A 56,653-nucleotide genomic window follows, 5' to 3' on the forward strand; every position below is an offset into this window, starting at 1 on the left:
CCATATCAAAAACCAAATCCTTCGCACGCGAAGGCGGCGGTGGAGGATGAGGTTTCTGAAAGGATTTTGTCGGCCTATCCGGAGGACCGCATTCGCGGCAAAGCGGTTTGCCTCTCGCAAATCCGCCAAGCGCTAGCCGACGGAGTGGATGCCAAAGACCTTGAGGACGCCGTGCGAGCCTATGCCAGCGAGAGCGAAGGCTTCACCCGCTCCAAGGTGTGCTTCTCCGACAACTGGTTCAGCACTGGCCGTTGGTTGAGATACCTTCACGACGTTGAGGAGGCGCGGGAAGCTGGCAAGGCAAAAGAGGTGGAATTGCTGAAAGGTTTGGCCGACTGGGTCACAGACAAACACCCACTGTGCCGCCACATCACACCCGGCCAAGTGACCGCGTTGCTTGCCGCAAACCTAGTCAGCCCAGCGGAAATCGAGGCGGCGGGGCTCAGAGCATGAGTGCGACCGATCTCCACGAAGAGCAGAGAGCAAGGTTACCCACCGATTACATCGGCGGGACTTGTGAGGGGCGGCAGGCCTCCCCTTCAAACCCCAACCAGACGCACGCGGCGTCAAAGAATGCCTTTCCGAGAGCGTGATCTTTCGATGCACCCCGTCGGAAAAGGCTGCGCTTATGGCCAAGGCGCACGCCGCTGGCCTGCCCAACGCCACGCTGATGCGCGAGGCCTTGGGGCTGACCGAAGCACGTCGGCGCAAGCCCGTCCCGCGTGTTGATCCGAAGCTGACCTTTGCGATTGCCCGTGTCGGCGGCAACCTCAATCAGCTCGCCCGCTGGATCAACGGCGCAGTCAAATCCGGCCGCGCGAGCCAGATCGACACGCTTAAGGTCGCGACGCAGTTGGTGGCCATCGAACGGCAGATGGCGCAAATCTTGGCGGCGCACAAAGGCGAGAACTGCGAATGATCATCTCGTTCTTCTCCACTGGCACAGGTGGCGGTGCGGCCCCCGTAGACTACCTGACAGCGCGTGAAGTTCTGGCCTATGAAGACAACCGCAACCTTATCCGCGATGACGCCGGTGAACCGCAAACCAAGATCCGCAACCCGCTGCCCGAGGTGCTGCACGGCAGTCCCGACCAAACCCGCGACCTGATCGATGCGAGCCCCAACAAGTGGAGCTACACGGCAGGCGTGATCAGCTTTGCCGACAGCGACGATCCCAGTCCCGCCGCCCAGCAAGAGGCCATTGAGCTATTTGAGGCTCTGGCCTTTGCCGGGCTGGACAGGGATCAATACGATTGTCTCTGGGTGCGCCACTCGCATGAGGGCAACGTCGAGCTGCACTTCTGCGCCCCACGCCTTGAACTCAGCACCGGGAAGGCACTGAACATCGCGCCGCCAGGGCATGAGAACGCCTTTGCCAGCCTGCGCGATCTTTTGAACAAGACGCACGGTTGGGCAGACCCTTTGGAGCCAGAACGCGCCCGCGAAGTGAGGGCGACGATTGAAGCGCCGACGCGCGCGCAAGGTCGCGAAGAGCTGCACGATTGGATCCTCGATCAGATCAGCGTCGGCACCATTACTGACCGTGCCAGCATGATCGACACACTCACTGACGCGGGGTTCGAGATCCCCCGTGCTAGCAAGAATTACATCACCGCCCAAGACCCCGACATCGGCGAGCGCTGGCGTTTAAAAGGAGAGATTTTCAATGACGACTGGCAAGCCGACCCGCCTCGCCGAGAAATTGAACGCGGACCTGGAGACGATCCGGTGCGACCACGCCGCCTTGATGGCATCTCAGTTGGAGAGCTTCAGGAGCGATTTCAGCAGCATTGCGACCAGCGCGCTGCATACAATCGAAACCGATACCAGGTTCTTTCTGAGCGACAGCAAGAGCGAGTTGGAGAGGCGGAGCGAGACGATCCGGCGCTGGCTGACAATTTCGCCATGGGTGATCGTGGCGATGGTCTCAACCTGGATCGCGACGGTGCTGATCGCGAGCTGGTTTTGGACGGGTTTGATCACGCGCTCGGAGTTGAAGGAGCTGGGTCTGACAAGGATCGAACAGGCTGGGCAGACATGGACCTGTCGCGCTTTCGTGCCGCCCCAGGTGCTCGTTTAGGCCACCTTGCGTTCGAAAGCGACAGGGCTTTTCCAACCCAATGCTGAGTGTCGGCGTCGCGGATTGTAGAAGCCGTTGATGTACTCAAAGATCGCTATCTCAGCTTGCCTGCGCGTTTCCCATGACTGCCGCCATATCAGCTCGGCTTTTATGGTTTTGAAGAAGGTCTCGACGGCGGCATTATCATAGCAATTTCCCTTGCCAGACATCGACACCTTGAACCCGTGCTGGCGCAGGATCTTCTGGTAGTCGTGCGAACAATATTGCGACCCACGATCCGTGTGATGGATGCAGTCCTTGGGCGGCTGACGGAACGCGATGGCCATCTTCAAAGCCCTGATCGCAAGGTCGCGTTTCATCCGGTTCGAGACCGCCCAGCCAACTACACGCCGTGAATGCAAGTCCAATATCACAGCCAAGTACAGCCACCCCTCGCGCGTCCAAATATAACTGATATCGCCTGCCCACTTTTGGTTGGGCGCATCAGCGTTAAAGTCACGACCCAGCAGGTTTGGCGCGATATTGAACTTATGATTACTGTCCGTTGTCGCCTTGTATTTACGAGTTCTTACGACCGATATGCCGTTCTGACGCATCAGCCTGCCTACGCGGCGGTGCCCTACATTCAGACCAATTTCCTTCAGCTCTTCGGTCATACGCGGCCTGCCACTCTCGGGACATTGCTGCGCAATACCCTGCCGTGCAGTGCATAACTGCCCAAACTGAGACGGGATTGTTCTTTGATATGGGCCAGCGTGACCAAATCAGACCGCTGCCTGCGGCTGGCTGGACGGCTACGATGCGCCCGCAAACCACGCGGGCTGACTGCCATAACCCGGCACATCAGATTGATGGAAAATGTTGTTCGGTGTTCTTCAATGAACTTAAACCTCACGGCTTTTGGCTCGCAAAGAACACCGTGGCCATTTTTAACACTTCCCGCTCCTCCTTGAGAATGCGGTTCTCACGACGCAAACGGTCATTCTCTTCGGCAAGGCTAAGATCCTCTTTTGACACCACATCCGTGTCTCGATGTGCAGTGATCCATTTGTTCAGCGTCGACATGCCGACGCCCAGATCGTCAGCCACCTGTTTGCGCGTCAGTCCACTGGTTAGCGCGATACGCACCGCATCAGCGCGGAATTCATCTGTGCGTTTCAGTCCCATAGTTAGTCTCCTTTGTTGCAGTAGATGCTATCAAAGGAGCGGCATCAAACCGCGACAGGTCCATAACGCTTTTTTCCAAGCGCTTCCTTCAGCAGGTCGTTTTGCATGCTCATCTCGGCATACATGCGCTTCAGACGACGGTTCTCTTCCGCCATATCCTTCATCTCGGAAATCAAGGACGCATCCACTCTCGGGATCATGCTGCGCATAACCCTGCCGCGCAGTGCATGCCGCCAAACTTGGCCCGCCATTTGTAAAAACTCGCGCTGCTCATTCCGTGCTCGCGGCACAGCTCAGAGACCGGCACGCCGCCCTCCGCCTTCTTCAACACTGCCATGATTTGCGCGTCGCTAAATCGTCCGTTCTTCATCGTAAATCTCCTCAGATATCCTGCCGAGAAAATTCTACTTTTGAACACCTCTAATTTTACGGGGGACTACCGCCCGATGGCGTCCAGTTCATGCACGAAGTTCAGCACATCGCGTGTCGAGCGGCCGAGACGGTCGAGGTGATGGACGACAATGATCACGAAGGATGCTATACCTCCTTGTTATTGACTTGTCCATATGCAGACTATATGTCTGTAAGTAGACAAAGGAGGCTGAGATATGCAGATTGCACATTTTTCAAACACTTCGGTTTCCCCCGAGGCCGTGCAATTTCATACCATCTCCCGAGGAGATCGCGAGCGTTTAAGCGCGCCGGGCTTGCGCGCCTTTCGGGAAATCGCTGATCGGTTCGACCTGAACGAAGCGGATCGTATTGCCGTCCTGGGTGATCCGGGCCGCTCCACCTATCATCAATGGATGAAGAAGGCGCGTGAACAGCAGCCGCTGACCCTGCCTCTTGATACGCTGTTACGGATTTCGGCTATACTTGGTATCTACAAAGCGCTGACCATTCTGTTTGAAGATGAAAATCAGGCACTGGTCTGGCTGAAGGGGCCTCATCAGGGCACCCTCTTCGCCGGCGCTTCTCCTATGGCCTATATGCTGGAAGGCGGGCACGACGGCCTCATGTCGGTGCGCCGGTATCTTGACGCCTGGCGCGGCGGCAATATGGGACTTGGCGCGCCGGAAGGCAGCTTCGAGGCGGTCACCGAAGACGACCTTGTCTTTGTATGAAGATTTCAGATTACGCGACATCTTCGGCGCCTAAGGGCACAACACGCCTTATTCCCTCACGGTTTCCGCCGATCCCCGCCTTTGACGCGGTCACCACCTCCGACGACCTTGCGGCCGTCATGGAGCTGGAAGGCTGGACAAACGACCGCCTCGTAAGCCCGCGGCTCGCGCGCCTGCCTCGCGCGGAATGGGTGTATGGCGTCCCGAATGCCAGCGTCGTCATGGCGGCGTTTCTGCACGGATCGCCCGGCGGCCTGCGGTTTTCTGATGCGAGCCTCGGAGCGTGGTATGGCTCGACCCTTTCCAACACCGCGCTTCTGGAGGTTGCCGATGGGCTGCGCAAGGAGATCGCGCTGAGCGCGTTGACGCAGAAATCCGAGACGTATCGCCAATATAAGGCGCACCTTGATGGAGCCTATGTCGACATTTTCGGAGCGCATACGGAATATCATGATCCCGACGATGCGAGTTACCCTATAGCACAGGCTTTCGGGCGACGCGTCCGGGATGAAGGCACGCGTGCCGGCATCCGATATGAAAGCGTGCGTCACGCCGGACATGAAAACTGGGTTTGCTTTCGCCCACCCCTTATCCGGAATGTGACGCAGGCGAAACACTTCAGGATCGACGTGCCCCGAACCGGTCGGGTGGTTGTGCGCCAGCTCTCCTGATCAAGGGGTCTGCTCCGGCTCAGTGCTAAATCCTACGTTAAGCCAAACCGGCCCTTACCAGCCGTTCGCATAGCACTGCGCCGCTGCAGTGCAGCGTCTAAGAAGCGGACATCTAAAAACATGCCGATATAAGACTGACTAAGAATAACTCTTTGCGGCCAGGCATTGCTCGTCATCGTTATGCATACTGAAAGCACTTGGGAATAATTCAGCCCGCACCAATGGTTCCCAACCAATCCAGAAAAACACCCAACCGGCGCAACCCGGAGACGCGGGTAAGGTAGAGGGCTGAGATATCCAGCGGGGTGGCGTCAAGCTGGCCCGGAAACAGCTCAACCAATCGGCCCGCATCGATGTCATCTGCGATCATGAAATCGGAAAAACGCGCGATGCCCAGACCGCCTAATACCATCTGGCGCACGGCCTCTCCATTGCCTGCGGTCACCGAGGGTGGCACCGTCACAGGAGTGGATAGGCCGGCAACGCGCAGCGTGTTGATATGATCTGGTGCCGCGAAGCGCACTTGCTCCAGCTTTGCAAGGTCGGTTGGTGTTTTCGGCCAGCCGTTCCGATCAAGGTATTCCGGCGCAGCCACTAATTTCCAAGCCGTGCGCCCCAAGGGGCGGTGCAACATGTCGCTATCAGGCAACTGGCCCAGTCGAATGGCAACGTCCGCGTGACTGCCGATAAGGTCCACCAGCGCATCTGTCATGTCGATCGAAAGCTGGATGCCGGGGTATTCCGCACGAAACTCGGCCAACCGCGGGGCAAGAACATGCAGGACGTAAGGCACAGGCGCATTCACACGCAGTGGTCCGGCGGGGGCCTGTCCACTTGTTGCGATCTCTTGCAGGGTTTCGCTGCGATCTAAAATCTCACGCGCCTCGGCCAGAACGGCAGCGCCTTCGGGGGTGATCTCGATGGACCGCGTAGTCCGGCGCAGGAGTGTGACCTTCAGTTGCTCTTCCAGCCGCGACACTGACCGGCTGAGTGTTGAGGCCGATACCCCTCTGCGCCGCGCGGATTCAGCAAAGCCCCCATCATCGACGATCCCGACAAAGGCAGCCAAATCCCCCATGCGCAGCAATTCGTGCAGTTTCTGCAATGATCCATTCCAAACTTGCCTGTTCTCGCAACAGATAGCGACTGGCATATGTGGCGTCGACATCAAACTTATTGGAGAAAACCGATGCCCCTTGCCCTTTGGGCGCTGACCATCAGCGCTTTCGCCGTCGGAACGACTGAGTTCGTTATCGTTGGCTTGCTTCCAACCATCGCCGCCGATCTTGCCGTTTCTATCCCCTCCGCTGGCCTGTTGGTTAGCCTCTATGCGCTTGGCGTGACCATCGGCGCGCCAGTGCTGACCGCCATGGCAGACCGAGTGCCGCGCAAGACGTTGTTGCTGCTCTTGCTGGCATTGTTCACCCTGGGCAATGCTTATGCCGCCTTTGCGCCGGATTACGGCAGTCTTGTCGCTGCGCGCTTCATTACCGGTCTGGCGCATGGCGTGTTCTTTGCCATCGCCTCGACCATCGCCACCGATCTGGTGGAGCCTGAAAAGGAAAGCTCGGCCATCGCACTGGTGTTCCTTGGCCTGACCGTCGCCCTTGTGACAGGTGTGCCTTTGGGGACGTTTATCGGCCAGAACTTCGGCTGGCAGTCGACTTTCCTTGGCGTCGTCGCGCTTGGCGTGATCGGGTTCATCGCTTCTGCCATCTTGGTGCCGGCCAATCTGACCAAGACGGCCTGGGCAGGGATCAAGGCGCAATTGCAGGTGCTGACTTCGCCGCGCCTTCTGCTGGTCTATCTGATCACAGCTGTGGGGTATGGCGGCAACTTCATCGCCTTCACCTTCCTTGCGCCGATGCTGAACGAAGTCACGGGCCTGTCTGCCGGCGCGGTTAGCCTTGTGCTGCTGCTCTATGGTGCATCTGTCGCCGTAGGGAACATCGCCGGCGGTAAACTGGCTGATCGTATTGGTGCAGTGCCGTCCCTGACGGTGATCTTTGCTGGCCTTGCGATATCACTGATCGCACTTGGTGCCTTCCTTACGCACCCAAATGCAGCCATCGCGGTTGCGGCCTTCTGGGGCGGCTTTGCCTTCGCCAACGTGCCGCCTCTGCAATCCTATGTCGTGCAAATTGCGCGCGAAGTATCCCCCGGTGCGGTGGATGTGGCGTCCGGTTTGAACATCGGTGCGTTCAACCTTGGCATTGCCGGCGGCGCGTGGGCTGGTGGACTTGTGGTGGAAGGCATCGGCCTTGCCGCTGCGCCTTACATCGCCGCTGGTGTGGTGGTGGTCGGGATCGTTTTGGTGCGCCTGTCCGGCCGCCTAAACACAACATCGTCCCAAGCAGTTGCTGCTGAATAACCTAACTTGCCTCGCCGCATCCTTAGTACGGCGGGGCAAATCGTTGAACTGGAGGTTCATAGCATGTCTGCCCTCAATCTGATTTACAAAGACCGCATGACTTTTGGCATTGAATTGCCGCTGGACCGCGACTGGTCTGAAGCCGGGCAACGCCGTGCCCGTATCGGGGGACGCCCCTTTGGTGTGCCAGACACATCAAACCCCGCCAAGGGAGTAGAGCTGGCTGAGAACCTTGGCTTCGATGCGGTCTGGCTGCGGGACGTGCCGGTTCATGATCCCAGCTTCGGGGATGCGGGACAGGTCTTCGATCCGTTCTCCTATCTCGGCTTTCTTGCAGGCCACACGCGGCGCATTGCACTTGGCACTGCGGGTATCGTCCTGCCGCTGCGGGATCCGATCCTCCTGGCCAAGATGACGGCCAGCCTGCACCATCTATCGGGCGGGCGGTTTATCCTTGGCATAGCGTCCGGGGACCGTCCGGTGGAATACCCTCTGATGCGGCTGGACCATGAGGCCCGCGGAGCCACCCTGCGCGATCGCGTCGACCAGATGCGAACCCTCTGGTCAGGTGATGCGCTGCAAGGACCACAAGGCCCCGTCACCGTGCGCCCCTTTGTGCCAGAAGGTATCCCGATGGTCATGGCCGGGATGGGCCAGCAAAGCCTGCAATGGATCGCCCGCACATTGGACGGCTGGTTCACCTATCCGGGCCCTCCCGATCAGGCCGAGCGCCGCCTGTCGATGTGGCGTCAGGCGCGCACTGATACTGGCCTACACCCCGCGCCAGTCCTGACCGCGATGCACCTGGATCCTGACCCTGATCCCGATGCGTCCTTCCGGCCGATCCAGTTCGGGGGCCGTATCGGTCGCAATGCTCTAACCACTCACGTTCGTTCCCTGCACGCTGCAGGGGTCGCCCACATCGCCTTTAACCTGCGCCAGTCACAGCGCGAAATCGAAGACGTTCTGGCCGAGTTGGCCGAGCACGTCATCCCTGAGTTCACCGAGCAAAATAAAAAGGAAACAACACTATGAGCATCACCCTTATCGGCCCCGCCCAAATTCCGTCCTTGGGGTTCGGCACCTTTCAACTTGAGCAAGATACCGTGGCCGAAATGGTGGCCGCGGCGCTTTCAGAAGGGTTCCGCCATATTGATACGGCGCAGGCCTATGAAAACGAAGAGCAAGTCGGCAAAGGTTTGCGCCGCGCCGATGTCCGCCGCGATGATGTATTCCTGACCACCAAAATCCTGCCTGAGCACTTCTCGCCAGAAGCCTTTATCGCTGCTGCGGACGCGTCATTGAAGCGGCTGGGGACCGACTATGTCGACCTGCTACTTCTGCACTGGCCCTCAAAGGAAGTCCCGATTGCCGAGACAATTGGCGCATTGAATGATCTGATCTCTGCGGGGAAAGTCCGCCATGGAGGCGTGTCGAATTTTACCATGGACATGGTCGATCAAGCACAGGCTGCGTTGAACACGCCATTGGCCGCCAACCAGATCGAACTGCATCCGCTGATTGACCAAACACGGATGATCGCTCACCTCGCCAGCAAGGGCATTCCGGTTGAGGCTTACTCGCCACTGGCGCAAGGGAAGGTCATGGAGAACGCCATGCTGCGCGAGATTGCCGCCGTGCATAATGCAAGCCCGGCCCAGATTGCGCTGGCCTGGGTCCTGACGCGCCCGATGAGCATCGCGTTGCCCAGGACCGCTAACAAGCACCGGCTTGCCGACAATCTTGGTGCAGCGGAAATCCTGTTGAGCGCAGAAGAGATCGCCAGCATTGATGATCTTGGTTCAGCCGAAGGTCGCTTGGTCAGCCCGGAAACGCTCGCTCCAGCTTGGGATTGATTATTCACTGGTCCTGCAGAAACCCTGCAGGACCTATACCCGTCGACTTCAGCCTTCGGACCAGAGCCGACATTGGTAAAGCCTCTGTCCAATGGCTGTTTCCGCCCAGACTTACTGAGCTGCAAACTTCAAGCGTTCCATTTCCTTGGCGATCCGAAACGCGCATACGTCAACCGAGTCGAGGGCGGTATCCACGATCAAACGGTCGCACTGCCACGGCTCAAAGGTTCGTTTGGAAACCTCGTGCCAGTTGGGAACGACAAGCCCGTTGATGTCGCTGACACGCGTCTCGACTCGTTTTCGATGAAGCGCATTATCGGAACAGATGACTTCGACGTTCAACAAGTGAGCCGCGCCGTTAGAAGCAGTCTGGGCCCATAGTTCTCGTGAAACTCCGACAGGATTGACTGTGTCGGCAATAACGTCGAAGCCAAGAAAAAGGTTGTCTTCCGCGATAGCTGCGAGCGCCAAGTAGCCTGCGTCCTCTGCGGGATGAATACATAGGATGCTTCGTTTCAAAGCAGTTTCAACGGAATCCACACGAAGATGGATAGCCGGAGTAAGCGTTACCAGTTTCCTTGCTAAGGTCGTTTTGCCGACACCTGGAAGTCCAGAAAGAGAAACTAAAATATTCATTCCGCGAACCTATCACGGAGGTGGCGCGGGCCGCCAGTCGAACGGCAGCAAAGTTCGCTGTGCGAACCTTTATGTGTCGCGCGGCAAACGTCGGCAGTGAGCCCTCTTCGACCGATGCTGCGTATGGCATGAATGTCCGCATCCGGCTTTGAAACCTATACTGCAACCATCAGTCGTAACGCGTCGTAGATTGCCGCGTGGGTGTTCCGGGCAGAAATTGCGTCTCCGATACGGAAAAGCTGGAACGTGCCCTGCGCGTTGCGGACCACCGCCTGCGGCCGAACATTCAGAAAGTCCGACTGATCGATCGCACCGCCATTCGACGAGGAAGGCCGCAAGTCGTGGTAGAGCTCATCGAGCGGCGTTGTGCCGTAGTTCACGACGACATGGTCGTAGTGTGCATGCCCTAATTTTTCGGAATAGTCGGTCCCGATGATAGCGCGCAGTCGGTTACCGGCTTTCTTCACGCCACGCAGACGTTTGGCGACAGTGAATGTCACTTCGTCACGTTGCAGGTTGCGCATATAGGGGACAAGGTTCATGGCCATGACTTCAGGCGCGAAGGTGCGGTCGGGGGTCATGATCTCGACGGAGCATCCGGCGTTTACGGCCATCTCGGCGGCCTGCAGCCCGGTGTGGTCGCCGGCTTCGTCGTAAATCAGAACCGATCCTGACGGTTTTACGTCACCCGACAGAATGTCCCAGGCCGACACAACGTGATCCGGCGGGTCTGCTTCGTAAAGGGTTGTGTTCGCCATGCCTCCGGTGGCGATAACGACGACATCTGGCGTTTCGTTCAGCACGTCCGCGGCCTCGGCATAGAGATTGTAGCGGAGCTTGACACCCGCGGCCTCACACTGGGCGACACGCCAGTCGATGATCTGCATCATCTCGGCCCGCCGCTGCGAACGGGCCGTCAGGAGGACTTGCCCACCGGCGCGGCTGCCTGCCTCGAACACGACGACGTCGTGACCGCGCGCGCTTGCGACACGCGCCGCTTCCAGCCCTGCGGGGCCGGCACCAACGACGACGACTTTGCGGCGGTCGGTGCCGTGTTCAATGATGTGGGGCATCGAAAGCTCCCGCCCCGTCGCGGCATTGTGGATGCACAGCGCTTCGCCGCCTTGATAGATGCGGTCCAGACAGTAGTTCGCCCCGACGCAGGGGCGGATATCATGTTCGCGGCCTTCAACAATCTTGCGCACCACGTGGGGGTCGGCCATGTGCGCGCGGGTCATGCCGACCATGTCCAGAAGGCCCGAAGCGATGGCGTGCCGTGCGGTGGCGACGTCCTGGATTTTGGCGGCGTGGAATGTCGGCATGCCGGTCGCGCACCGGACCTCACCGGCGAAATCCAGATGCGGGGCCGACGGCATCCCTTGGATCGGGATCACGTCCGTCATGGCCGGGTCGGTATGGATCCGACCCCGGATTACGTTGAGGAAATCGACCTGGCCCGTATCGCGCAGCAGTTTGGAAATCTCGATACCCTCTTCGGGCGTGATGCCACCCGCCTGCACCTCGTCCGCCGTATAGCGAATGCCGACGATGAATTCGGGTCCGACCCGTTTGCGCACGGCGGCAAGCACATCGGTCGTGAAGCGCAGCCGGTTTTCCAGCGTATCCGCGCCGTAGGGACCGTTCAGCTTGTTGGACAGCGGCGACCAGAACTGGTCCATTAGGTGCCCGTAGGCTTGGATTTCGATCCCGTCCATACCGCCAGCCTGCATGCGTTCGGCGGCGGTCGCGTAATCTTCGATCACGCGTTCGATATCCCAATCCTCCATCATCTTGGGAAAGGCGCGGTGCGCGGGTTCGCGGTCGGGACCCGCCGAAATCGACGGCAGCCAGTCCCCCTTGTTCCAGTTCGTGCGGCGGCCCAGATGGGTCAGCTGGATCATGGCCGCACAGCCATGTTCGTGCAGGGCATCCGTCAATTCGCGGATCCACGGCACGACCTCGTCGCGATAGGCCAGGATGTTGTTGAAGACGGGCGGACTGTCGCGGCTGACGGCGGCGGACCCCGCGGTCATTGCCAACGCCACGCCGCCTTTCGCACGCTCTTCATGATAGGCGCGATACCGGGCCTTGGGCATCCCGTCTTCGGGATAGGCCGGTTCGTGACTTGTGGTCATCACCCGGTTCTTCAGGGTCAGATGCTTGAGCTGGTAGGGCTGAAGCAAGGGATCGGCGGTGACGTGGTTTTTCATCGGGGGACCTTCTTCTTCAGCAATCAAGGATGATGTCGGTCAGCGGGCGGCTGACGCAGGGCAGGATGAAGCCGCGATCGATCTCGCGCTGGCGGATGCCGCCTTCGTGGGCCATCACTACTTCGCCCGAATGTTTGAACGTTTTACAGGTGCCGCACATTCCCCGTGCGCAAGAGGACGGGAGCGGCAGTCCGGCCTCTTTCATCGCGGCCAGGATCGTGCTGGTTTCTGCACATTCGAACGATCGACCCGTCCGGGAGAGCATTACCGTCCGGTTCGGCGTATCGACCCCCGCCGTGATGCCGGGAAGCGGCGAGGAGAAATCGAAGCTTTCCTCGCCATAGCGGTCTGCGGATACGCCTGCCGTATGCGCGGCGGTGCGCACCATCTCCATGAAGGTATGAGGTCCACAGCACAGGACGGTGCGATCCGATAGATCAGGGATGACCCTGTTCAGCAGCTCGGCGTCGGGCCGGACACCGCCGGGGCCGCGCGTGACGATGGGCACATGGGCCAGGCCGCGAAGACGGCGTGACAGGCCGTCGATTTCGTTAGCGGCAACAAGATCCGTCGATGTGGGTGCGACCTGAATCAAGGCAATATCAAGGTCCATGCCCCAGTCGGCCGCGGTCCGCACGATCGATAGCATAGGGGTGATCCCGCTGCCCGCCGCCACCAGCGCATAGGCCGTCCCCGGCCACGTGGCAGGGCCGAAGCGACCCGACGGGCCCAACGCCTCGACGATGGCACCCGGAACAAGCGTGTCGTAAAGCGCGCGCGCGCCGGGGCCGTTATGCCGCTTCACCGAAATCTCGATCCCCCCGTCTCGCGCGGCGGAGGACGCGATGGTATAGCATCGTTCGATCGGGCCGTCCGGCGTGTCGATACGGAACGTCATGAACTGACCGGGATTGTGTTCGATCCGGCTGCCATCCTGCGGCGTCAGGAAAAAGCTCCGCATATCCGCCGTTTCGTCCCAGACGGCACGACAGACAAGCTGGCCCCACCGGTCCGATGGAAACCGCCGCCGCCGCCGTGCCCCCCAATCGGCAAGGTCTACCCGCGTCACGCGCCGTATCCGTTGGCCTGCATGCGGGTGACATACCACGCCGCAAATTCGTCCAGCGCCCTTTCGGTGTAGGGCGAATAGGGGCCGGGCCGATAACCGGGCGACGAGACGCCGCGATGGGCCAGTCCGACGAGATGCGCGTCCTCCGCGTTCGTGGTCTTCCACACGGATGTGAGTGTTTCAAGATCGTAATCCTCGCCCTCGACCGCATCCGAATGGACCAGCCACTTCGTGCGGACCAGCGTTCTGTCCGGGCCCAACGGAAAAGCGGTGAAGACCACGGCATGATCGGACATGACGTGGTTCCAGGAATTGATCCCCCACAGATGCACATCGCCCATCCAGGGTCTATCCGCATTGCCCAACGGGATCTGCACGGCGGCGCGGGTGTCCGGTGTCTGGCTTTCGCCCAACCCCGCGATGATCAATCGCTGGGTGCGAAAATTCGTGGGCCAGCCAACCGTATGTTCGATGGCCTCGAAGGGCATGCTTTCCTTGCGCCAATATTGTTCATAGCTGGCATAGGCGTCGAGCAGGGCGTTCGCTTCCGCTTTTTCAGTGTCGGTCAATCCTTCCGGGTCGTAGCCGAAATCCGCCGCGTGGAACGACAGGCTAAGTTGCGGATGGTTGGACGCGCAGTGATAGCACTCGCGGTTGTTCTCCATCGTCAGCTTCCAGTTGCCGTCTTCGATCAGGTCCTGCTCGAAAGCGACCTTGGCATTGCGCAGATCGTAGTCTGCCAATCGCGGCTCCAGAACCGCAGCCAGTTCCGCGATATCCGCCGGGGGATCATTCGACAGGCAGGCATACAAGATCCCTCCGATGTCGCGCAGGGCGACGGGCTTGAGGTGATGCAGAGACAGATCGAAATCGACCCCCATATGCGGCGCGCGCGCAAGCGCTCCGTCCAGATCGTAGGTCCATTGGTGATAGGGGCAGACGAGTTTCCCCACGACCGACCGGCCCGGCGGCAAAAGCCGCGCCCCCCGGTGAGAGCAGACATTGTGAAAGGCCCGGAGCGCGTCGTCGTCGTCGCGCAGGATGACGATGGAGGCGGGACCGATATCGATCGCAATGACATCCCCGGCCTCGGGAATGTCGCAGGTCACGCCCACGGCGATCCAGTGCTGCCCGAAGATCACTGTGCAATCCGCCTGCCAAGCTGCATCTGACGTATAAAGCGGCGCCGGAAGACTGTAGCCCCGTTGCCGCGCCGCCAGTAGCGTCGCGATATCATCGGGACGGGAATTACCATGATCCAGCATTGTGTCTCCTCGGCGCAGGATATGCCGCCACTACGATCTGTCGTATTTGGCATCATGCGCTTGACTGGAGCCTCGGAAAACCGCACTAATTTACGAAAATCCATACGCTCAGGTTATGGATTAAGTGACTTGTGCAGGAGGCCGCGTTGTCCCACCAGATCCGCCGCAGCGTTCCTTCCCTGACGGCGCTCGTGGCGTTCGAGGCGGCGGGCCGACACGAGAATTTCACGCGGGCCGCTGCGGAGCTTGGGGTAAGCCAGGCCGCCGTCAGTCGACAGATCGCCGCGCTGGAGGCCGATTTGGGTGTCGCCCTGTTCATACGGGCCAATCGCCGCGCCCAGCTGACCGCGGGCGGCAAGTCGCTTTACGATGCGGTGAAGGACGGGTTTGATGGGATAGCGGACGCCGTTGCCCAGCTGCGCACAACTCATGTGGACCTGACCGTCAGTGTATCGGTCGCCTTCGCGCACTTTTGCCTTCTGCCGATCCTGTCGTCGTTCCGCGCGACCGAACCGCAGATCGGCGTGCGGGTCATTTCCGAGGATGACTGGCGGGCACCCCACGATCGCACGATCGACCTGGCGATCCGGTATGGGCGACCGTTGTTCAACGGCATGTCCATCCTTGGATCGCTCGCCGAAACGATCGTGCCGGTCTGCGCACCCGATATCGCGTCAAGGCTCGACGGCATCTCGGTTGAAGACCTGATCCGCCAGACAGACGTGGCCCTAATCGCATGTGATGCCCCGGAACCGAGCTGGCTCGATTGGTCTCAGTGGTTGTCGCAGATTGGGTTAAACAGGACTTCTGTGCAGACAGGTTTGAATTTTACCAGCTATTCGGACGCGGCCTATGCAGCTATGGCAGGTCAGGGGGTTCTTCTCGGCTGGACCGGTCTTCTCGATCGGCCCCTTGCCGATGGGCGGTTAATCGAATTGGACTTGCCCCGGGTTCAGCCAGAGGAACGTCACTACGTGCTCATTCCAGAACGGCGCCAACCATCACGCGCGGTCAAAGCCTTCGCGCGATGGTTTCAAGAAGGTGCTTTTCAACAGATTTAGTTGCCGACACTAAACTTGAGTTAAGGTCGGTCATATCAGCAGATAAAGCAGAAAAGCAGACCATGCCTGCGACGTGGCGAACGGCAGCTTTGTCTCTGAAAGAGACTTTCCTTGCCCGCCGGCCCAAGGTCCGGTTTGGGCCGTTCGCTGCGTCCGACACGATGGGTGGCTTATGTACTTTGACGGTAGGTGCGAAGATTCCCTATAAAGGTAGGGAGATCGGCTATTAAGCTTTAGATCGCCGAACGAACGGAGAATTTGCCCCGCAACCCTTCGCTTACGTCAACGCGCGCTGGCGGCGGCGCTGTTGGGTTGACCACAGACGGTACACCTCAAGAGCGACCAGAGGCGCAAAATGCACGAGAGCCGCGCCGACGCCGCCCCAATCGTGCAGGGCAGCCCAGTGGATGAGGGTTAGTATAGCCGCAGCATAGACAAACTGCTGTAGCTTTTTCCACGACCGCCCAAGGCGGCGCACCCATGCGTCTGTCGACGTAACAGCCAATGGCACAAAGATAAGAAAGGCGATCCAGCCGGTCCAGATGTACAGCTTTGATACCTCGCCCCCAGTGAAGGCTATGGCACCTTCATCAATGAGATAAAGCACCGTGTGGGCCAGCGCGTAGAAGAATGCGGCCACGCCAAGATAGCGCCGACGCTTCATCAGCCAGCGCGGCCAGCTCGCATCGCGAAAAAGCATCATCAGCGGGGTGATCATCATTGCGATGATCATGAACCGCGCGGCGAATTCACCGGTGGGATGCAAAAGACTGCTGACCGCGTCCGGCGCGCCGGAGGTCAGGCCAAGGGTCATTGGAATGGCGGGGAGGCTCAACAGCGCCCAGAAGGTGAGGGGGTGATCCCATGTGGATTTCAGCACGCAGATATCTCCGAAAGGTTGGTCGTTCTACGCGGGTCGCCCCGCGTATCTGTGGCGATCAGCGTAACAGCGAGGCGAAATAATCTTCCCAGCTTTGATGCGGGCGTCCGGTCGCGGCTTCATAATCGCCGGAGGCGTCAAAGGCGCTGCGGCGGATACCGTCGTAGATGCCGCCGATAATCGGGCCGATAAAATCGCCAAGCTCGGCGGTGCGGTCAGCCACATAGTCTTCGGCCGACATGCTGCGATAGGTAAGCGCGGTGCCATATGCGGCGTTCATGTACTGCGTTAGTTCCGCCTGAGTGATCGGCGTACCGTTCAAATCAAAGGTTTGACCGTTCAGCCCGTCCCGCGTCAGCAAAGCGGCATAGGCATGGGCCAATTCGGAACGGGTCGTGTAGCCGCATTTGCCGTCCCCCGCGCTGTTGGCGATCTCGCCCTTGGCGCGGTAGCTGTCGATATACTCAACGTCAGGCTCGATGTAGATGCCGTTGCGACCGATGGCCCAGTCCAGACCGCTGGCGCGGATGTCGGCCTCGGTCTGACGGTTGCTCTGCACGACGGGTGAGAAGGCGGTCCCAACTTCGGGACCTTGAATGCTGGTGTAAACGATCTTGGCCACGCCGGCGGCCTTGGCCGCCTCGATCACGTTGCGGTGCTGGCCGATGCGGTCTTCGGGCGGGGCCATGCCTGAGACGAGCACAAGGGCATCAACGCCCGCAAGAGATGTTCGAAGCGCGTCCGGCTGGTCATAGTCGCCGGGGCGCACCTCGATCCCTAACGCGGTGGCATTGCCCGGCGTCCGGGCGAGGCCGATGACCGAGGCGTGATCTGTTCGTTCTATGAGTTTGCGGGCGATTTCTTGACCGAGTTGTCCTGAAACGGCGGTGACAGCATAGCGCATCGGGCTCTCCTTTGACTGGGGTCTCGCTGGCAGGGCCTGACGGGCCCTGCCATGTTGCGGATATTAGCCGTGGTAGGCTTGGCTGACGGCAAAGCTGTCTTCGAACCAGTGCCACAGCACCACCTGACCATCGCGGACCTTGGCACGCAGGGCAAAGGTGAAGGGGCCAGTCTCTTTGCCGGATTTCGTGGTGATGCCGCTCATCTTACCAAAGACGGCAACGGTGTCGCCTGCGGCAAAGGCATCTGTGTTGTCCCAAGCGGTTGTCTGAAAATTCTGGCCAAAGACGCCAAGAAAGTCGAAGATTGCCTCCTTGCCGCGTGCCTCACCGATCCACGGCAAGCTTCCGTCGCCCTCGTTGTGCCAGACCATATCGTCGGCCATCAGGGCCCGCATTTTCTCCATATCGCCCGCCCCCATAGCGCCCATGAAGGCCATTACGGTGTCAAAGCTCTCTTGTGTAACTGTGTCCATGTCTTTTGCTCCTGCGTGTTGTCCGAGAATGATGGCCAGAGATGCGCCGAGTGACGTTTTCAGAAGGGTTCTGCGTTTCATGTGTCGCTCCATATCGGGTGCCCCGAAGGAATGGGGCCTTGGTTAAGTTCAAGATTTCGGGTGCCACTCCGCGCGGCACGCGAAAAGCTCGGGCCAGCTCAGCTCTCAGGCGGCGTAGGTCCAAGTGAGCTTGGGGTCTTCGCGGAAGGCAAAACGTTCGAGGTGGCTGGTAATGACCTGCACGACCCTATGGAGTGCGGCCGGGTCATCGGCTGTCGCGCTCAGTGACAACTGGCCCTTTGTTGCGACCAGTTCACATGCCCCGAAAGGCAGTTCGATATGGCCGTTTTGGCGCGTGTGGGTGACGGGCACCTTGTGGCCGAAATGTTTGCAGAGCGTGCCCAGATAACGCTCTGCGCTTTCGGTGTTGAGATGAGTGGTCGCTTTCATGGCGGTGTTCCTCGTGTTGCAAGGAACATCTATTCCCGGCGGATTGATCGGGGTATTCATGGAATCCAGAAGTGATAGTTCCGGCAGGCCGAACAATGATCGATCATCTAAAGCATATGGCCATCTTCGCCCGGGTGGTGGACGAAGGCTCGTTCCGGGCCGCGGCGAAAGCCCTTGGCGTCGCACCGTCGCGGGTGAGTGAAACCGTCTCCGAACTCGAAGATTTCCTTGGCGTGACACTGCTTTACCGCACAACCCGCAAGATCGCGCTGAGCAACGAAGGGCGGATGTTCTACGCCCGGGTGACCGACATGCTGCGAAGCGCCGAAAGCGGATTGAATGACCTCAACGCCCTGTCGTTGGAGCCTGTGGGCGCGCTTAGGGTGTCGATCCCTGCCTTTATGTCGTCATCGACCCTGTCGACGGCGATCGCTGAATTTTCCCGTCTTCATCCGCAAGTCGCCCTGTCGTTGGCTTTTTCGGATCAGAGGATGGACCTTATCAACGATGGCTTTGATGTGAATATCCGCGCGGGCTGGCTCGACGACAGTGCGATGATGTCGCGCAAGCTGGGTGAAAGCGCGCGCGCCTTGGTGGTCGGCAGCGACTATGCCGCAACGCGCCCGGCCCCCGCACATCCTTGCGATCTGGAAGACTGGGACTGGGTGCGCTACCGACATCGCTCAGACTATACTCGTCTCAGCGGCCCCGGCGGGGAAGAGGCGAAAGTTCTGGGCCAAGCCCGGCTGGAAGTGGACAGCGTGGATGCCCTCTACCATTTCGCCTGCAAGAACCTTGGCGCCACGGTTCTGCCCGAGCATCTCGCCGCCCGGGGGGAGGCGGAGGGCAAGCTGAGCCGCCTGTTCCCCGATTGGCGGCTGAAACCGTTGGGAATTTTTGCCGTCTGGCCAGACACCTCGCGCCGCGAGAACCTCACGCTTCTGTTCGTTCGGTTTTTGGCAAAAGAGCTCCATCCATAGGACGGTGCCTATCGGGCCATTTGGTCCCGCATGAAGGGGCACCTGCCACGTCGCCATAGATTACCTCATGGTGCGGCCAAATGAGCCTTTCGCTGAACGAAGCCCCGGTACAGATGGCTGAACGCCAGGCCAAAAGATACGATCTTTGCCGGGTCCTCGCTCCTTCGGGCAAAGATGCTCAGATGACGGCCCAAGTTCCGAAGGTCAGCGCACTTGGCGGGTCGCTCACGATCATCGGGCCTTCCTTTCAAATTCTGAGGCGATGATTTTGTAGATCATCGCAACCCTTTCGCAAGGTGATCAAGCAGCAGCCGGACCTTTGGCGAAAGATGCCGGTTCTGCGGATAGATCGCCCAGATGCCATCGTCCGGCGCGCGATACGTATCCAAAACAGAGACCAACCGACCGGCCCGCAGCTCCGCCTCGACGTAATAATCCGGCAATTGGATGATCCCGAGGTTCTTCAGCGCCGCATCGACCAGCGATGCGCCGCTGTTGCAGCGGAGATTGCCTTTCACCCTAATGTGGCGGGTGGTTCCTTTTTCCTGAAACCGCCAATAGCCCAAAGTGCCTTGCAGACAGTTGTAGCCGTCAAGTTCGGACAGGGTGTGCGGGGTTCCGTGAGCGGAAAGGTATTCGGGTGCCGCGCAGGTGTAATGCCTGCGAGAGGCCAGCCGCTTTGCCATCATGGAGCTGTCTTCCAACTCTCCCAGCCGGATCGCGAGATCGTAGCTTTCCGCTACAAGATCGAGCAGCTGATTGGTCAGCCTGAGGTTGACCTCAAGATCAGGATAGCGCCGGACGAAGTCATTCACCAAAGGCGCGATGCGGTTCTCGCCATATGTCACCGGGGCTGTAAGGTTCAGCCGTCCCTTGGGGCTTTGATGCAGATCGGTGATCGCGCGCTCGGCTTCGGCCAGCCCATCAAGCACCTGCCGGCAATGGTTGTAATACACCTGACCCGTCTCGGTGATCGTGACCTTGCGCGTGGTGCGGTAGAACAGCTTGGTGTCCAATCGCGCCTCAAGTGCGCCGACTTGGCGGCTGACCTGAGCCGTAGAAATACCCAAGCTGTTGGCAGCAGCTGTAAAGCTTTGTGCTTCAGCGACGGCCACAAACTCTGATACCCCCTCCCAACTCAGCATGATGTTCCTTTCAATCTTAATGGCGGAAGAACTATTGCTAATAGGTAACGGTGTTTTGCAGATATCTCTGATTATCGCCAGTGGGAAACAGTGTAAATGACAGTCCCTACACCGTCACCCGCCAAAATAATCCTAACCGCGAAGTGAGACCCATGACCGATATCATCAAATGCAAAGCGGCCGTCGCCTGGGCCGTTAACGAACCTCTCTCGATCGAGGAAATCGACGTAATGCCGCCTAAGGCTGGCGAAGTGCGCATCAAAATCGTGGCCTCGGGCGTTTGCCATACCGATGCTTTCACTTTGTCGGGCGAAGACCCCGAAGGCCTGTTCCCGGTCATTCTGGGCCATGAAGGGGGCGGGATTGTCGAATCCATCGGCGAGGGCGTCACCAGCGTGGCGGTGGGTGACCATGTGATCCCGCTCTACACGCCAGAATGTGGCGAGTGCAAATTCTGCAAATCCGGCAAGACCAACCTCTGCCAGAAGATCCGGGAAACCCAGGGGCGCGGTCTGATGCCCGACGGCACCAGCCGGTTCTACAAGGATGGTCAGCCCATCCTGCACTACATGGGATGCTCGACCTTCTCGGAATACACAGTGCTGCCCGAGATATCGCTTGCCAAGGTGAACCCCGACGCGCCGCTGGAGGAGGTCTGCCTGCTGGGCTGCGGCGTCACTACCGGCATGGGGGCTGTGATGAACACCGCCAAGGTCGAAGAGGGGTCGACCGTTGCGATCTTCGGTATGGGCGGCATTGGCCTGTCCGCCGTGATCGGCGCGACCATGGCCAAGGCCAGCCGGATCATCGTGATCGATATCAACGAAAGCAAATTCGATCTTGCCCGCAAGCTGGGCGCCACCGATTTCATCAACCCCAAAGATCACGACAAACCCATTCAGGACGTGATTGTCGAGATGACCGACGGCGGCGTGGATTATTCGTTCGAGTGTATCGGCAACGTCAATATAATGCGCTCGGCGCTGGAATGCTGCCACAAGGGCTGGGGCGAATCCGTAGTCATCGGTGTCGCAGGGGCAGGGCAAGAAATCTCGACCCGTCCGTTCCAGTTGGTCACGGGCCGCGTCTGGCGGGGGTCGGCCTTTGGCGGGGTCAAGGGACGCTCCGAGCTGCCTGACTATGTCGAGCGCTACATGAACGGCGAGTTCAAGCTGAATGATTTCATCACCCACACCATGGGGCTGAAACAGATCAACGAGGCCTTCGACCTGATGCATGAAGGCAAGAGCATCCGTTCAGTCATCCACTTCGGCGAATGATCGTCTCCCGGTCGCGCCGTCTGTAGGCGCGGCCGGGGTAATTTGGAAGCGTTGCTGGAAAGCCTAAAGTCAGACCCTTTCGCGCCGCTGTGCATCCCTGACCAGCGCTGCCATTCGGTAGAACCCATGGGCCATCTTGGTGAAAGGCGTGAGCAGGAAAAACGCCAGCACCGCGCCGAGGTGGATGACCAAAAGCCCCGGCATCCAGCCGGTGCCCCCTGCCGCATAGAGCAGCAGACCAGATAGTCCGACAAACCCCAGCAATCCGGTAAAAGCGATCTCACCGCCAAAGGCATTAGTCGCGCCGAGTGATTTGTCAGACCGCAGCTTAAGCCAGACCATCTTGCCACATCCCAACACCAGCAGAACACCGCCGGAAAGGCCGAGGATCTTGGGGGCGGAAAACAGCCCGTAGGGGGCGGGCATGTCGAGCAGGTAATGCATCAGCGTCGCCACGCTGGTCGAGGCAAAGCACAACAGGAACCCATACATGATCGCCTGATGCGCATAGCGGCGGGCGTGCGTGAAGCGGTCTTCGTCTTCAAAGTTGCAGCCGTCGCCGTGGCCGCCCTTGAGGTTGCGCATGTTCGCGACAGAGGCGATGGCCCCGCGCAGATGAGACAGGCGGACCGGGGTGCCACCCACGGTTTGCCAGTAGCGCCGCAGCCCGATGGCGATACTGAACAGCGGGAATAGAAAAGCGGGCAGGAAGATCGCGACCATCGCATTGTGAGACAGCACAGCATAGAATCCTTCGCCTCCTGCGGCGGCCAGCGCACGGGCAGCCCAAAACAGCAATGCAAAGCCCAAGACAGTGGCGAGCACGATGGCGAGGCCGTTTTTCTGGAAGGCTTTCCCGGCGGCACGTGGAAAGGCAAACTCTTCCCAACTGTCTTGGCGCACATCGGCCAAGGCTTGCGGCAAGTTCAGTTCAAACTCATGCGGGGCGGTGTATTGGCACGCATAGTAGCAGCCCCGGCAATTGTGACAGAGGTTCGCCAGTTGCGTTAGATCCCCGTCCGAAAAAGCGCGTTCGGCTTGAAGGGCAGGGAACACTGAGCAGTACCCCTCGCAATAGCGGCAAGCGTTGCAGATTTCGGCCTGACGGCGGGCCTCTTGGAGTAGATCAATTTGCATGGGCTGCGGCCTCCTTGCCTGCGATACGTCCGAATACGGTGCCGATGGTCATGCCAAACCCGGCGAGGTAGCCTTGGCCCAGAATCGACCCGGCCATGGTTTCGCCCGCCGCCCAAAGGTTGCTGACAAGGCGGTCGTTGATGGAGCATTGCGCGTTTTCATCCACCTTCAGCCCGAGATAGGTAAAGGTGACGCCAGTGCGCAGCGAATAGCCGTAGAACGGCGGCTGGGTGATGGGGCGGGCCCAATTGGTCTTGGGCGGGGTGAGGCCGGAAGTGGCAACGCCATCAAGCTCGGTGGGGTGAAAGCCGCTTTGATCGCCGCAGGCTTCGTTGAATTCGGCCACGGTCTGCTCTAGCGCGTCGGCGGGCAGGCCCATTTTGCCCGCCAGTTCCGCCAGCGTGTCGGCTTTGATCGGGGGGAAGACCGAAGGCATGAACAGGTTCAGCGATTTGGCATCGATGATGACATAGCCGACCTGATCGGGCTGCGCGGCCACCAGCCGGCCCCAGATGGCATAGCGTTTCGGCCAAACATCCTCGCCCTCATCATAGAACCGCTGTGCGTCCTTGTTGACGACGATGGAGAAGGGCACGCAATCCAGTCGTGTGACGATCCCGCCATCGAATTTCGGTGCCCGCCCGTCAATGGCGACGGCGTGACATTGGGTCGGATCGCCAACCTGTGCGATGCCTTGATCCAGCAGATCCGCCAGAACCACGCCGCGGTTATAGGGCGTGCCCCGGATCAGGAAATTCTTCGCCGCTGGCCCCCATGCGCGTGCCAGCCAGTCGGTGTCGGCCTGAAATCCGCCAGAGGCCACGACGACGGATTTGGGCGAGAGGCTCTTGGCTGCCCCCTCATGGGTATAGTCCACCCGCGTCACCCGGTCGCCTTCCAGTTCGAGATGGGTCACGGCGGCTTCATAGAGCACATCCACCCCCAATCCTTCGGCGGTGCGGTAATAGGCATTCACGAGGCTCTTGCCACCGCCGCGAAAGAAGGCGTTGGTACGCGCAAGGGATAGGGTGCCCGACAGCGAGGGCTGAAACCGCACGCCATGGGCTTCCATCCACGGCAGGCATTCCTCGGAAGAGCGGATGGCGAGGCGTGCGAGATGTTCATCCGTCTTGCCACCCGTCACCTTCATCAGATCGGCGAGGTATTCCTCTTCGGTGTAGCTTTCGACCAATGGGCCCAAGGGGCCATGGTGCATGCAGCGGAAGTTGCGGGTGTGGCGCGAATTGCCGCCCCGGTAGGGTTTTGGCGCGGTCTCAAGGATCAGCACGCGGGCACCGTCTTCGGCGGCGGTGATCGCGGCGCAAAGGGCCGCATTGCCGCCGCCGATCACGACGATATCGTAGGTTTCAGTCACAGCAGGTCTCCGTCATAGGTCTCATCGCGCGTGGGCTGGGCGCGCAGGGCGCGCACCCGAACCCGTTGGGCCGCTTCGATATGCGCGCGCATCGCCGCTTCGGCGAGGGCGGCATCACGGGCCTTGATCGCATCCAGAACGCCAAAATGTTCCTCCACCGCTTTCTCGGCACGGTCAGGATCGGTGAGCGTCGTCGGGCCGAGGATCATCAGCGTCTTTTGCAGCGTGTGGATCGAGCGGGTCAGAAAACGGTTCTTTGCGGCGTCCAGAAGGGCTGCGTGGAACTGGCGGTTGAGGGTGAAGGCTTCGGGCACATTGCCCAGGGTGGCAAGCTGCTGGTTCATGTCCTGCAACTCTTCGATCTCGATGTCCGAGGCAGCGCGGGCGGCGAGCCGTGCGGCGGTGCCCTCCAGCACGGCGCGCATCTCGTAGAGTTCCATCACCTCGGCGTAGTCCAGCGTGCGGATGCTCGCCCCTTGACGCGGGATATGTGCCACGACGCCGTCTGCCTCTAACTGTCGGATCGCTTCGCGCACGGGGGTGCGGGAGACGCCCAGACGGTCGGCCAGTTCGGTCTCCCGCAGGCGGTCGCCGGGGTTCAGCCGTCCGGCGCGTAACTCATCCATTAGTTGAGCATAGGCAGAGTTGCCCTGCGGTGTGCGGTCTTCTTCGCTCATAAAACGCCCCCAAAGGTGATTATTGCATACATGTGGATACAATAGTATGCAATAATGATCAAGTCCGATAAACTGCAGGAGTGGACCCCATGCGCATTGCCCAACCAACCCGAAGCCGGTCGCTTACCCTCATCCTCGCCGGGGCTGGCACTTTGGCCTTCTGGGCGCTTGATCTGCCGCTACCATTCCTTTTCGGCCCTATGGCCGCCTGTCTTATCGCGGCATTGTCGAACGTGCCGATCAAGGGCTTCGGTCAGGTCTCGGTGGCGGCGCGCACGATCCTTGGGGTGGCTGTTGGGGCTTCGATCACGCCTGATCTGTTTCACCAACTGCCACAAATGGCGATGTCGGTGGCGCTGGTCCCGGTCTTTATCGCGTTGATCGGGATTATCGGCGTGCCGTTCTTTCAGCATGTTTGGGGCTTCGACGCGCCGACAGCCTATTACGCCGCGATGCCGGGTGGCCTGCAGGACATGGTTATCTTTGGCACCGAAGCGGGGGGCGATCCGCGCGCGCTGTCCCTGATCCATGCCACGCGGGTGCTGATCATCGTTACCCTCGCGCCTGCTTTCCTGACGCTGGCTTACGGGGCGGGGCTGACCAATCCCATCGGCGCGCCGGTGACGGAACTGCCGGTGGGCGAGATGGCCCTGATGGCCGCGGCAGCCCTGATCGGCTGGAAGGGAGGAGAGCGGATCGGCCTTTTTGGCGCGTCGATCCTCGGCCCCATGATCGTCACCGCTGTCTTGTCACTTTCCGGCCTGATCCACAGCCGCCCGCCCGCCGAAGCCATCCTGGCCGCGCAGTTCTTTATCGGCTGCGGGATCGGCGTGCATTTTCTGGGCGTGACATGGGGCGAGCTGACGCGGGTGGTGCTGGCGGGCATCGCCTATGTGCTGGTGCTCGCCGTCTTGGCCGCAGGTTTCACCGGCCTCGTCACCTGGGCCGGATTGGGCAACCCGGTCGAGGCATTCCTTGCTTTCGCGCCGGGCGGGCAGGCCGAGATGACGGTGCTGGCCATCGTGACCGGTGCGGATTTGGGCTTTGTCATCACGCACCACCTGACCCGCATCGTGCTGGTGATCGTCGGCGCGCCGCTGGTTGCGGGGTTTATGGCGCGTAGACGGAAGGATTGATCATATGGATCGGTGCGCCTGCCGCATAGGCGTTCACCTGCGCAAAGATATCCGCGAATTGCTTGTCGAATTCGTCTTCGGTGACAAAGCCGATATGCGGTGTGGCGATCAGCTTGGGGTGTGAGAGCAGCGGGTCGTTGGGATCCGTTAACGGCTCAGTATCAAAGACATCCACCGCCGCCGCGCCCAGATGCCCGGCGTTGAGCGCTTGCAGCAGCGCGCCTTCGGCAATCAGCCCGGCGCGCGAGGTGTTCACTAATACCGAACGCGGCGGCATCGCACCGAGGTCGTCGGCGGTGACACTGCCGCGCGTCTCAGATGTAAGCCGCAGATGCAGCGAAACCACGTCACATGTGCCGAAAAAGGCCGCGCGGCTCTCGGGCACGGTCTCGCTATCGGCTTCCGCCCGCGCGCGCCCGGCCTCGGAACTCCACCAGATGACCTCCATCCCGAAGGCGCGGGCATAGTCCGCCACCACTCGCCCGATACGCCCATAGCCATAAAGCCCCAGCCGCCGCCCGCGCAGACTGCGCCCTACGCCCATCTGCCAGTTGCCTGCCTTCACGCTCGTCATCTGCTGCGGCAACTGCCGCATGGCTGCAAGGATCAGCGCAAAGGTCAGTTCCGCCGCCGCATGGTTGGCCCCATCCGCACCTTTGTTGGAACACAGCAGTACTCCCTGGTCGGTGCAGGCCGCGACGTCCACATGCGGATAAGCGCCACGCTGCGAGATCAGGCGCAGGTTCGGCAGGCGCTCAAGCAGCCCGCGCGTCACCTTGGTCCGCTCGCGAAAGAGCACGACGCAGTCGGCATCCTGCAAACGGTCGGCCAAGATGGCCTCGTCAGGCTGATGGTCCGTCCAGACGGTGACATCATGCCCCGCCAGCAGGTTAAAGCAGGGCAGTCCGCGCAGAGTGTCGAACCAGTCGTCGAGGATATGAACCTTCATCCCTGCACCCTATGCGGAAAGCGCGTTGATCGCTTTGCTCACCCGTTCATGCAGGATCAGCAGATCAGAGTCGCGATCTTTTTGCGTGTTGAGGCTGGCGATCAGCTCGGCACGCAGTTTTTCCAGATCACGGCGGGCGGTGTGGATTTTCTCGTAATTGGTCATCATTTGCTTCTCAATGGGACAACAGAACTGGGATTTTGATCTTTTCCAGCACCTCGGCGGTCACGCCACCAAGGAAATCTTCGCGAAACTTGGAGTGCTCATAGGCACCCAGCACCAGCAGCGAGGGGTCATGCCGCTCGCAATAGGACAACAGAGTCTGTGAAACCGGATGGGTTGTCGGAAAGTCCTCATGCACCGCTTCGACGCCGTGGCGGTCGAGGTGGGTCATCAGATCGGTGATCGGCCAGGATGTGCGTTTGCCCACCGTCAGAACGCTGACACGGCCATCGACCTCAAGCAAGCGCAGGCTGTCCGACAGCGCCCGCGCGGCGGCGCGCCCGCCGTCCCATGCCAGCGCCGCGTGGCTGTGCTGCGCGCCTGCGTCATAGCCCGCGGGCACCACGATCACCGGACGCCCGGACTGCAAGGCGATGCGATCAGGATGGTGGGTCACATGGGCGTCGTCACTCTCGGTCCGGGCACCGACGATCAGCATGTCATAGTACCGCGCGCCTTCGGAAAGCAGCATGTCGACGCGGCCGGTCTCCTCGCGGAAATCCAGCGCGTCGCCCAGACCGAGGGCGGGGCGGAGTTCTTCGAACCGGCGGATGACCTCGGCCAGGATTTCGCTGTTGGCAGCCTCCAACAGGGCGCGGGCCTCTTCGGGGATCCAGCGCGAGCGGCGGTCGATCACCTCATGCGCAGTATGCGCAAGGATCGCCGTGACATGCGCGCCGCGCTGTTTGGCCAGTGAGGCGGCATAGCGCAGCGCGGCGACGGAGGCGTCGGAGCCGTTGAAGGCGACAAGAAGATTCATCACGGGCATATCAGCGGCCCTCCCAGATGTGCGAGGGGACAAAGACGCAGCCATCCGCCAGCTTGCGGGCCGTCCGCAGCAGCCCGGCGGAGTTCAGCGCGAAGCCGTCCGACGTGTCGTAATCCACCAGCACGTCAATCGTGCCAGAGGCATGTTCAAGCACCACATCGGCGGGGCTTTGGCCGGGACGCTCAAGCAGACCGTCTGCCACACTGCCGGGGGTGAGCGCGCAGGAGGCAAGGCATTGCGCCCCGGTCACCGCCATGGAGGGGTGCGTGTTCCACGGCATGAAATAGCGCGTCGCGATGGTGCCACCGTTCTGGGCTGGGGCGAGCAGACCGAACTTGGGCGTGACGGATTTTGCCACGTCTCCCATGCCCATGGCGGCCCCGGCCTGAAGGCGGATGGCTTCCATACGGGCAAAGAAATCCTTGTTCGCGTCAAGCTCGGCGACGCTCTCATACCCCGTCAGGCCAAAGTCCGCCGCGCGGGCGATGACCATCGGCATGGCAACATCCATGCAGGTGACTTCGATCCCGTCAAAGGTATCGCGGATATTGCCCGTGGGCAAAAACGCCCCGGTCGAAGAGCCGACAACCCCCATGAAGTTCAGCGCCACGGCTGCACCGGCCCCGGGCACGCCCGCGATCTCGGTGTCGCCGTCATAGGTGAGCACACCGCCGGGGGTCAGCACTTTGGAGAGCACCTTGGCCCCAGTGTTGACGGCATGGATCTTCACATCCGTCACATCGCCGGTGGGCTGGACGAGGCCCAATTCCACCGCCGCAGGGCCAACACCTGACAGGATGTTTCCGCAGGTCGGTTTGAAATCGACCAGCCGATCCTCGACCGAGACTTGGGCGAAGAAATAGTCCACATCGGCCCAAACGTCCTCCGAAGGCGATAGCATTGCGACCTTGGTGGTGACCGCCGCGCCGCCGCCGATTCCGTCGATGTTGAGCGGATGGCCGGAGCCCACCACAGCGAGCAGCACCTCGGCGAGGGTTTCGCGGTCTTGGGGCAGATCCGCGCGGTTGAAGTATGGCCCCCGCGAGGTGCCGCCGCGCATGAAGAGATAGGGGATAGCAGTCTGTGTCATCTCTAAGCTCCTCAGTTCAGCGGCCAGGGCAGATCGACTGCGCCTTGCAGCAGACCCGGCGGGAAATCACGGTTGAGTGCCCCGGCCATGACGCACATCAGCGCGATGCCGCAGGCCGTCAGGATCAGGGTTTTCGGCCAATGCGCCTGTGCGCGGACCCGCAGGAAGCTGATCAAAAAGCCCAAAAGCGCGAGGATGAAGCCGACGAAGTATGTGGCGACGATCAACCCCACGAACCACGCCAGCGTGCTCCAGAGGCCATAGGGCGCATCAGCGTCCTCGCCCGAGACTTCCTTGTCGGCAAAGATCGCATCGCTTTCGGGGCGCAGGATCATCTGCACCAGCAAGATCAACAGTGCAGCCAAGGCGATGCCCCCCACGACCAGCGGCACGATCTTGTCGGTCATGTTGTAATCAGGGATCAGCGAGGCATTGATCAGCGCGGCCACGACGTAGCCCATGATGATCAGCAAAAAGACCAACGGCGCGCGTTTTGAGCCGGACTGAACATCGCCTTCAGCCATGATCGACTTGGCCTGACGCAGGCCCAGCACGACAGAGACCACGGTGACGATCAGCAGCACGATGACGATAGGGGAGAAGACATAGTCCATCCCATCCTCAAAGGATTTGCGGAACCGGAACGACGCGATCTGAAACGCTTGGTTCGAGAATTTCTCGACCGGGTTCGACAGCACGAAGCCGATCAGGAAGGCCGGGCGCGACCAGTCGAAGCGGCGCAGGAAGATACCGATCAGGCCGATCACGAAAAGCGCGAGAATGTCTTCGAAGTTCTGCCCCGACTGGAACGCCGCGAAGGAGATCAACATAAAGAGGAACGGCGCGAGGTAGGTGAAGCGGATCGTGGTCAGCTTGGCGATTCCGCCCGAGGCCGCGATGCACAGCAGCGTGCCGACGACGTTGGCCAGCGCCAGCAGCCAGACAATCGAATAGGTGATGTCGAGGTTGTCGCGCAGCATCGAGGGGCCGACTTCGATCTCGCCGGACCCCAGCAGGGCGATGGCGCCGATGAAAATCGCCATGGAGCCAGAGCCGGGAATGCCGAACAGCAGGGTAGGGACCAAGCCGCCGCCCTCTTTCGCGTTGTTCGAGCTTTCCGGCCCGATCACGCCACGCACTTCGCCTTTGCCGAAGTTCGATTTGTCCTTCGTCGTCTGAACGGCGTGCCCATAGGCGATCCAGTCAACGACTGACCCACCAAGGCCGGGGATGACGCCGACCACCACGCCGATTAGTGAGCAGCGGACCGACAGCCATTTGTTGGCCACCCAGTCCCGCACGCCTTCGCCCCAGCCCGCGCCGAGTTTGGCTTCTTTTGAAATCGCCCGATCTTGGCGCAGGAGCGATACGATCTCGGGCACGGCAAAGATGCCAAGGCCCACGATCACCAGTTTCAAGCCGTCTGTTAGATAGGGGATGTCATAGGTCGCCATCCGCAGGGAGCCGCCCGCATCAGCCTCGCCGATGGTGCCGATGAGCAGGCCAAGCCCCGCGGCCGCCAGACCTTTAAGCGCTACGCGCCCCGCCAGCACCGCCACCATCGACAGGCCGAGGATCGAGATCATCAGCATCTCGGGCAGGCCGAACGACAGGACGATGGGCCGCGCAACAACGATGAACAACGTCAGGAACGCCGCGCCGACCAGACCGCCGAAGAGCGATGAGGTGAAAGCCGCCGAAAGCGCCCGCGCGGCTTGGCCTTTCTTGGCCATGGGAAAGCCATCGAGCACCGTAGCTTGGCTGGCCGAAGAACCGGGGATGCCCATGAGGACGGAAGCGAAAGTGTCTGAGGTCGGCACGACCGCGACCATGCCGATCATCAGCGCCAGACCCAGCACCGGGTCCATGCCGAACATGAAGGGCAAAAGCAGAGACAATCCCGCGATCCCACCGAGGCCGGGAAAGACGCCGACAGCCAGGCCCATGACGACGCCCAACACCAGATATCCCAGTACTACAGGTTGCAAAATTAGAGCCCATGCCTGGCCAAGCGCAGGCAGAGCGGTTGCGAACAGATCCATCGCACCGACCTCGAAATGTTAGATTAAAGGGAGGGGGTGGCCCCGGGGCGCGCCCGGGGCCAAGAGGGTTTCGCTTACTTCAGCGAAACGCCATAGGCTTCTTGCAGCCAGTTGGTGACGAAGGCCTTCGCCTCCGCGGAGACGGTCGTGCCGCGCTGCGTCGCCTTTGCCGCGCCTTCACCTACGAAGACGGGGTATTTCCCGACGCGCTTCTCGGCGATTTGGGCAAAATCTTCGCGGTTGCGCACCGCGTCGAAGGCTGCCGTGTAGGTTTCGATCACGTCATCGGGCGTCCCTGCGGGCAGGAAGGCGATCTTTTGCACCGGAAAACCTGCGATGAAGAAGGCTTTCCACGCGTCCCAAGCCTCACCTTCGGTCTCACAGCCTTCGGTCGCTTCGCAGACTTCCTTAAAGGTCAGGATGTCGGGGAAGGTGGGGTCACGAACGATGTTGCCGTCTTCGTCCAGCGCGCCCCATGTCATCATCGGCACGGCTTGACCCTTTTCGACCAGATCGGCAGAGGCACCGAGGTAGCTCGACGAGGTCTGGTAGTCGATCGTGGCCTCGCCGCGCTCAAACATCAGACGGCCATCGCCACGGCCCTTGATGCCAAAAACCGGCTCTACATTCATGCCCAGCATTTCCCATGCCAGCAGCGGCACGAGGTCAAGGCGCGTGGCCCCTTGCGAGCCGTAGATGAAGTTGATGTCTTTAAGGTTATTGGCGGTGCCATCCAATTTCTCACCGTCCGCGGGGTTCAGATAGGCGACCCCGCCGGTGCCCGATGCCATGACAGGCTTCCAGTCGCTGTACTCATACCGCACGCGCGGATCGTCCAGCAGATAGGGGAACTGGGTCGAGCCGGAGGTGCCGAAAAGGACCGTGCCCTCGTCATGCTCTTGCTCTTGGAACCAGTTGGCGCCTTTGGTTGAACCCGCGCCCGGCATGAATTTGACCACGACGGTGGGGTTGCCCGGAAGTTCCTCGGACAGGAGCGGCGCAAAGAAGTTGGCCCATTTGGCCGAGCCGCCGGTTTCCGAGAAGGGGATGACCCACTCGATGGTTTTCCCTGCAAAGTCGACTTCGGCCAGCGCCGGGGCGGCAAGGCAAGCAGCAGATACAGCGGTTGCGGCGAAATACTTGATAGTCATTGGTGTCCTCCCGTAGACATTCTGTACCGGTCAGACTTTCACGTCTGCCGTAATTCGTATTTGTTTCAGGGAACGAATCCCTCCTCCAACACGGGCACACTGCCTTTCCAACCTTGCGCGAAACTTGCGCATCAGGATTAAGTTTTAATCATGCGCATTGCAGTCATCGAAGACAATGAGGCTCTGGCACAGGGAATTGCCCATCGCTTGCGCGATCGGGGCCATGCGGTAGACCTGCTGCATGACGGGGAAGATGCTGACATTTTCTTGCGACATGAGGGGGCTGACCTGATCGTGCTGGACTGTAACTTGCCCGGTTGTGACGGGCTGGAAGTTCTGAGCCGTCTGCGCCGCCGTGGCGATGGCACGCCAGTGATCCTGCTGACCGCGCGGGCGGAGACTTCAGAGCGAGTAGCAGGGCTGGATGCCGGAGCCGATGATTACCTGACCAAACCCTTCGAGATGGATGAGCTCGAGGCCCGGCTGCGTGCCATGGCGCGGCGCAAAAACCTTGAGTTCGCCGCCCGCGACGCGATTGGCCCCTTGGTCTTTGACCGCACGAACCGGCAGCTGCTGGAGGGGGAGCAGCCACTGGCTTTTCCTCGTAAAGAACTGGCGACGCTTGAATGCCTTCTCGAAAGGCGCGGGCGGATTGTCTCGAAATCCCAACTGATCACCCACGTCTATGGCACCGGGGCCGCGCAGGAAGACAGCGCCATCGAGCCGCATGTGTCCCGTCTTCGCAAACGGTTAGAGCCCTTCGGCATCCGCATCAAAGCCGCCCGTGGGCTGGGCTATATGTTGGAGGTCGACAGCGCATGACCTCGATGTCGCTGCGCTCTCGGCTGTTCATGCTGATCCTGCCGCCGCTGCTGCTGCTTTCGATCGTTCTGGGGTTTTGGCGCTTTGAAGTGGCGCAGCGCACCTCTGAAACCCTGTTCGACCGGAGCCTGCTGGCCGCGGCCTTGGCAATCTCTCGCGATGTGGCAATCTCAGGCGGGGATGCGCTTTCTCCCAGCACGCGGGATTTCGTCTCGGATGCCGGGGGCGGTGAGCTTTTTTACCATGTCACGGGCCCAGGTGGCATCTACATCACCGGCTATGCCTATCCGCCGGTTTCCGGAGGCCGGGCGGGCGAGGATCGGCTGAACTACACGATGGCGGAATATCGGGGCGAGCCTGTGCGGGTTTTGCGGATGGCGGAGAGCACGACCATCGGCAACCTCACGGGCGATACGATTGTCACGGTCTGGCAAAGGGACAGTGATCGCAATGCTTTCGCCGCCGCCTTGGCGCGCCGCGCGGCGGCGTTGATCGCCAGCCTGATGGCGGCCCTTGCTTTGGTGGTCTGGTTCGGGGTGAAGATCGGCCTGCGCCCCTTGAACGATTTACAAGACGCGATCCAACACCGATCCCCCGATGACCTGCGCGATATCCGCCGCCCGGTCCCGGCTGAAGTCTTTGGTATTGTCGCCACATTGAACCGGCTTTTCGGGCAGGTGCGCCAGAGCATTGAGGACCATCAGGTCTTTATCTCCAACGCCGCGCATCAGCTGCGCAACCCCGCCTCCGCACTGTTGTCATTGGCCGAGGTTTTGCCGGATGTCAGCGACCCGCAAGAGCGTCGACTGCGCGAACGCGAATTGATTGCCGCCGCACGTAAATCGGCGCGGCTCGCCAATCAGTTGTTGTCTCTCGAACGGTTGCGCTACGACGAGACGTCAACATTCGATAGACTGGAACTTAACGCTGTCGCTGCCGAAGTATGCAGTGACTTTGCCCCGACGGTCCTGTCGCGGGACATAGGCTTTGGCTTCGAGCCATGTTCGGAGCCGCTACCGATCAATGGTGACAATGTGCTGCTGGGTGAGGCGATCACCAATCTACTTGAAAACGCGCTGTCCCATGGGGGCCCAGGCCTCTCAGCGATCCGCGTGAGCACCGTGGCCGAGGCGGGGTATGCGGTGCTGACCGTACAAGATGACGGCATCGGCATCCCCAAAGACAGCACGCAGGCCGCGTTTCAACGGTTCGGTCAATTGAGCGAAGGGGAGGGCAGCGGGCTTGGGCTTGCCATCGTTCAGGATGTCCTGCGCCGTCACGGTGGTGACGTCGAGCTGTTGCCGCAGGAGCGGGGGTTGGTCGTGCGATTGAAAGTTCCGTTGGTGTCGCCGGTCGCAAAGCCCTGACACAAACCGCGCGCTGCTCGTTACTCTAATTCGTGTACCCAGTTACATAGGTAAATGCATCGGTCCTGTCGAGCGCGTCACTTCTGAGTGAAAATCAACACTCAGGTGGCAAATATGGTAATCTCGAAGTCACGGGCATCCGCAAGAAACTTTGGCTTACCGATGCACGGCAGAAAGGCCGCATGCATGTCTGGGAAAAGTTTGACGCGCAAAAGAATAGACAAGGCAAGGGGGAATGAAGGAACGGCCCAAACCGGACTCTCAACACGCAATACGTATGCTGCAGTGCGGCCATTCAAAGGAGACATTCGCTGCGATCGTGAGTAACAAGGGCTTTAAGTGTATCGCGATGGCAAAGCCTGCATCAGAAACAGACAATTTGTCGCAGAAACCTTTGAGCACCCTCCGTGGGATCGACCAGCGCATTGGCGCTACCCCAGAACGCAACCGTTATCTGAGAACTAAGTTGAAGCTTTAAGGTCACGCTACATCGTCACATGAAATTTCCCCTATTCCGAGTAAATGCGCGATATTTGTTGCATTGACGAATAGGACGTTTTGCCCCCGAAATGTGCTCTGAATACCCAACACACCGGAACTGCAAGTTCACCGAAACACCTGCGAGTTTGAAGATTGGAGCCATGCCTCGAAGATACTTGGTATCACATCGACCAGCCAGATCGGTTTCCCAACCGTTTGATCAGAAAATCAATGAATATCCTTGTTTTGGGGGTCAAAACATTGGAGCGGGGATAGACCAGCCAAAGGACCGTCGCTTCGTTCAGGGACCATTCCGGAAGCACTCGGACCAGGCGTCCAGCCGCGATTTCGTGTTCGATGTTCCACAGCGAACTGATTGCAATTCCGACACCTGATACCGTCGCCTCGCGCTGCGCGTCGCCGTCATCGACGATTGTGCGGCATGTCATGGCTTGCGGATCAAGCTTTGCAATTTCACCCTCGGTGCTAAGCAATTCCCGTGGTTCAAGGTTGGACCATGCAATGAAACGGTGGTTCAACAGGTCGGACGGGTGCGTGGGCGTACCGTGGGCGTCCAGATAGCCTGGCGATGCACACAGAACGCGAGTGTCATCCGACAACTTTCGCCCTTTCAAACTGCTGTCCGCCAGCGGGGCATTTCTAAGGGCCAAATCAAAACTGCCTTCGATGGCATCAAAGCTGGTATCCGACAGGCGCAAGTCCAGGGTCAAATCGGGGAAAAGGTGTTTGGAATTCGGGTAAGAGCGGCATGATATGCAGTTGTGCGAAACTGCTGGGCGCGGCAAAGCACAAGGTGCTATGGGCACCGACACCCTTGCCGCCCAACGCCGCCTATGCGGCCTCTGACTGCGCAAGAATTTCGCGGGCATAGGGTAGAAAATCCGCCCCTTCCAGTGACAATGAAACCTTGCGGGTGGTGCGGCGTAGCAGCTCCGCCCCAAGCTCGGTTTCCAACTTGGCGAGGCGGGCGCTTGCCACGGCAGGTGCAAGGCCAAGTTCACGACCCGCAGCGCTGATATTGAGCCGCTCTGCTGCCATTACAAATAATCGCAGGTGATCGGTGTCCATCGATTATACCCAAAATCAAGAAAGTGAACTCCACTATCGGCAGTTTATTGCGCGAAAAACAAGGTATAAATTCGCATCCTAAGGATGACATCAACTCAAGGCTTTTGCGGTAATCCGCCGAGCAGACTGGCCCGATCATGATGGAAAGGAGTCTCTGGTGACACAGACCGGAACCGTAAATTATCACGTCCACAAGCCGTTTCGGCAGGCGTTCGAAATTGATGTGGATGGCATTGCTGGCAACCTCATCGAGCCGGAGTTTTTCGCTGCCAAGATCGCAGTGAAGGATCAACGGAACTGCGAGGCCGCCACGGAATTTGCAGAGGATGGCTTTGCTTTTGCCAACTCCCCAACGGCTATATTGGATTTCAAAGGTGGCAATTGGCAAAGCCAATATGATGCCGAACTGGCCGATCTATTGGAACAGGAAGTTGGCGCAAAAGAGGTGATCACCTTTGATCATACAGTCCGCATCGATGATCCGCAGGCCAAGCGCCGCCCGGCCCGCCACGTCCACAGCGATTATAGCCGCGAGGGTGCGGAAAGGCGTCTTGTGGATATTCTTGGCCCCGGACAGGCCGATGAATGGGCGCAGGGTCATTATGCCTTTATCAACGTCTGGCGCCCGATCGCGAACCCGATCAATTCGGCTCCGCTTGGCTTCGTTCGTCCCTCGACTGTTAAAGAGGCGGATTGGATCGTGATTGACTTGATCTACCCCGATCGCAAAGGCCAGGTAATGGGGTTGGCAAAAGACGACGCGCACGAATGGGTTTACCGCTCACGGATGACGCCGGACGAGGTCGCGTTTTTCAACATCTACGACAATTCCGGCCGCCCCTGCGTTGGCCACAGTGCGATTGATCTGGTCGAGGACTCGACAGTCACGGCGCCCCGCCAAAGCATCGAGAGCCGTACGTTGGTTCGCTATTAAAGAGCGCCCCCCCGCGCCTTGCACACCTGAGGAGACATTCACATGACCAAGACAATTCTTATCACCGGCGCGACGGACGGGATCGGCCTTTTGACAGCCAAGACGCTGACTGCTGAGGGCCACAACGTCCTGTTGCACGGCCGCAGCGCGGATAAGTTGGAAGCCGCGGCACGCGAGGTCGGGGGCACTCCGGAAACCTATCGCGCTGACCTTTCGTTGCTGGAGGATGTTAACGCCTTGGTGGCAGATGTCCGTGCCAAACATGACACCCTGGATGTGTTGATCAACAATGCCGGTGTTCTGAAGGTTCCCAACACACAGACGGACAGCGGGCTGGATGTGCGTTTCATGGTCAACACAATCGCGCCCTGGGCTTTGACCATTGGACTGCTGCCGATCATCCCAAAAGACGGTCGCATGGTGGGCCTTTCCTCAGCAGCACAAGCGCCCGTCAACATCAAGGCCATGCGCGGTGAGCAACAGCTTGGCCACAATGAAGCCTACGCGCAAAGCAAGCTGGCGTTGACAATCTGGTCGCAGGAATTGGCGCGCGAACACCCCGACGGGCCGGTGTTTGTCTCGGTTAATCCGGGGTCTCTTCTTGCCACAAAAATGGTCAAGGAATCCTATGGAATGGCGGGCAATGACCTGCGGATCGGGGCGGACATCCTGCGCCGTGCGGCAGTGTCCGAGGAATTCGCCAATGCCTCGGGGCAGTATTACGACAACGACGCAGGACGCATCGCACGGCCCCATCCCGCCGCCGCCGACCGCGCACATGTCGCGCAACTGATGGCGGCTATTCGCGAGTTGGCTGGCACCTGAGGCGTCCCAAAACGTTTGCCGATCAAGGGGATTGCGCATTAAGCTAAGAGTCGGGAGGAGACGTGATGAGAGGTTTCATTACCTCAAATCAAACGGATGCGATTGCCGCGTCCTGGGACCGGTGTGCGCGGCAGTATAACCTGCGGCACGATACCGGGCGGCCTATCATGCGCCTCCAATCCTCCGAAGTTGCCCCCCGACTTGAACAGATTGTCGAGAGCACCGGCGGCAGGCAGGGCTTCTTTCAACATCTCGCTTCGGTCGCGGGCGAAATCGGTCATTGTCTGGTTGTCACCGACGCCGATGGCGTCTCTGTTCGGATTGAGCATAGCGGGGCGACGAGTGGCTCTGACGGATGGAACGGCATCGCCCTTGGGTCATGTTGGGACGAACGCGTGGCCGGTACAAACGGCGTATCCATGGCCTTGCGGACGGGGCACGCAATCACTGTGCGCGGTGCGGATCATTACTTTTCGACGCTCAGACAGTTCGCCTGTACCGGCGTTCCGGTTCTGGATGCCAACGGGGGGATGATTGGTGCAATCAATCTTGTCTCTGTCGATCGGGGCAATCGCGCGGATTATCTGTTTGGGCAGCAGCTGTTGGCAAATACTGCGCATCGCATTCAGCGCAACCTGTTTGAAAAGGAATTCAACGACGCGATGCTTGTGACGGTCTCGCGTGTGGGGCGTGATCACGTCCTCTCCGAAGATGCACTGGTCGCCGTGAACGAGGCAGGGATGATTATCGGTGCCACTTCGACCGTTTCCGCCTGCCTTGACGGTGCAAACGCTGCATCGCTGAGAGGTCAGGCGTTCGAGGCGATCTTTCACGTCGACAGCAATCGGCTGGTGAATGTGCCCGAGAGGGTACTTTCGATTCCAGCCAATCATGGGGCCGCCGTGAACCTGACGGTTGCTATGCCAAAGACCGCCGCACCCCAACGGGTGTCCAAGCCGCTGCCGCCCGGCCCTGCGCGCAAACAGCGCTTGCCGCCATCGCTACAGCAGTTGGCGACCGGAAGTCATAGCATGGCTGCCGCCTGTCGCCGTGCGCGAACCATGTTGGAAGACACAGCCATGCTGCATCTGGAAGGCGAAACCGGAACCGGGAAATCCGCGCTTGTGGCCGCATTGCTGCAAACCGATGCCCCTGACGCACCGGTTTTCGATCTGGATTGTGCGACGCTTGGCGAGAGTGACGCCGACACAGACCATTTGCGCAGGGTCATTGAGCAAGCCCGCGTCGTTTCAAGAATGTCCTATGGCAAGGGTGCCCGCGCGACATTGGTGTTTGACAATGTGGACGAGTTGCCGGGCGCTTCGCAGGCAGAGCTGCGACGTTTCCTGAATGAACAGGAAGAACACCGCCACCAAACGGATGACCATGGGCATGACCGCCGCCTGCGTGTGGTTTCCACCAGCCGCAAACCTTTGATAGACGCCGTCAACGCGGGGCATTTCAGAGACGACCTATTTTATCTACTAACAGGCTCAAAGGTCTTCCTGCCCCCCGTCCGCAGGCGTGAACATCCCGAGGTTCTGGCACAGGCCCTGTGCGCGCAGCTGACTGGTTGTAACGTCACCTTCAGTGCCGAGGCCAAAGATGCGCTTTGTCGCCTACCGTTCCATGGCAATGTCCGCGAAATGCGCGGCGCGCTTCAAAACGCACTGGCAACGGCGCAGGACAACCGGATCAACCTGCTTGATTTGCAACAAGCCTGTGTTGGCGCTCCTCTGGCCTCTGCGATACCGGAACCGGTTTGCGCCATTGTACCCGCCAATCCGGTAACCGCATATGACGAACGCAGCATGATCCTTGATGCGCTCGCAAACAGCCGGTGGAATGTCAGCGAAGCTGCTCGCGTACTTGGCATGGGGCGCGCAACGATTAACCGGAAACTGAAGTTATACGAGATCCGGCGGCCGACCTGAAGCAGGCCGGCCCACCGTCGCGTAAATGAGGACCGCCTGTCAAAGGCGACCGGAGCGCGTTGCTCCGTCATTTCGCCGAGCCTCACGTGCGAGGTGTGATAGAGTACAGATCACAATCACATTGTGGGTTTATTTGACTTTTCTTGGCGTCCTCACAGGCCGTCGGCAGGAGCGGAATTCGCAAGGACACCGCTGGGTATCTTATGGTTCTCAGGCAAGTTCGTCCTTGCCGTCGATGATGAAATGAACGCTGGTCGATCCCTTGTGGCGGGCCTCGAGATAGGGCGCGTAGTCCGGATCATTCACGAAATCGCGGGCGGCTTGCGCATCCGGCCATTCAAGGATCACGCGCAGGGCTGCGGGCTGGTCTTCGCCCTCGACCTGTTCGTGGCTGGTTGTGCGCGCAATATACTTGCCGCCATGTTTGGCGATGATCTTGCCGACCGGCTCGATATAGCCGGGGATCCAGCTGTCGTCGGTGGGTGTCACGGCCAGAACTGAATAGGCTGTCATGGGTTGGTTCCTCCTCTTTGGTATCGATTACCCTTGTTGTTAACGCGGGTTTGGATTCAGGCCGCTCGGCGACCTAAATGCTGTGTTGCGCGCAGAATGTCGCGCTGTGCTATTTCATTGAGTGATGCGGCCAATGCGTTCATCGGATCACGCTGCGACGGGATGGCCCTGTCCAACGTCGTGTGAACACCCGCGTCGATTGGGCCAAGGGAAAGGTCACGGTGAAACGCATCGACGGCTGCTGCCCCGGCGGCCAGATCGCCCTCCACCAAAATCAGCGCATGCGCCAGAATGCGGCGCTGCCGGTTGCCAACAGGGCGTATGCGCTGCGCGGTGCCAACGGCTTTGCGGCCCTTCAAGGACAGGTTCCATGCGCCGTCACAAAAACTGTTCGGGGTCGCACCCGTCGCCCAACCGGCGGGGATTGCATTCTGAATGAGCCGTGTGATCAGGCGGTATCCATCCTCGATGGAGAACGTCCGATCAGCGGTAAACGCCAGCGCGAGGTTTAACACCCCCGGACCTTGGGGGACCGCGCCGCCGCCCGTGGGGCGCAGATGCAACGGCCAGCCGCGCGTGGCTGAATTACGCTTCGCCGTTTCAAATCCGGGCTTGAGCCTCAGGCTTGCCGGACAGACAAGCGCGCGGCGGCCTGGGCTCCAGAGACAGGTTACAGCGCCTTGCGCCGCGAAGGCCGCTGCCTCAAGGGCAAGCCCCTCGGCCACGCGCTCCACATATGTGAGAGGTGCGTTCACACCGCCATCCTTTCGATCTCTTCGCAGATGGAAGTCAGCAGATCACCCGCTGGTGCGCCATCAAGCGCGCGATGATCAAAGGTCAGCGACAGGCCCACATGGGGGCGCAATTCGATCCCGCCATCCTCGCCCCGCACCGCGCGATCCGTAAAACGCCCGATACCAAGGATGCAGATTTGCCCTGCGTTGATGATCGGGGTGAAATGTTCCACCCGCGTGAGGCCGAGGTTGGAGACGGTGAATGTGCCGCCGGTCATTTCTGTCACGGTCAGCTTGTTGATCTTGGCCCGCGTGGCCAGATCCTGCCGCGCCGCACGCAATTCGGTTACATCCATCGCATCGGCACCGAACATGGCAGGGGCGACCAACAGATTGCCGGGCAAGGCGATAGCCACCGACAGGTCAACCGCATCAGACAAATGCACCTCGCGCCCCTCGACACGTCCGTTTGCCTCGGGGTTCTTTTTCAGGGCGCGCACCACAGCCAGCATCAAGAGATCCTCAACAGATATCTTGGTACCTGCCGCGCCCAGACGGGTTTTTTCGGCCATCAGCGCCGTCGCATCGGCGCTGCCGTGGTGGGTCAGCTGCGCGGCTGTCGCGAGGCTTTTGGTCATGGCATCCGCGATCATGCCGCGCACGCCTTTGAGAGGGACAACTTTGGTCATTCGACCGACCCGATGACGGCACCCTTGGGCACAACGGCATCGGCCTCTTCCTTGATCCGCAGGGTGCCAGAGGCTGGTGCGTTGATCTCGTATTGCACTTTGGCGGTCATAATCTCGACCACCAACGCGCCTTCTTCGACGGTCGCGCCATCATCAGCAAGCCAGCCGGTGATCACTGTTTCTTCGTCCTCTTCCCAGAGGTCGGATGGGATGACGATATCTGTTGCCATTTGAAGTGTCCTTTCCTGTTCGGGGTCGCGCTGCATGCGACCCCGTTGATTAGTGATTTGTTGGTTTTGGTTCGGCTCAGGCCGCTTGCATCTCGTCCCAGGCAGCGACGATCTTGTCAGGGTTGGGCAGGCAAAACTGCTCCATCACCCGCGCGAATGGGATCGGCACATCGGGGAAGGCAACGCGTTTCGGCGCGGCCTTGAGAACCGAGATATCATGCTCGGTCACGGAGGCGATGATTTCGCCCGAGAGGCCGTAGCTCATATAGTCCTCGTCCACGACAATCAGCCTGCCGGTCTTGGCGACGCTGGCGCGGATGGTGTCACGGTCCAGCGGCACAAGGCTGACAAGATCGACGACTTCGGCGCTGACACCTTGTTCTTCAAGCTTCTTGGCGGCCTTCAGCGCGTTGTGAACGCCCATGCCACAACTGACGATGGATACGTCCTTGCCTTCGCGCACGACCTTGGCCTTGCCGATTTCCAGCGTGTAGGGCTCTTCCGGCACATGCACAGTCGCGCCCGCCTCGGTACCAAGCCACCCCATGCCCTGTAGCCCCTTGTGGTACATGTAAACCACCGGACTGTCGTCGCGCATGGCGGCCGTCATCAACCCTTTGGCGTCATAGGCATTGGATGGGGCCACAACCTTCATTCCGGGCAGGTGGGCAAAGGTGCCGTACAGACACTGCGAATGCTGGCCGCCATCGGAATAGCCACCACCGGTTGAGGTCATCAGAACCATTGGCACTTTCACGTTGCCGCCGGAGAAATAGATGTTCTTGGCCATCAGATTGTAGATCGCATCAAAGCAGACGCCAAAGAAGTCGACGAACATCAGTTCGACCACCGGACGCATGCCATCCTGCGCCGCACCAACAGCAGCACCAATAAAGGCAGTTTCCGAAATCGGTGTGTCGCGGATGCGTTCCGCCCCGAACTCTTCGATTAACCCACGGGTGTTGCCATAGACGCCACCCAGAGGGCCGATGTCCTCGCCCATCACGAAGACGGAGGGATCGATGCGCATTTCCTGTGCGGTGGCTTCGGCCATAGCGCGGGCGATGGTCAGTTTTCTCTCGTTCGATTTGGTCATGTCTCTCCCTCCCGTTTATGCTGCGAACACGCGCGTCAGCGCGTCTTCGGGGGCTGCATCATCGCTTTCGCGGGCGAACTTGATCGCGGCATCAACGCGCGCAGCAGATTCTTCCTCGATCGTGTCCAAGTCCGCCTCACTGGCAGAACCTTCGGCGAGCAATCTTTCCCTCATTTTGGGGATCGGATCTTTTTCAAACAGCGCGTCCTTTTCCCCTTCGGGGCGATAGGCCTCGGCGTCACCCATAAAGTGGCCCGCTAAACGGTAGGTTTCACATTCCAGCAGCGAGGGGCCTTCACCCGCTCGTGCTCGGGCAATCGCCTCGCCTGCTGCTTCAAAGATGGCATAGGGGTCGTTGCCCTCAATCCGTTTGCCGGGGATGCCATAAGCCGCCGCGCGATCTGCGTGGCTGCCGATGCTGCTGGCGGTTTCTTTGGCAACAGAAATGCCCCAGCCGTTATCCTCGACCACGCAGATAAAAGGCAGGTTCCAAACGGCAGCGAGGTTCATCGCCTCGTGCCAGCCGCCTTGGTTCACCGCGCCTTCACCGACGAAGGCCACGGCGACGCCCGGCTTGCCTTGCATCTTGCGGCTGAGCGCCGCCCCCACGGCGGGGCCCATACCCTGCGCGATAATGCCAGAACAGGCAAAGTTCACATTGTCATCAAACAGATGCATGTGTCCGCCACGACCACCGGATAAGCCGGTTTTCTTACCGAAGATCTCGGCGGCCATTTTGTCCAGATCGACGCCTTTGGCGATGGCCTGATGATGTGGACGGTGGGTGGCTGTGACCACATCCTCGGGAGTCAGGTGCGCACAAACCCCCACCGCCACTGGCTCCTGCCCGTCGGACAGGTGCATTTCACCCGGGATCGGCCCGTTGGCCATGTTGAAAGCCGGTGATTTTCCCTCGAAATATATCTTCGCAATGGCCTCTTCGAACCTCCGGCTCGTGACCATATTGCGATACATCCAATGCTGTTCTTCGCGTGTTGGTGACATGAATTCCTCCTCCCATGTGCGCGGCCTCTCCCTGCCGTATGAACGCTGGAAGTAGGATTGAACCTGTTGGGCTGCGGAACAACGGTGCTGAAGCCCACGCGGGGCTTGATCGCGCAAACTGTCTCACCGTGAGACAGTTTGAGACACATTGAGCCAGAGTGTGGCGCACCTTGAGCAGGAATTGGTCTGCGCGTCGAAGAAAGACGGACATCGACTCAGCATTAAAACCGTTATGCAGTTTATATTCAAAATCCGAATTCTGTAGCTAACTTCACCCCCGTTTATCCAAAATTTTGATCATCTCATCATAGGGGCACGAAAAAGAGCTTCGGCTCACAACTCAAGCCCTGCGCAAAACAGGGCACCACAACGGAGAGATGCTATGAAGTACGAGAATTTCACAACGTTTAGCGTCGATGTCAAAGATGCCATCGCTACCGTGACGTTCGATTATGGAACGGTCAACATTCAGGGACAAGAGATGCTCGCCGACCTGAACAGCCTTGCCATGCGGCTTGAGCGGGACCGCGATACAAAGGTTGTAATCTTCCAGTCGGCGCACCCCGAAATCTGGGTGGCGCATTACGATACGGAGCTTCTTAAAGATATGGCGATCGAAGCCGTTTCGCGCGAAAACGCGGTATTGCTTGACCTACAAATGGTGTGCGAACGGATTAGCAGGGTGCCGCAAGCGACCATTGCGAAGCTGGAAGGGTTTGCACGTGGCGGAGGCCATGAACTGGCACTGGCGCTCGACATGCGGTTCGCCGCGCGTGGCAAGTACAAGTTTATGCAAATGGAAGTCGGCATGGGCATTCTGCCCTGTGGAGGCGGCGCGTCGCGCATGGCCCGTCAAACCGGTTTGGGCAAAGCGTTGGAAATTATCCTTAGCGCAAATGATTACGACGCAGATGATGCGGAACGGTTCGGCACAATCAACAAGGCGCTCGAGCCCGATGAGATCGGCCCCTACGTTGACGCGCTGGCGCAGCGCATTTCCAAATTTCCCGCGGCTTCGATTAACGCCTGTAAGCAGATGGTTTACGAATCTATCGACAAACCAATTGAAGAAGCCCTGAAGGCAGAGGCCTATTGGCTTTATCAAGCGACCAGCAAAACCCCGGCCATCAAGCGTTTCACAGTGGCTGACGAACAAGGGCTTGAGCACGACATCGAGAACCAACGCAATTGGGGCGATCTGGTCATGAAGGTTCAAGACATCAACTAAACTCCCCTTTTTAAGGGCACTACTCAAGAACCGCGCCCGTATTCACGGTGCGGTTCTTTCTGTTTGGTCGCCGTCCACGCGCAGATGACAGCATTACCTTCAGAATCCGAAAACTGAACTCCGGATTGCACCGATTACCCAAATATTCAGACGTGTTAGTTCTGTGTCAACAAACACTCAGAAAGGAAAATCCGATGAAAACCATGGCCCTCTCCGAATACGGACCCAACTCCGCCTTTGCATTGACCGAGCTGCACAAACCAACCGCAGACACCGGTCATGTGATTGTTCGCGTTCAAGCAACCAGTATCAACACAATCGACATGATGATCCGCAATATGGGCACGGACCTTGGTTTTGCCCCCGCCACACCTGCTGTTTTGGGGATGGATTTTGCTGGCACGATTGAAGAAGTCGGCGAGGGTGTGACCGGTTTCGCCGTGGGCGACGAAGTATATGGCTGCGCCGGTGGTCTGGCCAACCTTCAGGGCGCTCTGGCGGAATACATGCCGGCTGATGCACGGCTGATCGCGAAAAAGCCGAAATCCCTATCCATGCGTGAAGCAGCCGCGATCCCTTTGGTCGGGATCACCGCTTATGAGGGGCTTAAGCGCGCTGGCGTCGGCAAAGGCCAGAAGGTGCTTGTCCATGGCGGTTCCGGCGGTGTCGGGCACATCGGCGTGCAATTGGCGCGTGAGTTCGGCGCGGATGTCTATGCCACCGACAGCGGCGATGAACGCCTATCTGTTGTGCGCGACGTTGGTGCCGAAGCGATCGATTTCAAAGCGGAGTCCGTCGAGGACTACGTCGCCAAGCATACTGACGGCAAAGGTTTCGACGCGGTGCTGGATACGGTGGGCGCTGGCAACCTGACGAACTCATTCAACGCGGTCGCTCTGAATGGTCACGTGGCCACCACCCTCGCGCTGGCAGAGCTTGACCTGTCCCCCGCCCACCTGAAGGGTGCCTCGCTTCACATCGTATTCATGCTGATCCCGATGTTGCATGACAAAGACCGTGCAGACCACGGTGCAATCCTGGCCGAACTGGCAAAGCTGGTTGATAGCGGCGCATTGAAACCGGTCGTGGATGAGCCCCAGTTTACCCTTGAAGAGGTCGGTGCAGCCTATGACCGGCTTGCCAGCGGCAAGGCAATCGGCAAGGTGGTCGTGGACGTATAACGCACCACAAGGCGCGTTCGGCATGGCGCGGCGGGCTTCGGCTCGCCGCGCCATTCGTTTTTCCGAAATAGGATTTTGAAGAAACACTGCGTCCCAACCCGAACGGATGATTATATCCATTAACCGAATTTTGATTACAAAATACGCCCGTTTATCAAGCTGAGAGAGATCAATACGTGTTGCTTATCAAACCTGCTCCAACATAAGAAGGATGCCCCTAAATGACCCTTTCATCTCTTCAACAAGCCCGTGCCATTGCGCGCCCAAGCCGGGAACAAATGCTTAACCGCGAGTTCTCTGTCCAACAATTCTGGAACCAGAACCGCGATCTGTTTGAACGCGCTTGGTCAGAATGGCAGACGGAGAACGAGGCGAAGCTGCCTCAGCTCGACAGCTCTATTTTCGATCCGAAACTGCGCGCGGCTGTGGAGCAAGCTTGGGTAGATCCGACAGCCGAAGATGCGGTCAAGGACCTGTGGGAAGAAGTCTTCCCCGGAGTCTATCGCGCGCAATTCTTTGATGTCGAACGCCTTGCGGCCCTGCGTGAATACCTTGACGGCGTTGCAGATGTGGACATCCCACTGCGCCCCCCTTACGGGATCGTGCTGAACCGTGGTGGTGCCATGCTTGACCCGCGCTCCGAAGGGTATCTTGCCGCGCCCGGGTTTCAGGGCTTCTACCGCGAGATGATGGACGCCTACATGCGGCCCGTGTCTCGTCTGCTGTTCCCTGACGTCGTGGGTTACGACACACAAACATTCGGGTTCTCTATCCGGTGGCAGGCCAACAAAGATACGTCCCTGCGCCCTCATTCGGATGCTTCTGCGGTGACACTAAATATCAACCTGAACCTGCCCGGCGAAGGGTACTCCGGTTCGGCCGTCAGCTTCATCGATCCGGTTTCACGCCGCGTTGAGAAAACTTACGTTTGAACCCGGCACCGCCCTGATCCACCACGGCAGCGTCCCCCACGCGTCCGAGCCGATCACTGAAGGCGAGCGCTATAACTTTGTTCTGTGGCTGTATGGTCAACACGGACAAATTCCGCATGGCAGCACCCCGACGCCGCAAATCTCGGCCAAGGACAGGTGGTCCGTACCAACGGAAGAATTTGACAATTTCGCGCCGTTCTAAGGCCGGGTTGTCCCTTAACATAGCGATATATTCGGGCGGTTCAGGCCGCCCGAATATGCAACGGAAATAACGTGCGGCATGCCTGTAACATAAGGTTCATTGAGCGCCTGTGCATCATGCGTTTATTCTCATCAACGGGGGTTCGACGCGCCGAGAGCAACCAACAAATAGCTAAAAGGGATGCTAAGCATGGAAAGCTTTGCGAACGATCTTAGTCAGATGCAGCGGACGCCCTTGCATGCGGACCATGTCGAAGCGCTACGAGAGGTTGGAACGATACGGACGTATGGCGCAGGCGACACGATCATTCGACCCGGTGATCCGCTGGAGGAATTGCTTTATATTGAAAGCGGCGAGATAGAGGTTGTGCATCCGATTACGCAGGAGCGGACAATCGCTGCCACGATGGGGCCATCCCAATTTACCGGTGAAATCGGGACGCTGTCCGGTGCGGTGTCAATGATCCAGATGAGGGCGTGTGAAACCTCGACGGTGATCGCGGTCCGAAACGCAGACCTGATCAAACTGATGTCCCGCATCCCCGAGATGAGCGACATAATTTTGACTGTTTTTGCCGCCAGACGCCGCGGAAACATCGAGCATGGACAAACCGAGCTCAAGTTGATCGGCGCGGATGTTGATAAAGATATTCAGAAGATCGCCGTCTTTGCACAGCGCAACCGGATCGCGGCGCAACTGATTGATCTTGAAAGCGCCGAGGCCGACGCGGAACGCACAAGCTGTGATCTACAAGGTTGTGGCCCTGCGGTGATTTTTGGCGGTGAGGTGATTTACGATCCGACGCCGGAAAAGCTCGCTCGGACGTTGGGGCTTGAGCTGGTGATCCCGAACGGCGAAGTGGTCGATGTCCTGATTGTCGGGGGCGGGCCTGCGGGCGTAGCCGCAGGGGTTTATGCCGGTGCCGAGGGGCTATCTGCCGTCGTCGCAGAAGATATCGCCATCGGTGGACAGGCAGGCACCTCCAGCCGGATCGAAAACTACATGGGGTTTCCAACGGGAATTTCAGGTGGAGACCTTGTATGGCGCGGCGAAGTCCAAGCGATGAAATTCGGCACCCGATTTGCTATGCCATTGCGGATCGAGGCAGTAGCCTATCGCGACGACCGCTTTTACGCCACCTGTTCAAACGGACGCGAACTCTGCGCACGGTCGATTGTGGTGGCAACGGGTGTTCAGTATCGCAAGCTGCCGATCCCGCGACTGGAAGAATTCGAGGGCGTTGGCGTTTATTATGCCGCCACAGAAATGGAAGCTCGGTTTTGCCGAAACTCGGATGCCATCGTTGTAGGCGGCGGCAATTCCGCGGGCCAAGCGGCCATGTTCCTCAGCCGCACAGCTGCGCATGTGCATCTTCTGGTGCGCTCCGGCAGCCTTGCCGCCTCTATGTCGGACTATCTGTCGTCGCGTCTTGAGGCCGATCCGCGGATCACGATCCATTACCAAGCAGAAATTTCTGATCTGCATGGTGATGACAAGCTATCCGCAGTGACGGTGAAAAACAAAGCCGACAGCACGCATCATCGCTATGACAGCCGCACAGTTTTTATCATGGCGGGGGCGGCACCCAATACAGAGTGGTTGGCTGGGCACGCCGCGTTGGACGATAAGGGCTTCGTTCTGACAGGCACCGAAAACGGTGGCCGATCGCCGTTTGAAACATCGACCCACGGCATTTTTGCAGTTGGTGACGTGCGGTCCGGCTCGGTCAAGCGAGTGGCGTCATCGGTGGGCGAAGGCTCGGTCGTCATGAGCGAGGTCTGGAACCATTTGAATAGCTGAACCCCAGTTGAAAATTTGACGGAGCCCCTCATGCAGGTAGATTTTGAAGACGGAGAAACAGGGGGACGCTATGTCCTCCGAACCGAGGGTGGCGAGGCCGTCTCGACCTTCTCCAAAGCTGGAGATAGGATCGTCATCATCGACCACACCGAAGTCGACGACGCCTTGCGGGGTCGCGGGTACGGGCAGATGCTTATCAAAAAAATTGTCGCTGACATGCGAGAGCAAAGCAAAAAAATCGTGCCGCTGTGCCCTTTCGCCGCCTCAGAGTTTCGGAAACACCCCGAATGGGCTGACGTGCTGAACTAGGCTTATATAGCGTAGAGAAACCTGAAATTTTTGGCGAACGAACGCCTAACTTGACATGAAGAAACTGACGTAAAAAAATAACCAAGGCGCCTTGACTGCGACTGTTCCTTCGAATTTTTAACGCGTTTCTGGCGGTTGATCACTCTGTTTTCGAAACCCTATTCGCACCGTCTACTTTCAGGCCAATTCCAATTGAAGCGGTCAAAATTCAACAGACGGCTTTGGCACATCGGGAAACAGGACCGCCGGACTGAACGTCTCCTTTTTCAAGCTGCGCAATTTAGCATTCCTACGCAGCGAACGGCAGCTTCGCCCATCGAGTCGAACGACGCGAACAGCCCAAACCGGACTTTCATGCAGCAGAATCACGCTGCGCCGAACATCTGTTGCAACTCAAGTCATCCAACGTGGGCTGTGACGTCGTAGCCCAAAGACTTGAGAGATTTCGATGTCCTTCCGTTCCGGGGTGGAACGCGAACAGGCAGAGCCCAACCGACGAGTTCGCCCAATGCGCTGATCCCAAGGCCCTCAATTTTCCATTCAGAACCATGAACAGCGATCCATAGACGCTTTGGCAATTGGGCCTTCGATCCGCTGTAGAGGATGAACTTTAATAGCTGCTTCGCCCAATATTGCCCCGCGTTTTATAGTTGGCGCAAGACACAGCAGGTCCAGCAACGTTTTGGCAGCACTCTTCCAAAGGGGCTATTGAACCGCGTGTGATCGTGCGCTTTTGAATAGTGAATAGTCCCTAGATTTGTAGACGCTTTCTTCCCTAACTTTGAGGCAAGGAGGCCGTTATGGGGAAGCCAAATTTCAGTGAAGATTTCAAGCGCGATGCCGTCCATCAGATAACAGTGCGGGGGTATGCCGTTTGCGAGGTTTCGGAACGGTTGGGCGTCAGTACATATTCGCTCTACAAATGGATGAAGCTCTACGCAAAAGCTGCGTCACAGACATCATCTGTTGACCATGAAGCTGAGAACCGCAGGCTCAAGCGTGAGTTGGCGCGGATGACGGAGGAGCGTGACATCCTAAAAAAAGCGGCCGCGTACTTCGCGAAGGATGCAAAGTGAAGTGCGCGTTCATTGCCGAGCACCGCCCTCAGTATTCGGTAAGCAGGATGTGTCGCTGCCTCAATATCCATCCCAGCGGGTTCTATGCATGGATTAAAAATCCATTAAGCCACCGTGCGCGTGAGGATGCGCGTCAGATCAAGCTGCTCGAAGAAGCTTGGAACGACAGTGGCAAGGTCTACGGATACCGTAAGCTGCATGACGATCTGGTGGAGTTGGGTGAGACCAGTTGCCCAAACCGTGTTGCTAGGTTGGCTCGTTTGGCTGGGATCCACGCTGAGATCGGTTACAAACGTAAGCCGGGCAAGTATGGTGGAAGGCCGTCAGTCGTCGTCGACAACACGTTAGACCGGCAGTTTGATGTGACAGCGCCAGACACCGCCTGGGTGTCCGATATCACTTACATCAAAACCTATGAGGGGTTTCTCTATCTGGCGGTTATTATCGACCTCTACTCACGACGTGTGATCGGCTGGGCGACACAATCGCGGCAACCAACAGACCTCATGCTGCAAGCCCTTCTGATGGCTGTCTGGCGACGCAAACCTAAGCGACGCGTCCTGATCCACACGGATCAAGGCTCACAATACACCGGCAGGGACTGGGCGGCGTTTCTGCGGGCCCACAATATCGAACACTCGATGAGCAGGCGCGGAAATTGCCATGACAATGCGCGCGTCCATTGTCCTCGGACCAATGGCGGACAAAGACTTGCCTGAGAGCTTCTTCAACCTGCTCAAACGGGAACGTGTCCGGCGTCGAACATATAAAACCCGCGAGCAGGCCAGACAGGACATCTTCGACTACATCGAAATGTTCTATAACCCGAAACGCAAACATGTCAGAAACGGTATGCTGTCGCCTGTCGACTACGAAAACAGACAGTTCAATGTGAACCAAGAAGGTGTCTAGGGAACCAGGGGCTATTCAATGAGAGCGTCCCTTACAGCCTCCTGCATGGGATCTTTAGTGGCACCGTCAAAAGTGAGATGAACTGCCCCGGGTTTACCGGAGAGTAAAACACTCAAAGGATGAGCCTTATGACCAAGCAGAGATTCACCCCCGCCTATCCTGCCGAGCTTCGCGAACGCGGTGTTCGGCTTTTCCGAGAGAACCGTGCTGATTATGCCAGCGACACGGCAGCCTATAAGGCAATTGCGCCGAAGCTTGGCTGTTCACCGGACAGCTTGCGCGTCTGGTGTCAGCAGGCCGAACGCGATGTCGGGCAACGGGCCGGGCTGACAAGTGCCGAGAAAGATCGGATCAAGGAACTTGAGCGTGAGGTCCGTGAACTGCGCCAAGCCAACGAGATCCTGAAGAAGGCCAGCGCATATTTCGCGGCGGCGGAGCTCGACCGCCCGTTCCGCAAATGATCGCGTTCATCGACGATCATCGTGGCGTCTTTGGTGTCGGGCCGATCTGCCGGGTCTTGGGGATCGCACCATCGACATATTACGCCTTCAAGGCCGTGGAGCGTGATCCGGACCTGGCATCGGACCGGGCTAGGCAGGATCAACTGGACATGGCCGCCATCAAGCAGGCATTCGATAGCAGCCGGGGCCGGTATGGCGCGCGCAAGGTCTGGCATCAACTGCGCCGCAGCGGACACGACATCGCCCGCTGCACGGTGGAGCGGCTGATGAAGATCTTGACATTACAAGGTGTTGTCCGTGGCAAGAAGGTGATCACGACCAACCCCGATACAGCCCGACCCTGCCCGGCTGACGAGGTGAACCGGGCCTTCGTCGCCGATATGCCGAACCGGCTCTGGGGTCGTTCATTGTGGTGCCATTGGTCCGAGCCCAATGGACGACGATTTCACCTATGTCTCGAGCTGGCAGGGTATGGTCTATGTCGCCTTCGTGATCGACGTCTTCGCCCGCAAGATCGTCGGGTGGCGTGTCTCCACCTCGATGACGACCAGTTTCGTGTTGGATGCCCTGAACTAGGCCATCTGCCAGAGGGCACCATCTGAGGCGGACAAGCTGATCCATCACAGCGACCGAGGCAGCCAATACCTGTCGATCCGATACACCGAGCGGCTGGCTGAGGCGGGGATCGACACCTCGGTCGGCAGTGTCGGGGATTCCTATGACAATGCTCTGGCCGAAAGCATCATCGGCCTGTTCAAGACCGAGGTGATCAAGTTCCTCGGCGCTGGGAAATCGGTCGGCCAGGTCGAGTGGGAAACACTGAAGTGGCTCGACTGGTATAACAACACCCGACTGCACAGCGCCATCGGCTACGTCACGCCGCAAGAAGCAGAGGAGGCATTCTACGAAACCTTGAACGCTGCCGAAAAAGCAGCTTAATCATTGAACCAGAAACTCTCCGGTAAACCCGGGGCGGTTCATACCCCGTCTCCTTGCTCGCACCCTTTTCTGTTCGCGTGAGGTTCCTTATGCGCATTTCAGCCCAAAGGCCTTGGTAGACCTTCAGCTTGGCATCTCTGACCCTACGGGCAGTGGTCACGTCACTGGTCCTCAGTGACTCCTCGATGAACTTGGAAGTACGTTCGCCGTAATAATCGTGGAGGTCTGCGGGGATGCGGGCTTTGAAGTGCCACCGACCACCGCGCTTAATCATATGATGGTTCTTAGTCTTCATTCTTAGCGCTAGATTGTGTGGAGAAAAGTGTGACGTGAATGCCCTAAAATAGTAGATGGATCAATATACTATGGGGTTCGATCTCCTGTAGTTCCCTTCCTGCCGGGGTCACCATTCCTGCCTGAGAACGTGACCTATTTGCGGGGAAAGCCGAACGCGTGGAGGTAAGGGGGCGGCCTAACGTCATCGGCCAGCAGGACGTATTCGACACGGCGTGCAGCGATTGCGCATTTCATGATGGCAGAATGCGAGACGTTCTCACGGTCTGCGCGAAACCGGACCTCGACGCCATCAGCGGCGAAGGTCCGGAGCGATACTTGTGAGCAGACCGTGCCTTATGCAGGCTGTAACCTGTGCCTCGTGTCTGTCAGTCTGCGATTGTCACGTCGATTTTGCCCATATGCGACTTTTCCAGAAATGCCTTCTGCGCCGCGTGCAAGTCAGCCAAGGGATAGGTTTCGGCGACCACGGGCTTGATCTCGCCTGCTTCGATGTAGCTGACCAAATCAGTGAATACGCTTGGGGCTTGCCGGGTGCTCCCGATGAGGGTCAGATCCTTGAGGTAGAGGGTCCGCAGATCAAGTTCGACGATCGGACCGGCAATCGCGCCCGACGTGACGTAGCGCCCCCGTGGCACCAAAGCATCAAGCAGTTCGGGCCAGCGCGGCCCCCCTACAAGGTCGAGCACGACGTCGAAGGCGTCGTTTGGATAAGGCTCATTCCGGTCGATCACCGCATCCGCGCCGAGGGCTTTCAGCGACTCCATTTTCGCCGGGCTGGTAGAGGCCGTGACATGGGCACCGCGCCGCTTGGCCAGTTGCACCGCCGCCGATCCGACGCCGCCGGATGCGCCGGTGATCAAGACGCGCTCGTCCCCCAGTCCGGCGCGTTGGATCATGCCTTCGGCAGTGGAGAATGCGCAAGGAAAGGACGCGAGCTCGACATCCGAAAGCGGGCTTTCGATCCGTAATGCGTTTTCCTCGCCCACGGTGGTGTATTCCGCGAAGCCGCCATTGCGCTCCGAGCCGAAGGTCACAAGCGCATCTGATCCGGCACCGGCCGGACGGTACATCGGCCGCACCAGCACGCGCTGACCGATCCGCGCCGCGTCCACTCCGTCCCCGACCGCAACGATCTCTCCGCAGCAGTCCGCGCCTTGGATGCGTGGAAAGCTGAGCGCACCGGACCAGCCGCCGTCGGCATCAGACGCCCCCGCGTAACCCTCGGTTGCGGCCGACCCTGTGTCGCCCCGCACTGCTTTCGAATACCAGCCGGTTCGGGTGTTGACGTCGGTATTGTTCACCGCCGATGCGCCCACACGGATCAATACCTCGCCAGCTTCCGGTTGCGGAACCAAAACGTCGTCACGCCATTCAAGCTTATCCAACCCGCCATGGCCTGTGAGGATTACAGCTTTCATCGTTTCAGGAAGCGTCATAGGGGGAATCTCCGATGTAGAGTGATTGCTCTACTTGCTTAGGTAGAGGGATCGCTCTACATCGTCAAGTATGAGTGATATGATGAACAAGATATCCGCAGGGCTTGAACGCGCCTTTGCCAATCGGGGCTTTGCCGAGCCCAGCGTCGAGGATCTGCGGGATGCTGCGGGCGTGAGCCTTCGCACGCTTTACAAATACACGCCGTCGCGGGCGGAAATGGTGCTTGCTGCATTGGAGAACCGGCATCAGCGCTATCTCGCCCGCGTTTTTGATGACCTGCCAGAGGCGCCTAGCGAGGCGCTTAATAAGATACTGACTCGCGTTGGAAACTGGATGGTGACCGAGAGCGCGCATGGCTGCCTCTTTCATGCTGCAGTGGCCGCTGAACCGGGCAGTCAGCCGCTGCGCGAATTACTGGAACGTCACAAGGCAGAGGTCGCGGAAAGGGCCGCAGCGGCGACCGCGTTGAAGGGGGCCGATACCGCGCTGTTGTTGATCATCGAAGGGCTGACGCAAGCATGGCCCCTGCATCATGAGGCCGCGCTGGATGCGGCCAAGCGATTAGGGCTGTCGCTGCTGTCACCGGATCGTTAACGGCCCCACAGCCGGATGTGGCGGCGGTACCCCGTTCCGGCCCGCGGGTGTTTTTGCGGGGGCTGCCCATAGCTCAGGTGTAAACCTGAATGGCTGGCACCGCTGTGGTCGAGCGGCTGTTTTATTCTGCACAACAGATTGGCACATGCGTTTTTTCTGCTCACTGTTTGGGCTAAGCATGTCGTAAGCCGCTGGCGCACGAGGGATGCCAGATTGAAGTTGCACCGATGATCGTTGATCAAAATGCATGAATGCAGATCTGCGTATCCTGGTTGTAGAGCCAAACCCCGAGCGCGTGCGTGACATCGTGGATGCACTGCGCGAAGCGGGTTGGTCTGACGTCAAGGCTTTGCTGCAGATGTCGGAACTGAACCAGACGGTGAGGGAATTTTCACCGGACATCGTTCTTATCGACCTGACAAATCCGGACCGCGATACGCTTGAACATATCTCTCACGCGACCGAGACGACCAAGCGGGCGGTCGCGCTGTTTGTGGACCAAACGGATGAGAACCTGACGCAGGCGGCGCTGAATGCCGGGGTCAGCGCCTATGTGGTGGATGGTCTTCAGATGGACCGGATAAAACCCGTGCTGCAAACGGCCATCGCGCGCTTCAAAATGATGCGTCAATTCCACTTCGAACTGAATGCTGCCAAGCAAGCGCTGGAGGATCGCAAGACGATCGACCGCGCAAAGGGGATCTTGATGCGCCAACGCGGCATGTCCGAGGATGAAGCCTATAAGCTGCTGCGCACCACCGCGATGCGCCAGAATCGCAAGGTCATCGATGTGGCGCAAGCATTGGTGACGGCAGCGGATCTGTTGTCATGAGCGAGGTTGTTCTGAACTGTGGCTATGTCCCGTTGGTTGATTGCGCCCCGCTGGTCATCGCGAAAGAGCTGGGATTTGCTGCCGAGCAGGGTCTCGCGCTTAATCTTTTGCGTCAGCCTTCGTGGTCTGCGCTGCGCGATATGCTGGCACTGGGTCATCTGGATGCGGCGCATATGCTGTCGCCAATGCCCGTGGCCATGTCCATCGGGATGGGCGGACTGCCCGCGCGGGTAGATGCGCTGATGGTCTTATCCGTGAACGGCACGGTGTTCGGCGTCTCTAACGCTGTTGCTTCCGCATTGGAGAACGTGCGCTTTGGGGACACGACTGCATTGCTGTCGGGGCTCAGCGCGCGCGGTGCCAAACCGCTGCGTGTGGGTATCCCCTTCCACTATTCCATGCACCGGCTGCTGCTGTCCTATTGGGCCGCGCAAGCGCCCGACCTGCAGATCGAGGAGGTCACCGTGCCGCCGATGCGTATGGCGGATGCAGTCTCGGACGGGTTTGTCGACGCCTTTTGGGTGGGCGAGCCCTGGGGCGGTG

General features: G+C 59.3%; 54 protein-coding genes, 5 pseudogenes and 1 other annotated feature (2 of these 60 only partly in view). Of the genes and pseudogenes, 28 read left to right on the forward strand and 31 right to left on the reverse strand.

What is annotated here, in order from left to right; genetic code table 11:
• From AADW22_RS02615 to AADW22_RS02625, 3 genes are all read left to right on the forward strand, one after another.
• Positions 1–453, forward strand: the 3' portion of a protein-coding gene (locus AADW22_RS02615) for a hypothetical protein (protein ID WP_407474186.1). It extends 405 nt beyond the left edge of the window; 453 of the gene's 858 nt are visible here — the last part of the coding sequence; its start codon lies beyond the left edge, outside the window; the stop codon is at positions 451–453.
• A 136-nt stretch (positions 454–589) separates the two neighbouring features.
• A complete protein-coding gene (locus tag AADW22_RS02620; RefSeq protein ID WP_407474187.1) occupies positions 590–919 on the forward strand; it encodes a plasmid mobilization protein in 330 nt (109 codons plus the stop codon).
• Positions 916–2,127, forward strand: a complete 1,212-nt coding sequence (locus AADW22_RS02625) for a mobilization relaxase (RefSeq protein WP_407474188.1) — start codon at positions 916–918, stop codon at positions 2,125–2,127. Before AADW22_RS02620 ends, AADW22_RS02625 begins: the two co-directional genes overlap by 4 nt.
• Here the strand turns inward: AADW22_RS02625 and AADW22_RS02630 are convergent.
• From AADW22_RS02630 to AADW22_RS02640, 3 genes and pseudogenes are all read right to left on the reverse strand, one after another.
• Positions 2,077–3,247, reverse strand: a pseudogene (locus AADW22_RS02630) (IS3 family transposase). The gene AADW22_RS02625 and the pseudogene AADW22_RS02630 sit on opposite strands and share 51 nt — an antisense overlap.
• A 56-nt stretch (positions 3,248–3,303) precedes the next feature.
• Positions 3,304–3,617, reverse strand: a pseudogene (locus tag AADW22_RS02635) (transposase); the annotation flags it as partial.
• Positions 3,618–3,683: 66 nt separating this feature from the next.
• A complete protein-coding gene (locus AADW22_RS02640) occupies positions 3,684–3,776 on the reverse strand; it encodes a recombinase family protein (RefSeq protein ID WP_407474189.1) in 93 nt (30 codons plus the stop codon).
• A gap of 79 nt (positions 3,777–3,855) precedes the next feature.
• On the opposite strand from AADW22_RS02640, the gene AADW22_RS02645 reads away from it, so the two are divergent.
• Complete coding sequence (locus AADW22_RS02645) at positions 3,856–4,371, forward strand: MbcA/ParS/Xre antitoxin family protein (RefSeq protein ID WP_407474190.1); 516 nt, start codon at positions 3,856–3,858, stop codon at positions 4,369–4,371.
• On the forward strand, positions 4,368–5,042 hold the full coding sequence (locus AADW22_RS02650; protein ID WP_407474191.1) for an RES family NAD+ phosphorylase: 675 nt from the start codon (positions 4,368–4,370) through the stop codon (positions 5,040–5,042). Before AADW22_RS02645 ends, AADW22_RS02650 begins: the two co-directional genes overlap by 4 nt.
• Before the next feature lie 208 nt (positions 5,043–5,250).
• Here AADW22_RS02650 and AADW22_RS02655 read toward each other — a convergent pair whose 3' ends face one another.
• Complete coding sequence (locus AADW22_RS02655; RefSeq protein WP_407474192.1) at positions 5,251–6,147, reverse strand: LysR substrate-binding domain-containing protein; 897 nt, start codon at positions 6,145–6,147, stop codon at positions 5,251–5,253.
• 84 nt (positions 6,148–6,231) lie between these two features.
• Between AADW22_RS02655 and AADW22_RS02660 the strand changes: the two genes are divergently transcribed.
• The 3 genes from AADW22_RS02660 to AADW22_RS02670 all read left to right on the forward strand — a co-directional run bounded on the left by AADW22_RS02660 (position 6,232) and on the right by AADW22_RS02670 (position 9,269).
• Entirely contained in the window at positions 6,232–7,413 is a 1,182-nt protein-coding gene (locus AADW22_RS02660; protein WP_407474193.1) for an MFS transporter, read from the forward strand.
• A 63-nt stretch (positions 7,414–7,476) separates the two neighbouring features.
• Positions 7,477–8,448, forward strand: coding sequence for a TIGR03571 family LLM class oxidoreductase (locus tag AADW22_RS02665; RefSeq protein ID WP_407474194.1), 972 nt, complete (start codon positions 7,477–7,479; stop codon positions 8,446–8,448).
• Positions 8,445–9,269 (forward strand): aldo/keto reductase, encoded by an 825-nt coding sequence (locus AADW22_RS02670; protein ID WP_348001478.1) that lies wholly within the window; start codon positions 8,445–8,447, stop codon positions 9,267–9,269. Before AADW22_RS02665 ends, AADW22_RS02670 begins: the two co-directional genes overlap by 4 nt.
• 111 nt (positions 9,270–9,380) lie before the next feature.
• On the opposite strand, the gene AADW22_RS02675 is transcribed toward AADW22_RS02670, so the two are convergent.
• The 4 genes from AADW22_RS02675 to AADW22_RS02690 form a co-directional block, all read right to left on the reverse strand.
• Entirely contained in the window at positions 9,381–9,905 is a 525-nt protein-coding gene (locus tag AADW22_RS02675) for an AAA family ATPase (protein WP_407474195.1), read from the reverse strand.
• A 155-nt stretch (positions 9,906–10,060) separates the two neighbouring features.
• Positions 10,061–12,115, reverse strand: a complete 2,055-nt coding sequence (locus tag AADW22_RS02680; protein ID WP_407474196.1) for an FAD-dependent oxidoreductase — start codon at positions 12,113–12,115, stop codon at positions 10,061–10,063.
• Positions 12,116–12,131: 16 nt separating this feature from the next.
• Positions 12,132–13,184: a flavin reductase family protein gene (locus tag AADW22_RS02685; protein WP_407474197.1), complete on the reverse strand. Its 1,053-nt coding sequence runs from the start codon at positions 13,182–13,184 to the stop codon at positions 12,132–12,134.
• Positions 13,181–14,449 carry an aromatic ring-hydroxylating oxygenase subunit alpha gene (locus AADW22_RS02690; protein ID WP_407474198.1) on the reverse strand — a complete coding sequence of 423 codons (1,269 nt, stop codon included), beginning with the start codon at positions 14,447–14,449 and terminating at the stop codon, positions 13,181–13,183. Before AADW22_RS02690 ends, AADW22_RS02685 begins: the two co-directional genes overlap by 4 nt.
• Before the next feature lie 146 nt (positions 14,450–14,595).
• On the opposite strand from AADW22_RS02690, the gene AADW22_RS02695 reads away from it, so the two are divergent.
• Positions 14,596–15,510 (forward strand): LysR substrate-binding domain-containing protein, encoded by a 915-nt coding sequence (locus tag AADW22_RS02695; protein WP_407474199.1) that lies wholly within the window; start codon positions 14,596–14,598, stop codon positions 15,508–15,510.
• A gap of 277 nt (positions 15,511–15,787) precedes the next feature.
• Here AADW22_RS02695 and AADW22_RS02700 read toward each other — a convergent pair whose 3' ends face one another.
• The 4 genes from AADW22_RS02700 to AADW22_RS02715 all read right to left on the reverse strand — a co-directional run bounded on the left by AADW22_RS02700 (position 15,788) and on the right by AADW22_RS02715 (position 18,239).
• Positions 15,788–16,390 (reverse strand): sulfite oxidase heme-binding subunit YedZ, encoded by a 603-nt coding sequence (locus tag AADW22_RS02700; protein WP_132997082.1) that lies wholly within the window; start codon positions 16,388–16,390, stop codon positions 15,788–15,790.
• 58 nt (positions 16,391–16,448) lie between these two features.
• On the reverse strand, positions 16,449–17,294 hold the full coding sequence (locus AADW22_RS02705; RefSeq protein ID WP_407474200.1) for an NAD(P)H-binding protein: 846 nt from the start codon (positions 17,292–17,294) through the stop codon (positions 16,449–16,451).
• Between the two features lie 63 nt (positions 17,295–17,357).
• Positions 17,358–17,768 (reverse strand): nuclear transport factor 2 family protein, encoded by a 411-nt coding sequence (locus AADW22_RS02710; protein WP_235183751.1) that lies wholly within the window; start codon positions 17,766–17,768, stop codon positions 17,358–17,360.
• 186 nt (positions 17,769–17,954) lie between these two features.
• Complete coding sequence (locus tag AADW22_RS02715) at positions 17,955–18,239, reverse strand: DUF2218 domain-containing protein (protein WP_037943438.1); 285 nt, start codon at positions 18,237–18,239, stop codon at positions 17,955–17,957.
• Between the two features lie 95 nt (positions 18,240–18,334).
• On the opposite strand from AADW22_RS02715, the gene AADW22_RS02720 reads away from it, so the two are divergent.
• Positions 18,335–19,219 (forward strand): LysR family transcriptional regulator, encoded by an 885-nt coding sequence (locus AADW22_RS02720; protein WP_306285555.1) that lies wholly within the window; start codon positions 18,335–18,337, stop codon positions 19,217–19,219.
• A gap of 275 nt (positions 19,220–19,494) precedes the next feature.
• On the opposite strand, the gene AADW22_RS02725 is transcribed toward AADW22_RS02720, so the two are convergent.
• Positions 19,495–20,364 (reverse strand): LysR substrate-binding domain-containing protein, encoded by an 870-nt coding sequence (locus tag AADW22_RS02725; protein WP_005851782.1) that lies wholly within the window; start codon positions 20,362–20,364, stop codon positions 19,495–19,497.
• Between the two features lie 161 nt (positions 20,365–20,525).
• On the opposite strand from AADW22_RS02725, the gene AADW22_RS02730 reads away from it, so the two are divergent.
• Positions 20,526–21,644 (forward strand): S-(hydroxymethyl)glutathione dehydrogenase/class III alcohol dehydrogenase, encoded by a 1,119-nt coding sequence (locus tag AADW22_RS02730; protein ID WP_407474572.1) that lies wholly within the window; start codon positions 20,526–20,528, stop codon positions 21,642–21,644.
• Between the two features lie 69 nt (positions 21,645–21,713).
• Here AADW22_RS02730 and tcuB read toward each other — a convergent pair whose 3' ends face one another.
• From tcuB to AADW22_RS02745, 3 genes are read right to left on the reverse strand one after another with little or no spacing between them, the layout of a single operon-like run.
• Positions 21,714–22,781 carry a tricarballylate utilization 4Fe-4S protein TcuB gene (tcuB, locus tag AADW22_RS02735; RefSeq protein ID WP_407474201.1) on the reverse strand — a complete coding sequence of 356 codons (1,068 nt, stop codon included), beginning with the start codon at positions 22,779–22,781 and terminating at the stop codon, positions 21,714–21,716.
• A complete protein-coding gene (tcuA, locus tag AADW22_RS02740; RefSeq protein WP_260004928.1) occupies positions 22,771–24,156 on the reverse strand; it encodes an FAD-dependent tricarballylate dehydrogenase TcuA in 1,386 nt (461 codons plus the stop codon). The genes tcuB and tcuA overlap by 11 nt, the downstream gene beginning before the upstream one ends.
• A complete protein-coding gene (locus AADW22_RS02745) occupies positions 24,153–24,833 on the reverse strand; it encodes a GntR family transcriptional regulator (protein ID WP_037943456.1) in 681 nt (226 codons plus the stop codon). The genes tcuA and AADW22_RS02745 overlap by 4 nt, the downstream gene beginning before the upstream one ends.
• Before the next feature lie 89 nt (positions 24,834–24,922).
• Between AADW22_RS02745 and AADW22_RS02750 the strand changes: the two genes are divergently transcribed.
• Positions 24,923–25,969 (forward strand): AbrB family transcriptional regulator, encoded by a 1,047-nt coding sequence (locus AADW22_RS02750; protein WP_407474202.1) that lies wholly within the window; start codon positions 24,923–24,925, stop codon positions 25,967–25,969.
• On the opposite strand, the gene AADW22_RS02755 is transcribed toward AADW22_RS02750, so the two are convergent.
• The 6 genes from AADW22_RS02755 to AADW22_RS02780 all read right to left on the reverse strand — a co-directional run bounded on the left by AADW22_RS02755 (position 25,944) and on the right by AADW22_RS02780 (position 32,192).
• Positions 25,944–26,918, reverse strand: coding sequence for a D-2-hydroxyacid dehydrogenase family protein (locus tag AADW22_RS02755; RefSeq protein WP_407474203.1), 975 nt, complete (start codon positions 26,916–26,918; stop codon positions 25,944–25,946). The two genes, AADW22_RS02750 and AADW22_RS02755, sit on opposite strands and share 26 nt — an antisense overlap.
• A 9-nt stretch (positions 26,919–26,927) precedes the next feature.
• A complete protein-coding gene (locus AADW22_RS02760) occupies positions 26,928–27,086 on the reverse strand; it encodes a hypothetical protein (RefSeq protein WP_184583071.1) in 159 nt (52 codons plus the stop codon).
• 7 nt (positions 27,087–27,093) lie between these two features.
• Complete coding sequence (locus AADW22_RS02765; RefSeq protein ID WP_184583070.1) at positions 27,094–27,909, reverse strand: universal stress protein; 816 nt, start codon at positions 27,907–27,909, stop codon at positions 27,094–27,096.
• A gap of 1 nt (position 27,910) precedes the next feature.
• Positions 27,911–28,999, reverse strand: a complete 1,089-nt coding sequence (locus AADW22_RS02770; protein ID WP_407474204.1) for a 4-oxalomesaconate tautomerase — start codon at positions 28,997–28,999, stop codon at positions 27,911–27,913.
• A gap of 11 nt (positions 29,000–29,010) precedes the next feature.
• Positions 29,011–31,041, reverse strand: coding sequence for a tripartite tricarboxylate transporter permease (locus AADW22_RS02775; RefSeq protein WP_260004933.1), 2,031 nt, complete (start codon positions 31,039–31,041; stop codon positions 29,011–29,013).
• Between the two features lie 74 nt (positions 31,042–31,115).
• Complete coding sequence (locus AADW22_RS02780) at positions 31,116–32,192, reverse strand: tricarboxylate transporter (protein ID WP_407474205.1); 1,077 nt, start codon at positions 32,190–32,192, stop codon at positions 31,116–31,118.
• Between the two features lie 150 nt (positions 32,193–32,342).
• Here AADW22_RS02780 and AADW22_RS02785 point away from each other — a divergent pair, with 150 nt between their 5' ends.
• Together AADW22_RS02785 and AADW22_RS02790 are read left to right on the forward strand one after the other, a co-directional pair.
• Positions 32,343–33,014, forward strand: a complete 672-nt coding sequence (locus AADW22_RS02785) for a response regulator transcription factor (RefSeq protein WP_005851808.1) — start codon at positions 32,343–32,345, stop codon at positions 33,012–33,014.
• Positions 33,011–34,381 (forward strand): sensor histidine kinase, encoded by a 1,371-nt coding sequence (locus AADW22_RS02790; protein ID WP_184583067.1) that lies wholly within the window; start codon positions 33,011–33,013, stop codon positions 34,379–34,381. The genes AADW22_RS02785 and AADW22_RS02790 overlap by 4 nt, the downstream gene beginning before the upstream one ends.
• Before the next feature lie 662 nt (positions 34,382–35,043).
• On the opposite strand, the pseudogene AADW22_RS02795 reads toward AADW22_RS02790, so the two are convergent.
• Positions 35,044–35,950: pseudogene (locus tag AADW22_RS02795) on the reverse strand (LysR family transcriptional regulator).
• A gap of 157 nt (positions 35,951–36,107) precedes the next feature.
• Here AADW22_RS02795 and AADW22_RS02800 point away from each other — a divergent pair.
• From AADW22_RS02800 to AADW22_RS02810, 3 genes are all read left to right on the forward strand, one after another.
• Positions 36,108–36,884, forward strand: a complete 777-nt coding sequence (locus tag AADW22_RS02800; RefSeq protein WP_407474206.1) for a CmcJ/NvfI family oxidoreductase — start codon at positions 36,108–36,110, stop codon at positions 36,882–36,884.
• Positions 36,885–36,926: 42 nt separating this feature from the next.
• Positions 36,927–37,709: an SDR family NAD(P)-dependent oxidoreductase gene (locus tag AADW22_RS02805; RefSeq protein ID WP_407474207.1), complete on the forward strand. Its 783-nt coding sequence runs from the start codon at positions 36,927–36,929 to the stop codon at positions 37,707–37,709.
• A gap of 167 nt (positions 37,710–37,876) precedes the next feature.
• Positions 37,877–39,643 carry a sigma-54-dependent Fis family transcriptional regulator gene (locus tag AADW22_RS02810; RefSeq protein WP_407474208.1) on the forward strand — a complete coding sequence of 589 codons (1,767 nt, stop codon included), beginning with the start codon at positions 37,877–37,879 and terminating at the stop codon, positions 39,641–39,643.
• A 210-nt stretch (positions 39,644–39,853) separates the two neighbouring features.
• Here the strand turns inward: AADW22_RS02810 and AADW22_RS02815 are convergent, their stop codons facing one another.
• The 6 genes from AADW22_RS02815 to AADW22_RS02840 all read right to left on the reverse strand — a co-directional run bounded on the left by AADW22_RS02815 (position 39,854) and on the right by AADW22_RS02840 (position 43,910).
• Complete coding sequence (locus tag AADW22_RS02815) at positions 39,854–40,156, reverse strand: DUF1330 domain-containing protein (RefSeq protein ID WP_064216752.1); 303 nt, start codon at positions 40,154–40,156, stop codon at positions 39,854–39,856.
• A gap of 56 nt (positions 40,157–40,212) precedes the next feature.
• On the reverse strand, positions 40,213–40,911 hold the full coding sequence (locus AADW22_RS02820; protein ID WP_407474209.1) for a lipoyl protein ligase domain-containing protein: 699 nt from the start codon (positions 40,909–40,911) through the stop codon (positions 40,213–40,215).
• Positions 40,908–41,579 carry a 2-oxo acid dehydrogenase subunit E2 gene (locus tag AADW22_RS02825; protein WP_407474210.1) on the reverse strand — a complete coding sequence of 224 codons (672 nt, stop codon included), beginning with the start codon at positions 41,577–41,579 and terminating at the stop codon, positions 40,908–40,910. Before AADW22_RS02825 ends, AADW22_RS02820 begins: the two co-directional genes overlap by 4 nt.
• On the reverse strand, positions 41,576–41,809 hold the full coding sequence (locus tag AADW22_RS02830; RefSeq protein WP_005851830.1) for a biotin/lipoyl-containing protein: 234 nt from the start codon (positions 41,807–41,809) through the stop codon (positions 41,576–41,578). Before AADW22_RS02830 ends, AADW22_RS02825 begins: the two co-directional genes overlap by 4 nt.
• A 76-nt stretch (positions 41,810–41,885) precedes the next feature.
• Entirely contained in the window at positions 41,886–42,905 is a 1,020-nt protein-coding gene (locus AADW22_RS02835) for an alpha-ketoacid dehydrogenase subunit beta (RefSeq protein ID WP_074635216.1), read from the reverse strand.
• 15 nt (positions 42,906–42,920) lie between these two features.
• Positions 42,921–43,910, reverse strand: coding sequence for a thiamine pyrophosphate-dependent dehydrogenase E1 component subunit alpha (locus AADW22_RS02840; RefSeq protein ID WP_235183752.1), 990 nt, complete (start codon positions 43,908–43,910; stop codon positions 42,921–42,923).
• Positions 43,911–44,292: 382 nt separating this feature from the next.
• Between AADW22_RS02840 and AADW22_RS02845 the strand changes: the two genes are divergently transcribed.
• The 8 genes and pseudogenes from AADW22_RS02845 (at position 44,293) to AADW22_RS02880 (ending at position 52,950) form a co-directional block, all read left to right on the forward strand.
• A complete protein-coding gene (locus AADW22_RS02845) occupies positions 44,293–45,138 on the forward strand; it encodes an enoyl-CoA hydratase/isomerase family protein (RefSeq protein WP_093926217.1) in 846 nt (281 codons plus the stop codon).
• A gap of 194 nt (positions 45,139–45,332) precedes the next feature.
• Positions 45,333–46,319 (forward strand): zinc-dependent alcohol dehydrogenase family protein, encoded by a 987-nt coding sequence (locus AADW22_RS02850; protein WP_407474211.1) that lies wholly within the window; start codon positions 45,333–45,335, stop codon positions 46,317–46,319.
• Positions 46,320–46,540: 221 nt separating this feature from the next.
• On the forward strand, positions 46,541–47,251 hold the full coding sequence (locus AADW22_RS02855) for a 2OG-Fe(II) oxygenase (RefSeq protein ID WP_407474212.1): 711 nt from the start codon (positions 46,541–46,543) through the stop codon (positions 47,249–47,251).
• Positions 47,232–47,453, forward strand: a complete 222-nt coding sequence (locus AADW22_RS02860) for a hypothetical protein (protein WP_407474213.1) — start codon at positions 47,232–47,234, stop codon at positions 47,451–47,453. Before AADW22_RS02855 ends, AADW22_RS02860 begins: the two co-directional genes overlap by 20 nt.
• Positions 47,454–47,642: 189 nt before the next feature.
• Entirely contained in the window at positions 47,643–49,253 is a 1,611-nt protein-coding gene (locus AADW22_RS02865; RefSeq protein WP_407474214.1) for an FAD-dependent oxidoreductase, read from the forward strand.
• 30 nt (positions 49,254–49,283) lie between these two features.
• A complete protein-coding gene (locus AADW22_RS02870) occupies positions 49,284–49,562 on the forward strand; it encodes a GNAT family N-acetyltransferase (protein ID WP_407474215.1) in 279 nt (92 codons plus the stop codon).
• Positions 49,563–50,362: 800 nt separating this feature from the next.
• Positions 50,363–51,550, forward strand: a pseudogene (locus tag AADW22_RS02875) (IS3 family transposase).
• Between the two features lie 128 nt (positions 51,551–51,678).
• Positions 51,679–52,950, forward strand: a pseudogene (locus tag AADW22_RS02880) (IS3 family transposase).
• Positions 51,966–52,082, forward strand: a sequence feature (AL1L pseudoknot). Its footprint overlaps the pseudogene before it by 117 nt.
• On the opposite strand, the gene AADW22_RS02885 reads toward AADW22_RS02880, so the two are convergent.
• Positions 52,886–53,245, reverse strand: coding sequence for a DUF6538 domain-containing protein (locus tag AADW22_RS02885; protein ID WP_407474216.1), 360 nt, complete (start codon positions 53,243–53,245; stop codon positions 52,886–52,888). The pseudogene AADW22_RS02880 and the gene AADW22_RS02885 overlap by 65 nt on opposite strands.
• Positions 53,246–53,612: 367 nt before the next feature.
• Positions 53,613–54,683: an alcohol dehydrogenase family protein gene (locus tag AADW22_RS02890; protein ID WP_407474217.1), complete on the reverse strand. Its 1,071-nt coding sequence runs from the start codon at positions 54,681–54,683 to the stop codon at positions 53,613–53,615.
• A gap of 82 nt (positions 54,684–54,765) precedes the next feature.
• Between AADW22_RS02890 and AADW22_RS02895 the strand changes: the two genes are divergently transcribed.
• From AADW22_RS02895 to AADW22_RS02905, 3 genes are all read left to right on the forward strand, one after another.
• The gene (locus tag AADW22_RS02895) at positions 54,766–55,278 is read left to right on the forward strand and encodes a TetR/AcrR family transcriptional regulator (RefSeq protein WP_407474218.1); all 513 of its coding nucleotides are present in this window, start codon (positions 54,766–54,768) and stop codon (positions 55,276–55,278) included.
• Positions 55,279–55,525: 247 nt separating this feature from the next.
• Positions 55,526–56,110, forward strand: a complete 585-nt coding sequence (locus AADW22_RS02900) for an ANTAR domain-containing response regulator (RefSeq protein WP_407474219.1) — start codon at positions 55,526–55,528, stop codon at positions 56,108–56,110.
• Positions 56,107–56,653, forward strand: partial view of an ABC transporter substrate-binding protein gene (locus AADW22_RS02905; RefSeq protein ID WP_407474220.1) — the start only. 599 nt of this gene lie beyond the right edge of the window; only the first 547 of its 1,146 coding nucleotides appear in the window; the start codon lies at positions 56,107–56,109; its stop codon lies off the right edge, out of view. The genes AADW22_RS02900 and AADW22_RS02905 overlap by 4 nt, the downstream gene beginning before the upstream one ends.

The organism is Sulfitobacter sp. PM12 (assembly GCF_045586035.1).
GTDB lineage: Bacteria > Pseudomonadota > Alphaproteobacteria > Rhodobacterales > Rhodobacteraceae > Sulfitobacter > Sulfitobacter pontiacus.

Coding starts and splice junctions, on each gene's coding strand:
- tcuB (WP_407474201.1), bottom strand. CDS start 22,781: ATGCAAATTGATCTACTCCAAGAGGCCCGCCGTCAGGCCGAAATCTGC.
- AADW22_RS02650 (WP_407474191.1), top strand. CDS start 4,368: ATGAAGATTTCAGATTACGCGACATCTTCGGCGCCTAAGGGCACAACA.
- AADW22_RS02670 (WP_348001478.1), top strand. CDS start 8,445: ATGAGCATCACCCTTATCGGCCCCGCCCAAATTCCGTCCTTGGGGTTC.
- AADW22_RS02840 (WP_235183752.1), bottom strand. CDS start 43,910: ATGTCACCAACACGCGAAGAACAGCATTGGATGTATCGCAATATGGTC.
- AADW22_RS02850 (WP_407474211.1), top strand. CDS start 45,333: ATGAAAACCATGGCCCTCTCCGAATACGGACCCAACTCCGCCTTTGCA.
- AADW22_RS02745 (WP_037943456.1), bottom strand. CDS start 24,833: ATGAGCGAAGAAGACCGCACACCGCAGGGCAACTCTGCCTATGCTCAA.
- AADW22_RS02790 (WP_184583067.1), top strand. CDS start 33,011: ATGACCTCGATGTCGCTGCGCTCTCGGCTGTTCATGCTGATCCTGCCG.
- AADW22_RS02900 (WP_407474219.1), top strand. CDS start 55,526: ATGAATGCAGATCTGCGTATCCTGGTTGTAGAGCCAAACCCCGAGCGC.
- AADW22_RS02810 (WP_407474208.1), top strand. CDS start 37,877: ATGCGCCTCCAATCCTCCGAAGTTGCCCCCCGACTTGAACAGATTGTC.
- AADW22_RS02885 (WP_407474216.1), bottom strand. CDS start 53,245: ATGAAGACTAAGAACCATCATATGATTAAGCGCGGTGGTCGGTGGCAC.
- AADW22_RS02660 (WP_407474193.1), top strand. CDS start 6,232: ATGCCCCTTGCCCTTTGGGCGCTGACCATCAGCGCTTTCGCCGTCGGA.
- AADW22_RS02895 (WP_407474218.1), top strand. CDS start 54,766: ATGAACAAGATATCCGCAGGGCTTGAACGCGCCTTTGCCAATCGGGGC.
- AADW22_RS02775 (WP_260004933.1), bottom strand. CDS start 31,041: ATGGATCTGTTCGCAACCGCTCTGCCTGCGCTTGGCCAGGCATGGGCT.
- AADW22_RS02645 (WP_407474190.1), top strand. CDS start 3,856: ATGCAGATTGCACATTTTTCAAACACTTCGGTTTCCCCCGAGGCCGTG.
- AADW22_RS02785 (WP_005851808.1), top strand. CDS start 32,343: ATGCGCATTGCAGTCATCGAAGACAATGAGGCTCTGGCACAGGGAATT.
- AADW22_RS02765 (WP_184583070.1), bottom strand. CDS start 27,909: ATGCCCGTGATGAATCTTCTTGTCGCCTTCAACGGCTCCGACGCCTCC.
- AADW22_RS02805 (WP_407474207.1), top strand. CDS start 36,927: ATGACCAAGACAATTCTTATCACCGGCGCGACGGACGGGATCGGCCTT.
- AADW22_RS02680 (WP_407474196.1), bottom strand. CDS start 12,115: ATGAAAAACCACGTCACCGCCGATCCCTTGCTTCAGCCCTACCAGCTC.
- AADW22_RS02755 (WP_407474203.1), bottom strand. CDS start 26,918: ATGAAGGTTCATATCCTCGACGACTGGTTCGACACTCTGCGCGGACTG.
- AADW22_RS02760 (WP_184583071.1), bottom strand. CDS start 27,086: ATGATGACCAATTACGAGAAAATCCACACCGCCCGCCGTGATCTGGAA.
- AADW22_RS02825 (WP_407474210.1), bottom strand. CDS start 41,579: ATGACCAAAGTTGTCCCTCTCAAAGGCGTGCGCGGCATGATCGCGGAT.
- AADW22_RS02770 (WP_407474204.1), bottom strand. CDS start 28,999: ATGACACAGACTGCTATCCCCTATCTCTTCATGCGCGGCGGCACCTCG.
- AADW22_RS02665 (WP_407474194.1), top strand. CDS start 7,477: ATGTCTGCCCTCAATCTGATTTACAAAGACCGCATGACTTTTGGCATT.
- AADW22_RS02890 (WP_407474217.1), bottom strand. CDS start 54,683: ATGACGCTTCCTGAAACGATGAAAGCTGTAATCCTCACAGGCCATGGC.
- AADW22_RS02830 (WP_005851830.1), bottom strand. CDS start 41,809: ATGGCAACAGATATCGTCATCCCATCCGACCTCTGGGAAGAGGACGAA.
- AADW22_RS02625 (WP_407474188.1), top strand. CDS start 916: ATGATCATCTCGTTCTTCTCCACTGGCACAGGTGGCGGTGCGGCCCCC.
- AADW22_RS02705 (WP_407474200.1), bottom strand. CDS start 17,294: ATGCGCTATGCTGTCACCGCCGTTTCAGGACAACTCGGTCAAGAAATC.
- AADW22_RS02835 (WP_074635216.1), bottom strand. CDS start 42,905: ATGACCAAATCGAACGAGAGAAAACTGACCATCGCCCGCGCTATGGCC.
- AADW22_RS02750 (WP_407474202.1), top strand. CDS start 24,923: ATGCGCATTGCCCAACCAACCCGAAGCCGGTCGCTTACCCTCATCCTC.
- AADW22_RS02815 (WP_064216752.1), bottom strand. CDS start 40,156: ATGACAGCCTATTCAGTTCTGGCCGTGACACCCACCGACGACAGCTGG.
- AADW22_RS02870 (WP_407474215.1), top strand. CDS start 49,284: ATGCAGGTAGATTTTGAAGACGGAGAAACAGGGGGACGCTATGTCCTC.
- AADW22_RS02855 (WP_407474212.1), top strand. CDS start 46,541: ATGACCCTTTCATCTCTTCAACAAGCCCGTGCCATTGCGCGCCCAAGC.
- AADW22_RS02780 (WP_407474205.1), bottom strand. CDS start 32,192: ATGACTATCAAGTATTTCGCCGCAACCGCTGTATCTGCTGCTTGCCTT.
- AADW22_RS02865 (WP_407474214.1), top strand. CDS start 47,643: ATGGAAAGCTTTGCGAACGATCTTAGTCAGATGCAGCGGACGCCCTTG.
- AADW22_RS02710 (WP_235183751.1), bottom strand. CDS start 17,768: ATGGACACAGTTACACAAGAGAGCTTTGACACCGTAATGGCCTTCATG.
- AADW22_RS02725 (WP_005851782.1), bottom strand. CDS start 20,364: ATGCTGAGTTGGGAGGGGGTATCAGAGTTTGTGGCCGTCGCTGAAGCA.
- AADW22_RS02675 (WP_407474195.1), bottom strand. CDS start 9,905: ATGAATATTTTAGTTTCTCTTTCTGGACTTCCAGGTGTCGGCAAAACG.
- AADW22_RS02845 (WP_093926217.1), top strand. CDS start 44,293: ATGAAGTACGAGAATTTCACAACGTTTAGCGTCGATGTCAAAGATGCC.
- AADW22_RS02715 (WP_037943438.1), bottom strand. CDS start 18,239: ATGAAAGCGACCACTCATCTCAACACCGAAAGCGCAGAGCGTTATCTG.
- AADW22_RS02690 (WP_407474198.1), bottom strand. CDS start 14,449: ATGCTGGATCATGGTAATTCCCGTCCCGATGATATCGCGACGCTACTG.
- AADW22_RS02720 (WP_306285555.1), top strand. CDS start 18,335: ATGATCGATCATCTAAAGCATATGGCCATCTTCGCCCGGGTGGTGGAC.